Origin of the sequence: Streptomyces sp. BK208 (assembly GCF_004364245.1) — a bacterium.
Classification (GTDB): domain Bacteria; phylum Actinomycetota; class Actinomycetes; order Streptomycetales; family Streptomycetaceae; genus Streptomyces.
Genome location: NZ_SOAV01000013.1, coordinates 113,589 through 169,761 on the forward strand (window position 1 = coordinate 113,589; position 56,173 = coordinate 169,761).

A 56,173-nucleotide genomic window follows, 5' to 3' on the forward strand; every position below is an offset into this window, starting at 1 on the left:
CTGCTACTGCGAGGACCACGGCGGGTCACCTGTCGGCCTCGGCGGTCGCCTCCTCCTCGCCCACACGGCGATCGACCACTTCCACACCACCGCGCAGTACACGCCGGCCTGGCGGGAGTCGCTCACCTCGGACGCCCCGCGCCGCGCCTACCGCAGCGCGATGGACTACTTCGTCCGCGCGGCGACCGACTCCCAGGCCGACCGCTACCGGCACGACATGGCCCGGCTGCACATGGGTTACCTCGCCGAGGCCGCCTGGGCCCAGACCGGGCACCTCCCGGAGGTGTGGGAGTACCTGGCGATGCGCCAGTTCAACAACTTCCGCCCCTGTCCCACGATCACCGACACCGTCGGCGGCTACGAACTGCCCGCCGACCTGCACGCCCGACCCGACATGCAACGGGTCATCGCCCTCGCCGGCAACGCGACCACGATCGTCAACGACCTCTACTCGTACACCAAGGAACTCGACAGCCCGGGCCGCCACCTGAACCTGCCGGTGGTGATCGCCGAGCGCGAGCAGCTCTGCGAACGCGACGCCTACCTCAAGGCCATCGAGGTCCACAACGAACTCCAGCGCGCCTTCGAGGCAGCCGCGGCCGAGCTCGCCGCGGCCTGCCCCCTGCCCACCGTGCTGCGCTTCCTCAAAGGCGTGGCCGCGTGGGTCGACGGCAACCACGACTGGCACCGCACCAACACCTACCGCTACAGCCTGCCCGACTTCTGGTAAGGAACGGACGTATCTGTGACCACTGAGACCACCACCACCTCATCCACCTCATCCACCTCCTCCACCGCCGTCGCGAAGATCCCGTCCCCGGCGACGCCGTACCAGCAGGACATCGCCCGCTACTGGAACAACGAGGCACGGCCGGTCAACCTCCGGCTCGGTGACGTGGACGGGCTCTACCACCACCATTACGGCATCGGGGCCGTGGACCGTGCCGCGCTCGGCGACCCGGCACACAGCGAGTACGAGAAGAAGGTCATCGCGGAACTGCACCGTCTGGAGTCGGCACAGGCGGAGTTCCTCATGGACCACCTCGGCACGGTCGGCCCCGGCGACACCCTCGTCGACGCCGGCTGCGGACGCGGCGGCTCCATGGTCATGGCCCACCGCCGCTTCGGCTGCCGGGTCGAGGGGGTCACGCTGTCCGCCACCCAGGCGGAGTTCGGCAACAGCCGCGCGCGTGACCTGCGCATCGACGAGCATGTGCGCTCCCGTGTGTGCAACATGCTCGACACCCCCTTCGACAAGGGCAGCATCACGGCCTCGTGGAACAACGAGTCGACCATGTACGTCGACCTCCACGACCTGTTCGCCGAGCACTCCCGCTTCCTGAAGGCCGGCGGCCGGTACGTGACGATCACCGGCTGCTGGAATCCCCGCTACGGCCAGCCGTCGAAGTGGGTCTCCCAGATCAACGCCCACTTCGAGTGCAACATCCACTCACGCCGCGAGTACCTGCGCGCCATGGCCGACAACCGGCTCGTGCCGCACACCATCGTCGACCTCACCGCGGACACACTGCCCTACTGGGAGCTGCGCGCCACGTCCTCGCTGGTCACCGGCATCGAGAAGGCGTTCATCGAGTCCTACCGCGACGGCTCCTTCCAGTACGTCCTGATCGCGGCCGACCGGGTGTGAGCCCGACTCGCGGGACCGGAGCCCTTCCGGCGGCTCCGGTCCCGCGAGCCGCGCCGACGCGGGACGGACCCACTCGGCCGAGGTCGCGGACGTGTCCGCCGACCGGAGGTAGGCTGCGGCGGTGCGTACGGTCGAGCTCCTGTTGGACGAGACGGCGGAGTCGGCGGTCCTGGAGGCATGGCGGCGGCTCGCCGACGCGGGACTGCCCAGTCAGGCCCGGCACCGCTCGCCGACCAACCGCCCCCACCTGACCCTGGCCGCCTGCCCGGAGCTGACCGCCCCGATCCGGTGGGAGCTGGCCGAGGTGGCCGCCTCCCTGCCCCTGCCGGCACGCTTCACCGGCGTGGTGCGCTTCGAGCGACCCACCTCGGTGCTGGCCTGGGCGCTGGACCGCGACGCCGCGCTGGCCGCTCTGCACCGCCGGGTGTGGGAGGCGGTGGCCTCGGACAGCCCGGCCCAGACCCTCAGTCCCTTCCACGAGCCCGGTCGCTGGAGCCCGCACATCACCCTCGGCCGGACCCGCCGGGCCGGGGCGTTCGCCGACCGAAAAGTCCCCGAGCTGCTGCCGTCCCCGCCCCTCGCGGCCGCTCTGGTCACCCTGCGCAGCTACGACACCGAGGCCGGCACCGTGGAAGTGCTGCGGCCCCGCCCCTGAGCGGCCCGCCGGGCAGCCGGCAGCTCGGTGACGCCCTTTCCCGGAAGCTTCCCGCGATGAGTTTCCGGTGGCCTCGCGGTCTACCCGTCGAGGAAGGGAGCGCACCATGCGCAAGGTCATTGTTTGCACGTTCCTGACGCTCGACGGCGTCATGCAGGCGCCGGGCGGCCCGGACGAGGACGCGGAGAGCGGTTTCGAGCACGGCGGCTGGCAGAAGCCGGTGGACGACGACGAGGTGGGCGCCGCCATCGCCGGGTGGTACGAGGGCTCCGACGCGATGCTGCTCGGCCGCAAGACCTACGACATCTTCGCGTCGTACTGGCCGACCGCCGATCCGGGCAACCCGTTCACCGACCGGATGAACAGCATGCGCAAGTACGTGGCGTCCCGGACCCTGACGTCCGTCGACTGGCAGAACTCCACGCTGCTGGCGGGCGACACCGCCGATGCCGTACGCGAACTGAAGGCGACCGACGGCGGCGACATCAACGTCGTCGGCAGCGGCGACCTCGCCCAGACGCTCATGCGGCACGACCTCGTCGACGAGTACCGGCTGACCGTCCACCCGGTGATCATCGGCACCGGCAAGCGGCTGTTCGCCGACGGGGCGATCCCGACCGCGCTGGAGCCGGTGAGCGTGACGACGACGAAGGGCGGCACCGTCGTCGGCGTCTACCGCCCGAACGGCAGGCCCACCTACGACAGCTACTAGGTCTTCCGGCCGGTCGGCTCCAGCAGGCCGTCGGGCCCCGTCGGACGAGCCCGCGGAGCACGAGGGGCGAAGGTCTCCGGTCAGGACCGGGGGAGGGTGGCGGTGGCCTTGGTCCCGGCCTCGACCTGGGTGATGCGCCGGGCGAACATGGCCGCTCCCTGGGTGAGCATCGGCTCGGCCTCACCGCCCTCCACGAAGGTGGTGGCGACCACCGTGCCGATCCGCATGGTGAGGTACACGCCCCGCAGACCGCCTGCCGACTTGGAGTAGGCGAGGCTCTCGTTGCCGACGGCGGGCTTGGGCGACACAGGGTGCCGGCCGGCCTCCCGCTTCAGTCCGTCCCTGGCGTCCTGCCGGGTGGTGTAGGTCGTCAGGTGAAAGCCGACGCAGTACGTGTCGTCGCCTCCCAGGGCGTACTTGGCGCGCCCGAACCACTTCCCCCTGCACTCCCGCACGCTGGGACAGCCGAGACGGCCGTCCGCAGCAGTGACGGAAGCGCCGACGCCCTGCAGGCCGCCCATGGCGCCGGGATCCGGAAGAGCGTTCTCCACCTGCTCCTTCCGGCTCAGCACGGTGGCCGGGTCCGCCTGCCGGTGCACCGGGCCGCCAGAGGATCGCTCATGCCCGCCACCGCCCCCGGACGTCTCGGCACCGTTGCCTCCGCACGCCGTCAAAGCGGCGCACAACACCCCGGCCAGCGCTGCGGCCCTCACGCGACGCCGTACCGAACGACTTGCTCCCACCATGCTCCACCCCGTAAGTGATCGACAAAGCACACAGAGACCGGTCTGCCCACGTCCCGCCGGCGCGCCCTACACAAGCTGGGAGACCCGGTACCCGATCCCGCCCTCGACTAGATAACCCGTGCTCACGCAGACCACGTCGTTGAGCCACCCGTAGCGTCCGGAGCCCGTCTCGAAGAGCGGGTTCGTGCGGAAGTAGTAGCGCGCGGGGTCGACGAGGTGGCGCCGCTCGGGGTCCGCCACCGCCGCCCGCACCTCCGGCGGGGTGACCCACCGTCCGCTGTACGTCATGTGCAGGAGGTCGCCGTCGTGGGTGCGCAGGGGCAGCCGGACGTCGAGCGCGAGCCCGCCGTCCGGCCGGAACAGGCCCCAGTCACCACCCACGGGCAGTACGTCGCCCCGGATCCGTGGGCCCTCGAACGTGCCGCCCGCCGAGCCGAAGAACATCCGCCGGCCCAGTGGTCCCGGCCCGATGTCCAGCCGCGGGTCCAGGTCGACGACCATGTCGAAGAGGCGGACGGTACGGGGCTGGGCGACGTCCTTCACGCGCGGGTCGAGTGCCATGGCCGCTCACCGTCCGTCCGGGAACAAGGTGGCCCTGACGGTGTCCGTCGAGACCCCCGACTGCGCGCACAGCTCCGCCAGATCGAAGCAGAACAGCTCGCTCGCGATCAGGCCCTCCCGGAATCCGAAGCGGAGGGAGACCGGCAGCTCGGCGCGCCGCCCGTTCGGCCGGACCCCGAACCGTTCGCCGGTCATCGTCAGGCGCGCCGTCCCCCAGCACGCCAGCACGTCGTCGCCGGTCGCATGGCCTTCCAGCGTGACGTCGTAATCGGGGAACGACGTGAAGAAACGGGTCAGCGTCTTCTCGTTGGCGGCGAGGCCGCGCGCCACCGTGCCGAAGGCCGGAGCCTCCAGCGTCATGTCGGGGTGGAAACAGCGCAGGGCGGCGGGTACGTCCTGCCGGTTCTTGGCATCGGCGAGGGCGCGCGCCAGCTGAAGCGCCCGTAAGGCGTTCTCTGGGGTCATGAACTAAACGTACGGCCGTACGTACGTATTCGGCAAGGGATCTGGCACGATACGGGCATGAGCGACGAGGACACCGGACTCCGAAGGGCCCCGGAGCGAACCACCGACCGGCGATTGCTGCGCGGAGCGCGTTCACGGCGCGCGATTCTGCGGCGGGCGGTCGACATGGCCTCTCTGGACGGCCTGGACGGGCTGAGCTTCGGCGTCCTGGCCACCGGCTCCGGCATGAGCAAGAGCGGTGTCCAGACCCTCTTCGGAACGAAGGACAATCTCCAGGTCGCCACGGTCGAGTGTGCGGGCGGTGTCTTCGACGAGGTCGTCGTCCGCCCCGCCGGCACCGCACCGCGCGGCGCCCCGCGTCTGCGAGCGCTGGTCGAGGCCTGGATCGTCTACGCCTCCGAACCCCTCTTCCCGGGCGGCTGCTTCTGGGCGGCCAACCAGGCGGCCTTCGACAGCCGCCCCGGCCCTGTCCACGACGCGCTCTTTGCGGGCCGGCGCGGCTGGCGCACCCTTCTGGCCGGCGAACTTCGTCACGCCGGCGCGGCCGACGCCGAACTGGCGGCGTTCCAGCTCGACGCGGTGCTCGTCGCCGCGAACACCGCGTTGCGGTGCGGGGACGGCGAGGCGGTGGAGCAGGTGCGCAGAGTGACGGAGAACCTTCTTCGGAAGTGAGTTCCGACTCCCTCCAGGACGGCGGGGCTTCTTCACATCCGTAACCCCCTGCGACCACCGCCGCTGTTACTCACTTTCGGGTGAACGTGCCGAGGCCCCCGGGGTGGCGTGCTCTGGCGCTCGGGAGCCACGAGCCAGTACGCGTAAGCCTCGTCGGGCCGCATGCCCGTCAACCTGGTGCCTTCGGTGCATATATGGATGTTGCAGGCGACTGTCACGACGGTATGGGTGAACGGCAACACCGTTCACGTCTTCTCCACGTGCCGGTCGCGGTGCGGGCAGGGTGTGGTCGTGCGGCCGATCCGGCCGCCATCCGCACCAGGCGCAGTCCGGTCCGCGGCGTGACCGCGGTCGGCTGTGTCCGCACGAAGCAGGGGAGAACCTGTGTCGAACTTCCTCACCTCCCGCCGGCTCACCGCCGCCGTTCTCACGGTCGGTGCCCTGACCGCCGCGGTCGCGGTGCCGGCGTCGGCGGCCGACCACCGGCCGCAGCGTCCGAACGTCGAGATCAGCCGTGTCCAGTACGACTCCCCGGGGCGCGACGACCACTCCAACCGTTCGCTGAACAAGGAGTGGGTGGAGATCACCAACAACACCCGCCACGCGGTGAACCTGAAGGGCTGGACCCTCAGGAGCGAGGACGGCCACACCTACAGGTTCCGTCACTACCGCCTGGACGGGCGGGCCACCGTCCGCGTCCACACCGGCCAGGGCCGCGACACCGGTCGTGACGTGTACCAGGACCGCCGCGACTACGTGTGGGACAACCGGTCCGACACCGCCACCCTCCGCAACGACCACCGCCGGTTCGTCGACGACAAGTCCTGGGGCCACAAGCGCCACGGCGGCCGTCACCAGTAGCCGGCGGTCGAGCCGGTAGCCGGGCCCGGGCACCGGCGCGGCACGCCGCAGCACGGCGCGCCATCCCTTCCAGGGGTGGCGCGCCGTCGGCTTGTGCCTCGACTCCCTCAATTCGCTTGCCCCGGCGGCAGGTCGGCGCTGCACTGTGGGCGGACACCGTGATCCGGTGGTGCCGGTACACCGAGGAGGCAGCGGCAGCGATGGACATCCGTCCCACCACCGACAAGGATCTCGGCGTTTTCGTGGACACGGTCCATGCCGCGTTCGGGCGCTTCCCCGAGACCCCGGTCGAGGGCGGCGGGCTCTGGTGGTCGGCGCTCGAGACGGACCGCTGCCTGCTCGCCCGGACGGCGGACGGACGGGCCGTCGGCACCACCGCCGCGTACTCCTTCGAGCTCACCCTGCCCGGGAAGACCGTCGTCCCGGCGGCCGGGGTGACCGCCGTCGGTGTCCTGCCCTCGCACCGGCGCCAGGGGGTGCTCACCGCGATGATGCGGCATCAGCTTGCCGAGGTGCGGGGCCGCGGGGAGTTCCTGTGCGTGCTGCTGGCCTCAGAGGCCCCGATCTACGGGAGGTTCGGCTACGGACCGGCGACCTACACGGCGCGGCTGACCGTGCCGCGCCACGGGGCCGCCCTCGCCGCTCCCCGGGCGGCCGGCGCGACCGGCGCGCCGGCGAAGGACTCGGACAACGGCTCGGTCGACGGCTCGCACGACGGCTCGGTCGAGGTCCTTCGTCGCACCGAGTGCGGAGAGCTGCTGGAAGAGGTCTACGACCGCTATCGCCGCGCTCAGCCCGGCGCGCTGTCCCGGCCGCACCGCTGGTGGGCCCTGCGCGCGGGGCAGCCCCCGATATCGCCGGCGCCGCGCTACGTCGCCGTCCACCGGGACGCCGACGGCGTCCCGGACGGGTACGCGAGCTACTCGATCGAGTCCGGCACCCTGACGGTCGACGAGACCGTCGCCACCGACGACGCCGCCTTCACGGCCCTGGCCCGGTTCGTCCTCGGTCACGACCTGGTGTCCCGGGTCACGTTCAAGCACGTCCCGCCCGACCACCCGCTGCGCTGGCGGTTCGCGGACTTCCGCGCCGGTGAGGTGAGCGGCGACACCGACTGGCTCTGGGTGCGGCTGCTGGACGTACCGCGTGCGCTGACGGCACGCGGCTGGTCCGTGGACGGCGAACTGGTCCTCGACGTCCACGATCCGTTCCTCGGCGGGCGCGACCGTCACCTGCTGACCGTCCGGGACGGCAAGGCCCACTGTGTTCCGACGGACCGGGAGCCCGATCTGTCCCTCGACATCCGCGACTTGGGCTCCGTCTACCTCGGCGGCACTTCCCCGAGCACGCTCGTGCGGGCCGGGCACGTCCGGGCGCACCGTCCCGGCGCGGCGGCCCTCGCCGACGCGCTCTTCCGCGACGAGCGCTCCCCGCACTGCCTCCACTGGTTCTGACCGCGCCAGGTTGCCGACCGCATCACGAACGTGTTCGTTACGATCGGTCGCATGGCAGCGAGAAGAGACCCGATCAGCCGCCGGGAGCGCCCGGCCAAGCCGGCCCTGTCCCGGGGATGGATCGTCGACACCGCGGTGGCGATCATGCGTGCGGAGGGGCTGGAGAAGGTCACCATGCGCCGCCTGGCGAAGGAGCTGGACACCGGCCCCGCCTCCCTCTACGTGTACGTGGCCAGTACGGCGGAACTGCACGCGGCCGTGCTCGACGCGCTGCTCGGCGAGGTCGACCTCGCCGCAGCGGACGCAGCGGACGCAGCGGACGCAGCGGACGCCGCGGGGGACTGGCGCGGGCGGCTCCGCGCGGTGCTGACGTCGTACACCCTCGTGCTGTTCGCGCATCCGCAGCTGGCCAGGTCGGCCCTGGTCGCCCGCCCCAGCGGCCAGAACTACCTGCGCCTGGTGGAACGCGTCCTCGATCTCCTCTCCCGCAGCGGAGCCCCCCGTGCCCAGGTCGCCTGGGGCGTGGACATGCTCCTGCAACACGCCACCGCGACCGCGGCCGAGCACTCGACCCAGGCACACGATCCGACGTCCGGAGACGACTGGAACGCCACCGTCCGGGCTCTGCGCGACGCGGACGAGGCGACCCACCCCGCGATCGCCTCCCACCTGACGGTCCTGACCAGCGGCTCCGCCCAGGACCGTATGGGCTGGTTCTTCGACGTGCTCGTCAACGGGATTACCCGGACGCCCGTGCCCGGCACGGGTGACCAGGGGGACACCGTCGACTGAGGCCCGGGCCGCAGAGCGAAAGGCCTGGTAGGGACCCGATCGAATCGCCGGATCGGCTTCCCGGCGGGACTTCTGCAGCTACGCGCACTCCATGACGAACTTGTTCGCTACGAACGCGTTCGTTACACTGCCGGAGTCCCGCATCCACCAGCACACCGCCCGGAGGCATCGATGAGCACCGACCACCACCCCATCGCGATCGTCGGCGGCGGCTTGGGCGGCCTCACCGCCGCCCGGGTCCTGCACGTCCACGGCATCGAGTCCACGGTCTTCGACCTCGAAGCAGGCCCCGAGGCCCGTACGCAGGGCGGCATGCTCGACATCCACGAGGAGAACGGCCGGCAGGCGATCCGTGCCGCCGGCCTCCACGACGAGTTCCGCAAGATCATTCACGAGGGCGGTCAGGCGATGCGGCTGCTCGGCCCCGACGGCACCGTCCACCTCGACGCCGAGGACGAGGGCGACGGAGGCCGCCCCGAGGTCGACCGCGGTGACCTGCGCGACCTGCTGCTGAACTCCCTGCCGGAGGGCACGGTCCGCTGGGGCCGCAAGGTCACCGGGGTCAGGCCGCTCGGCGACGGCCGCCACGAGGTCACGTTCGCGGACGGCTCAGCCGTCACCACCGGACTGCTGATCGGTGCCGACGGCGCCTGGTCGCGCGTCCGGCCCCTGCTGTCGGACGCCGCACCCGCCTACACCGGCATCTCCTTCGTGGAGAGCGACCTGTACGAGGCGGACAGGCGCCACCCGCGCAGTGCGGCCCTCATCGGCGGCGGATTCTTCCTCTGCCTCGGCGACCGGCGCGGCTTCCTCGCCCACCGGGAGACCGACGGCAGCCTCCACGTGTACACCGCGCTCAAGGCGGAAGAGGACTGGGTCGACACGATCGACTTCACCGACCGCGCCGCCGCCAAGGCCGCGGTCCTCGCCCACTTCGAGGGCTGGGACGAGGACCTGCGCGGCCTGGTCGCCCACGCGGACACGCTCACCCCGCGCCGCATCCACGCCCTGCCCGTCGGTCACCGCTGGCAGCGGACCCGCGGCGTCACCCTGCTCGGCGACGCCGCCCACCTGATGTCCCCCTTCGCCGGTGAGGGCGCCAACCTCGCCCTGTACGACGGCGCCGAGCTCGCCCTCGCGCTCGCCGCCCACCCCGAGGACACCGAGGCCGCGCTCACCGCCTACGAGGAAGCGCTCTTCCCCCGTGGCGAAGCATCCGCCGTCGAGTCGGCACACAGCCTGGACACCATGTTCGGCACGGACGGCCTGGAGCAGATGATCGGGTTCTTCACCTCCGCGCCCGCCGAGTGAAGCGCCGGACGGGCGCCCGCCGGGCGAGGGCCGGTGAACCCGGAAGCGACGCGGCCCGAGAGGCCCGTCCGGAGCCGTAGGGTCGGTTCGGCAGGAGGACGACGGAGCGCGGAGGGAGCGAGTCGGGTGCCCCGGACGGGAACGACGGCGGTGCTGGCGCTGCTGCCGGAGGCCGAGCCGCTGTTGGGGTCGGCCGCCGAGGTGGACGGGTCGGTGGTGCGACCGGGCGTGCCCGCACACGCCGCGCTGCTCTATCCCTGGTTGCCCCACGAGGAGTTGGGAGCACCCGAGCTGCACCGGCTGCGGGCCGCCCTGCCGGCCGGCCCGGTCTCCGTGACGCTGGCCGAGGTCGAGCGGACCGGCGGATTCGTCGGTGTCCCGGTGCCCGGACTGACCCACCTGGCCGATGCGGTGCGCAGCGCGTTTCCGGCGCACGTACCCTACGGCGGCCGTTTCGGCCCGCGCCCGCCCGTGCACGTCACCGTGGCTCTGGAGGCGGCCCCGCACACCGCTGCGGACATCGCGCGCCGGACCGCCGCCGCCCTGCCGATCACCGCGCGGGTCACCGCCCTTCACGTGGTCGGCCTCACCGAGGCGGGGTGGCGGAGCCTCGCCGAACTGCCGCTGGGCCCCTGACGCGGCAGGCGCCACGTGCCGCCGACGGCTGCCGGACGGGCACCGGTCGAGGCCGAGACACCTCAGGCCGCGCCGGACGACTCGCCGGTGGGATCCGCTCCGTGCGGCACGTCCCTTTACCAAACGAGCCCTCGCCGGACGGCACTTCCTCGCGACTTCAGCCTGATTTCACCCCCTGCACAGCGATCCGGCCAACCTCCCACGATTTCCCACCTTCTGGACAACCGGACACGCGGGCGCGCCCTCTCACAGCGCGGGCACAGCAACGTGCCCGCCTGCTTCCTTCCCACAGCACCCCCCAGCACCTGAAGGACGAGGGATCGATGACCAGAACGCGCACCACCCGGCTGCGGCGTCCACTGCTCGCAGGCACCACCGCCGTCGCCGCCATGGCCGTGACCGCCGGACTCGTGGCGGCCACCACGGAGCCGGCGAAGGCGGCGACAGGACCGGAGCTGAGCCTCATCGCCGCGACCGGCTCACTCACGCTCACCTCCTGGAAGGAGGACCCGGGCGTCTACCTCGACCTGGGCACCTACCTCACCGCGGACGGCAGGCCACTGGAGCTGAAGGTGACCCGGAAGTCGTACAAGGACCCGGTGACCGTCACCCAGACCGTGTACGAGGGCGGCAAGGCCAAGGCCAAGACGTTGCCCAAGGGCACGGTGAAGGACTTCTCCGGGCTGCCCGGCTTCGCGGAGATCACGGTCACCGACAAGGCGGGCAAGAAGGTCCTCAGCCGGACCGAGAACTTCTGCCCGAACAACGCCAGCGGCCGGGTACGCCCCGACGCGCCCGCCACCTCCAAGTATCCGGAGAGCTGCCCCACCAACCCGTTCACCCTCGGTTCGGTCTGGGGCGTCGAGAAGGGCTGGGCGGCCAACACCTACGCGGGTTCCTACACCGAGCCCGTCGCCCTGCCGGCCGGGACGTACACGGCCAAGGTGGGCGTCGCCAAGAAGTACCGCGATCTGTTCGGCATCGCCGACAAGCCCGCCACCGTCAAGGTCACCGTGGTGGAACGCAGTTACGAGGACGAAGAGGGGGCCGCAGGGGCGAGCGCGTCCCTGAGCGCGACCACGGGCGAACACGCCGGTCACGATGGCGCCCACCGGGCCCCCACCGCGCACGCGGGCCACGGACCGGGGCACGCCCCGACACCCGCGCAGGCCGCCGCACCCGTCACGAGCGGCGCGGGTCCGTCGTACAACGTGGGCCACGGACCGCTGAAGGCGGCGCCCCCCGCCCTGCCGTGGGCGCTGAAGAAGAAGCAGGCCGCGCGCTCCATGCCGGTCGGCGACAAGGGAGGCCAGACCGACGGCTCGCGCAAGGCACTCGCGCTCCAGCCGCTGGCGAAGCGCCCCTCGGGCAAGCCCTCACTCCCGGACGTCCCCAAGCCCGACCTGCGCTCGCTGCCTGCCTACGGCATCGTCGTCAGCGACGGTGAGAAGAACGTCCCCGGCAAGGACTACCTGGCCTTCAGCGCCAACGTCTGGAACGCCGGTCCGGCGCAACTGGTCGTGGACGGCTTCCGGTCGCCCGGCAAGGCCAAGATGGACGCGTACCAGTACTTCTACGACGCCAAGGGCAAGCAGGTCGGCTACACCCCGACCGGCACCATGGAGTGGGACCCCCGTCCGGGCCACGTGCACTGGCACTTCACCGACTTCGCCAGCTACCGGCTGCTGAAGGCGGACAAGAAGGAGGCCGTGCGCAGCGGCAAGGAGGCCTTCTGCCTGGCCAACACCGACGCGATCGACTACACGGTCAAGAACGCCAACTGGCACCCGTTCAACACGGATCTGTCCACCGCCTGCGGGGAGGAGAACTCCATCTCCGTGCGCGAGGTGCTCGACGTCGGCTCCGGCGACACGTACTCCCAGGACCTGCCGGGCCAGTCCTTCGACATCACGGACGTACCCAACGGCACGTACTACATCCAGGTACTGGCCAACCCCGAGAAGCGGCTCAAGGAGACGAACCTCGACAACAACAGCGCGCTGCGGAAGATCGTCCTCGGCGGCAAGCCGGACGCGCGGACGGTGACCGTACCGGCCCACGACCTGGTCGACGCCAACTGACCTGACGTCAGGCGCGCCGGCGCCCCGCCGGACGAGCCGACGGCCACACCGAGTGGCCGTCGGCTCCTGACAGAAGGTAACGCAGAGGTATCGAAGAGCAGCTCTCAGTGCTTCCTCCCGTGCTGGACGCATCGGGCCAGTGGGTGAATCCGGGCCGGGCGGGATACTGGAGGCAGGACGGAGGCGACCATGCTGACAGAGCTGCGCGGTCATGCGGGCAGGGCTCTCTTCGCGCGGGTGGCGGGCCCTGACGGACCCGCCGTCCGGGCCCGGATCCACGACACTCCCGGGCCCCGCTGGTTCGAGCCCGACCGTCCCGTACGCACGGTCCACGGCGATGCCTCGATGTTCATCGGCGGAATCAGCGCCCTGCTGCTGCAGTCCCTGCACCCACTCGCCATGGCGGCGGTCGCCGCCCACTCCGGCTTCCGGGGCGACCCGTGGGGCCGGCTGCAACGCACCAGTACGTTCCTCGCGGTCACCACGTACGGCACCGCCGACGACGCGCAGCGAGCGGTCGACCACGTCCGGGGCATCCACGAGCGCATCCGCGGCCGGACGGCGGAGGGACTGGCCTACCACGCCGCCGATCCGCACCTGCTGGGCTGGGTCCACGCGGCCGAGACGGACAGCTTCCTCCGCGCCCATCAGCGGTACGGGGCCCACCCGCTCGACGACGCCGGCTACGACGCCTACGTGGCCGACACCGCCCGGGTCGCCGAGGCACTCGGAGTCGTCGACCCGCCCCTCGACCGCCGCAGCCTGGCCGCGCGCCTGTCCGCCTACCGGCCCGAGCTGCGGGCCACCGCCGACGCCAGGGCCACCGCGCGCTTCCTGCTGCTGCAACCGCCGATCCCCCTCGCCGCCCGGCCCTTCTACACCGGTCTCGCGGCGAACGCGGTGGCCGTCCTCCCGCCGTGGGCCCGGGAACTGCTGAGACTGCCGCGCCTGCCGGTCGTCGAGGACCTGGCCGTACGTCCCGTCGGCCGTGCCCTCACAGGTGCCATCCGGTGGGCCATGACGCCACCACCGGCAAGTCCTTGACCTGTCCTTCTCCTGGCTCGTCGCAGGGCGTCCCACCGCGACGCCGGTGGTCCGGCTCGCAGCACGGGTGATCGGAGCCGGCACATGCCGAAAGCTGCGCCTACGGCGTCAGCCGACCCGCGAGCCGGGCTCCTGGAGGCAAGGGCCGGGGAGGGGCAAGTGGATCTCCGCGGTGACGTGCTTCCCGTCGGCGCGGTGGTCGGTGTCCAGGCGGTCGCACAGGCGTGTGAGCAGGTGGATGCCGTGCCCGCCGACCCGGCGGGGGTCGGGTACGCGCGGCCGGGGCGCCTGGGGGGAGGTGTCATGGACGGTGATGCGGAGCCGGGCAGGAGCGTCCGGGAGGACTTCGAGCAGGAGACCACCGGGCCCCGGCGCGTGCCGCAGGGCGTTGGTGACCAGTTCGCTCACCACGAGCTGGGCATCCTGGCTGACCTGGTGCTCCGGGGGGTGCCCGGCCCTGGCGAGGAGGTCGCGTGTCGCGGTGCGGGTGTCGGCGAGGGAGATGCCGTCCGCACCCCAAACGACGCCGTGACGCAGGGACACCGTCGGGTGGTGCTCATCCGGTACCTGCTTTTCGAGTGGGATGGCCATGGTGATTCCTGTGCGATGCGGTCGGTTCCTGACTACTGATCGTTTACGTTTGCCCCTTTTCGCTTACCCACGGTGTTCTTCTTCATGGGTGGGACCGCCGACGTCACTCGGGCCTCAGGAGATCCACGGGCAGGGAACGCCCGTCGGAGTCATACGGCGTTCACGCGTGCGGGGTCGTGCCCCGGGGGCGAGGTGTGCGACGGTGGAGGGACAACGAGACCGACCGGCACCCGTGGGCGCCGGTCTTTCGGGACCGGGCGTTGCCCCCCACACGGGCACTCGGCCCCGCCAACGCCGTACACCTCCATCGGGGTGTAACGCCTTGGGGCTCGTCAACCCCCGGAAGGGGGCGCGCCCAGAATGAACGTCACCACGACCGTCGACGGCACCCGTGCGAGCCTCACCCCGCACGGAGACATCGACTTCGACACCCTGTCCTCGCTCCGGGCGGCCGTCGACGCGCTGCCCGATCACGTGACCGACCTGCTGTGGGACCTGCACCACACGCCCTTCATGGACGTCGCGGGCCTCCACCTCCTCTTCGCCCCGGCCGGCCGGGGCGGCGCCGACCGCACCACGACCGTCACGGGTCTGCGCCCGCAAGCCCTCAGAATGCTGCTCCTGGCCACGGACGTGCACCCGACGGTCATCGACGTCTCCCGGCTGTTCCCGGACACGCTCCGTACCCTGCCCGGCTGACCGTCCCGGCTTCCCGGGGGGACCCGGGAAGCGGCAGGGTCGCCGGACCCGCGCCCCGCCGCCGGTCCCTACCATGAGGCGAGTGCTGTCGACCGGAGTCGTGCGAGGAGGAAACGCAGGGTGTTCTCGGTGCAGGTCACGCATGAGGCCCGGGGCGCGGTGATCGCGCTGCGCGGAGAGCTCGACTTCGAGAGTGTGGTGCAGCTGGAGGAGGCCGGTGCGACGGAACTGGCCAGAGGACGGGATGCGGGGCCCGTCGTCGTCGACTGCGCGGCGCTGTCGTTCTGCGACTCCTCCGGTGTCGGCACCCTTCTGCGGCTGTTCCAGGAGTTGGCCGCGCAGCAGCGGGTACTGAGGCTGGGGGCCGTGCCGCACTCGGTGGTGCGCCTGTTCACGCAGACGGGGTTGGACCAGGTGTTCGCCGTGTACAAGGACGTCGACGAGGCACTGACCGCAGGAACGCGGCAGCGCGACGGCGTGGCCGCACACGTGGACGAACCGCCGAGGCCGAAGGGGAGGCAGGTCATATGACGCGCGTACCGGGGCAGTACGCGCCCCAGCCTGCCGGGGGTTCCGGCACGCGCGCCGCAGTCGACCGTCGCGCGGACCGGGACGTGGAAGCGCTGCTGGGCCAGTCGACGGTGATGTTCGCCTCCCTCGCGGGCCCCGCCCACATGCTGGAGACGGCGAACACTGCCTTCTTCGACGTGGTCGGCGGGCCTTCGCGCACCCGTACCGGCGTTCCGCTCGGGCAGTTGACGCCGGAACTGCGCGAGCAGGGCTTCATCGAGCTCCTGGACCGGGTCTACCGCACCGGCCGGCCCTGCGACGGGTGGGACGCCCGGGTGCTTCTCGGCCGCGGGCCGGACGTGCGGGAGGCGTTCGTCGACTTCACGTGCGAGCCCCGCCTCGACGCCGGCGGCAACGTCATGGGCGTACGCGTGATCGGAGTGGAGACCACCCGGATCAAGCACGCGCAACGGCTGACCGCCGAGCACCGTGTCCTGCTCGAGCAGATCGCCCGGCAGGCCCCGCTGCCGGACGTGCTCGACGGTATGGCTCGCGCGATCGAGGACCTCGCGCCCGGAGAGGTGCTCGTCTCCGTGCTGCTGGCCGACCCCGACGGTCGGCACCTGCGCCACGGCGCCGCCCCCAGCCTGCCCGCCTTCTACAACGAGGCCATCGACGGCATCGCCACCGGAGAGGGCGTCGGCTCCTGCGGCACCGCCGCCCACCGACGGCGGCCGGTGATCGTCACCGACATCGCCACCGACCCGTTCTGGGACGACTTCCGCGAACTGGCCGGCCGGGCGGGTCTCGCCGCCTGCTGGTCCACTCCGATCCTCGCGAGCGACGGCGCCCTGCTGGGCACCTTCGCGATGTACCACCGCACGCCGCGGAGCCCGCAGGACGCGGACTTCGCGCTCGCCCGGATCTTCGCCCACACCGCCGCGCTGGCCATCGAACGCCACCGGACCGAACAGGCCCGTTGGGAAGCCGAGGCCCGGGCGAGAGCCGCTCGCGACGACCTCGCCTTCCTGCTGAACGCCAGCACACTCCTGAGCGCCGACCTGGACACCGATCAGGCCCTGCAGCACCTGGCCGACGCCTGCGTTCCCGTTCTCGCCCCGCTGTGCGCCGTCGACCTCGTCGAGGCGGGACGCGTCAGACGGGTCGCCACCGCCGCACCCGACCGGGCCCAACGGGATCTGCTCGCTGCCCACATCCCGGTCTACGACGCCGACGACGACGCCGTCGCCCGCGTGCTGGCCTCCGGCACCAGCGAGGTCGCCCGGCGCACCCCCACGGGAGCCGGCCCCTGGCAGGACCTCGGTGTCACCGGTTACCTGTGCGTCCCCCTGACGGACCGCGGCCGCGTGTTCGGCACCGTGAGCCTGTTCTCGACGGGCCGGCACGTCATCGACGGCCGGGCCGTGGCCCTCGCCGAGGAACTCGCCCTGCGGGCCGCCTCGGCCGCCCGCAACGCCCGCCAGTACACCCAGCGTGCCGCCCTCGCCCGGGACCTCCAGGCCGGCCTGCTCCTGCCCGACCTCCCCGACGTGCCCGGCGTCGACGTCGCCGCCTACTACCACCCGGCCGGTGAAGGGCTCGACGTCGGCGGCGACTTCTACGACGTGTTCCCCCTCGACGACGGACGGTGGGCCTTCCTCGTCGGCGACGTCTGCGGCCGCGGCGCTCTGGCCGCCGCCACCACCGCCCTGGTCCGGCACACCGCCCGCGCCGTCGCCCCGCTCCTGCCCGACGCGGTCGACGTCGTCACGGCCGTGAACCGTGCCCTGCTCAACCGCCCCGCCAGCCATGGCACCGGCTTCGTCACGCTCGTCTACGGCCTGCTCACCGCGACCCCCACCGGGCTGGACGTCGAGCTGGTCCGCGCCGGCCACACGCTCCCGCTCCACCTCGTCGCCGATCACACCGTCCGGACGATCGACGCTCCCGGGATACTGCTGGGCATCGCCCCCGACCCGCCCCTCACCACCCGCCGCGTCCACCTGGAACCGCACGAAAGCCTCGTGCTCTACACCGACGGCATCATCGAAGCGCGGCAGGACGCCGCCCTGTTCGGCGAGGAGCGTCTCGCCGACGCGGTGAGCAGCACACAGCGCCGGCCCGGCGCCCGGCAGATCATCGACGCCGTCACCCGGGCCGTCGCCGCCTTCACCCGCGGCGGCGACGTCGACGACGACCAGGCGGTCCTGGTCCTCACCGCCACCGAACCGCTCCAGTCACCGCCGGCCCGGACCGTGCCGTCAGGGGCACCTCGCTGACCGTGACCGGACCGGCCGGACGAAGGCGGCGGCGCGGCGGCGCCCGGCGAGGCGAGTCAGCGGTCGGTCCCCTCCTCCCGCTCGTCGAAAGCCTCGCGTGCGCGCTCGACGGCGGGCATGTGCTGTGACGCCCAGGCCAGCAGCACGTCGACGGGGTGCCGAAGGGTCTTGCCGAGCGGGGTGATCCGGTAACTGACCGCCACGGGGCGGGTGGAGACGACCTCGCGCCCGACGACGCCGTTGCGTTCGAGGCGCCGGAGCGTCGCGGTCAGCGACTTCTGGGTGACCTGGGGGATGGCCCGGCGTAGTTCGTTGAAGCGGCAGGGGCGCTCGCAGAGTTCGTCGAGGACGCTGAGCGACCACTTGTCGAGGACCTGGTCGAGCAGCTCGCGATGCGGGGCGTCGATGCGGAGTTCGTCGGCGGTATCCATGGCGAAACCTGGTCTCGTTGAAGTGTCCTTCTGCTCCTAGGTAGCTTCAGGATACCTACTTCGGAGGAGAGAAACCCATGGCAGTCCAGCACTTGACACCGCAAGGCATGCTCCAGCCGGTCCCGTACCACCACGTCGCCGTGGGCACCGGGGCGAAGCACGTCCACGTCAGCGGACAGGTGGCCCGTCAGGCAGACGGAGTTCCGGTCGCGCCCGGGGATCTGGCCGGGCAGGTGGCCCAGGCGTTGCGCAACACCGCCGTCGGACTCGCGGGCGCGGGCGCGACGTTCGGGGACGTGCTGCGCCTGACGTTCTACGTGACCCGGTGGGCGCCGGAGAAGATCGGCGACTTCATGGCCGGCGTGGAGGCCGTCGCCGAGGAGATCGGCCTCCCGGCTCCGATGCCGCCCGCCTCCCTCATCGGCGTCGAGTACCTCTTCGAGCCGGACGTGCTCGTCGAGGTCGAGGCGACCGCGATCCTGGACTGATTCCTCGGGCGGGCCTCTCGAGGGCCACGGCGGCACCGTCCGCCCCGCGAACGGGTGCGCGGCACCGAGCACGGGGGGAGGGGGAAGGTCGGTACGATGACGGTGAGCAGTCCTGCGGACGGGGCCATGCCGAAGACCGCGCCGACGACCCGGAGAAGGACGGTGCAAGCCGTGAAGGACGCGACGTGATCGCCTACAGCACCCGAGAGCGCCCGGTCGAACGCATGGATCACGGTGACCACCTGTGTCTGGCGTTCAGTGACGAGGCCGAGCAGCGCCGGGTGGTGACCGCCTATCTTCTGGGAGGCCTGGAGCGCCGTGAGCGCGTGATGTACTTCGCCGACCGGAGCACTCCCGGGCAGGTGCTCACCTGGCTGCGCGAGGCCGGTACGGATCCGGCGGCCGCGCTGGACAGCGGACAGCTCACGGTGACCACGGCGGACGCCAGCTACCTGGCCGACGGCCCCTTCGACGCCGATGCCATGGTGGCCACCCTCCAGAAGGAGGTCAGCGACTCGCTCGCGGCCGGCTACACCGGCTTCCGGGTCAGCGGGGAGATGGGCTGGGCCCTGCGCGACATCCCCGGCGCCGAGCGGCTGGGCGAGTACGAGACGAAGGTGAACGACGTGTTCGCCGGACGCCCCGCCTCCGCCGTCTGCCAGTACGACGCCCGTCGTTTCGACGCCGGGTCCCTGGACGCCTTCGACCGGTGCCATCCCGGAATCGTGGCGCAGCAGCCGCTGCACACCAGTTCGTCGCTTCAACTGGTGCCGTCCCTGCGTGACGGCCGGCAGTCGCTGCGCGTGATCGGTGACGTGGACTACCACTGCGCCGAAGCACTGTCCGGCGCGCTGGAGACGGTCTGCGACTGGCCGGGTGACATCACGGTCGACATGAGCGCCCTCCAGTTCATCGACCTCGCCGGTGTCCGCGCCCTGGTGCGCACCGCCGAGCGGCTGCCCGACGGGCGCAGGCTCCACGTGGTCGACCTGGATCCCATGCTGAGCAACGTCATCCACGTCATCGGCTGGGACGAGACACCGGCTCTCACCGTCACCGCGCGGGCGGTCTCCGCGTGAGCACCGTCGCAGCGCCGTACCCGCAGGGAGACGCGCCCCACCCCCGCGAGAGCGCACCGCAGGCGAGCCACCAGGCACTGGTCTACGGCAGCGACGAGGCCTTCCTCGCCGCGATGGTGCCGTTCTGCCGGAGCGGTGTGGAAGCGGGTGACACCGTCCTGGCCGTGACGACCCGCAGCAACGTGGACCTTCTGCTCGAGGAGCTGGGGGAGGCGGCCCGGCACGTCGAGTTCGTCGACGCCGACGACTGGTGCCGCACGCCCGGACCCACCCTGGGCGCCTACCGACGCTACGTCGAGCAGTACACCGCACGAGGCCGTGCCCGCCGGCTACGGGTGATCAGCGAGCCGGTCTGGCACGGACGCGCCCTGCTGGAGGCATCCGAGCGGACCCGCTACGAGTCAGCACTCGATGCCGCGTTCACCGACCGCCGTGCGCACATCGTCTGTCTCTACGACACGCGCACCCTGCCCGAGGCCGTGGTCGCCGACGTCCGGCGTACCCACCCCGCGCCGCTGACCGGCCCCCGCTCCACCGCACCGGGTACCGGCCGCGGTCCCCGGCAGCGCCCGCTGGAGCCGGTGCCCGCCGACGGCGAGGAGGCCGTGATGCGCTTCGGGCGCGACCTTTCCGCCGTCCGCGCCTTCGTCACCGAGGCCGCCACCGCGCTGGGCATGCCCGACGACCGGACCCGACGGCTGGTCTTCGCCGTCAACGAGGTCGCCACCAACGCCCTCCAGCACGGTGCAGAGGGCAAGGGACGGGTGACCGTACGGCGCTGCGGATCCCGCGTCGTCTGCGACGTCACCAGCCCCTGCAACACCGCGGGCCTCGACTGGTACGCCGGGTACCTGCCGCCCGATCCGGCACAGCGGCGGGGCCACGGGTTGTGGGCGGTGCGCCAGCTGTGCGACGCGATGGAAGTCGGCGCCGGCTCCCGGGAGACGACCGTCCGACTGCACGTGACCCTGCCCTGACATCCGGCAGCCAGTAGCGCCGGTACAGCGTCCCCCGCCGGGGACGGGGATCCGAGAGCAGCCGGACGGAGCGTCAGGCGGGCGCCGACGCGGGGGCGGTGAGGTAGGGCGAGATGTTGCGCCAGGCACGCTCGACGTACTCGTCCTTCTCGCCGACCGGGGCGACGTAGTGCAGGGCGTCCGCGGCGGCCTCCCCGCTCCGCAGTCGGGCGATGACCCAGGCGGCGAGGTAGGGCGAAGCCAGACACCCGCCGGCGGTGGCGACGTTGCCCTTGGCGTAGAAGGGCTGGTCGAGGACCTCGACGCCGGCCGCGACGACCCAGGGTTTCGTGGTCAGGTCGGTGCAGGCGGGGACGTCGTCGAGCAGTCCGAGCCTGGCCAGGACCAGTGCGCCGGAGCACTGGGCCGCCACGAGCCGGCGTGAGGGATCCAGGCCCCGCAGGACCTCCATGATCGCCGGGTCTTCGACGACCTCACGGGTGGCGATGCCGCTGCCCACGATGACCGCGTCGGCGGAGCACGCCTCCTCCAGGGTGGCCATCCCTTCGACGACCACTCCGTTCATGGAGGTCACCTTGGCACCGGGAGTGGCGAGGGTGACGCGCCAGTCGGCGGCCTTGACGCGGTTGAGAACTCCGAGCGCGATCAGGGAGTGGCGGCGAACTGCCGCCGCCGTTCAGCCGATCTTGCGGGCCACGCCTCCGTAGATGCCTATCCCGGCGGACGTCGCCGTCGGCGGTGCGTCCGGCCGCCACGACGAGGCCTGGACGAGGCCGGGGTCGGTCAGCCGGAAACCGTCGAAGTACGCCTCGATCTCGGCACGGGAGCGTGGATTGAGAGGAGTGGCGGCCCTGTCGTAGACGGCCTGGGCCCCGCTGCAGTCGGCGAAGTCACCCGTGACGTGCGAGAGCACCAGGTAGCTGCCGGCGGGGAGCGCGTCGCGCAGGGCGGCGACGACTCGCGCGGGCTCGTGCGCATGGGTGAGGAAGTGGACGACGGAGACCAGGAGCAGGGCGACCGGCCGGTCGAAGTCGATGACCTCGCGCACGCCCGGATGCTCGACGACGGCCCTCGGGTCGCGCAGGTCGGCGAGCGCGACGCCGATCGCGTCGGAACTGCGGAGCAGCGCGTCCGCGTGCGCCGTCACGATCGGATCGTTGTCGACGTAGGCGACGCGCACGTCCGCCGCCGTCTCCAGGGCGATCTCGTGCACGTTCGGGGAGTGGGGCAACCCGCTGCCGATGTCGAGGATCTGCCGCGGACCGGCCCGGACGACGTGACGGACGGCGCGCTCGAGGAAGGCACGGTTGGCCCGGGCGGCGGCTCGCTCCTCGGGCGCGACGGCGAGCAGTTCGTCACCGGCCTGTTGGTCGACCCGGTAGTTGTCCTTGCCACCGAGCAGATAGTCGTAGATCCTCGCGGAGTGAGGCCTGCCGGTGTCGATCACCGGGACGTGCGAGCCGTGCCGTCTCAAGCGGCGCTCCTCTCGGCGGTCGCTGCGGTCTGAGGACTACGAGGGCCGGGTGCTCCTTCGGACAGGGGCCGACAGAGGGGGCCCGCCGACGGTGCGATCCTGCCTTTGCGTCCGACGGTGTGTCAACTAAAGTACACAGAAGCCAGATCGGTGAGGGCGAGAGAGATACACGACGTGGGCGTGAGTCGTAACGAGGGCGAGCCCCAGGGGGACGCAGGCGCCGAAGCGCAGAGTTCGCGGCCGCACTCCCTCGCGCAGAAGCTGAAGTGGCTCATGGCCCACCGCAGGGACGCACGGGGCAGGGCCTACGTCTCCCGCACCCTGTCACAGGCCGTGGACGACCTGCCCGACCCGCCCGCGTCGACGTCGTTCGCACTCATCGCGAAACTCGCGAACGGCGGGCAGGACAACCCGACCGTCAAGACCGTCCTGGCCCTGTGCCGGGCCCTCGGCGACGTACCGCCGGCGTACCTGCTGCCGCACGCCGCCTACGACGACCTCGACGCGCTCGAAGCCTTCGAGGACCCGCTGGCCCGGCGTGTGCTCGCCCTGCTGCGCGACCTGCCGGAGAGCGAGGTCCTGAAGGTCGTCGCCCACCTGGAGGCGCGCCGCGGCCATCTCGGCATGCCCTCCCCGCCGGACGACGGATCGGACGCCGGGAAGCCGAAGCGGGCCCGGCGCCGACGGACTGGAACCGAAGCCGCCCGATACGCGGCCGACGCACTGGAAGGTCTCTGATGGACGGCATAATCTTCGGATCCTGCACCGTCGCAGGAGTGATCGTCACCGCGTTGTGCACCCGAAGAGCACTGCATCACCCGCGCGTGTTCACCTGGCTGATCGCGGTGGCGTTCGCCGTGTGCACCGTCGGGGTCCTCTTCGCGGTCCCCGCCGTCGCGAGGACGGCCGAGGACGTCACCGGCCTGGACAACGCCGGCAAGCTGGTGGCCCACGTCTGCGCCATCCTCTGGTGCGCGGCGCTGCAGATCACCATGGTGGACCTGGCCTATCGCCCGGAGTACCTGCGCACCGCCATGTACCAGCGCATCTTCGCGGCCGTCGTCGAACTGGCCGTCATGGTCCCGCTCTTCCTTGCGGCCAACGGCGAGGACGTCGAATTCACCACGGCCTACGCCGACCACTCCTCGGTGGCCGCCTATCTCCTCGTCTACCTCTCCTACGTCCTGGTCACCTGCGGTGAACTCGCCTTCATGTGCGGCCGGACCGCCCGCCGCAGCCGGGCCACCCGCCCCTGGACCGGCGCCGGCTTCGCCCTGTGCACGCTCGCGGCCGTCCTGGGCGTCGGATACACGATCTCCAAGGGGTCGTACATCGTCCTCTACACGCTCGACAGCCCGTGGTCCCTCGACGTCGAGGAAGCGGTGAGCCCGGCACTGAGCGGCCTCGCCGTCCTGTTCCTCTTCGCGGGTCTGACGATGCCGATGCTCGGCGGCATGCTCCAGCGATTGCGCGAACGCGAGCCGGCCGCGCGAGGCGCCGGCCGGTAGCCGACGTACCGTCTGCGTCCGAACAGCTCCCCCCGGCACGGTGTGGTGAACCGCGGGCACACCGCCGCGCAGGCCGAGTCCGTCTGCTCGGTGCGCTGTGCCGACAACGACGCCGTGGCCCGCCACCGTGCCCGGCTCCGGGGAGCCGAACCGGCGGGCGGCTGACCGCGTACCCGCGGTTTCCGGCCTTCCTCGCGGAGGCCGGAAAACGGCGGCGCGGAGGGGGCAGACGAAAGACATGACGGACACACAAGTTCGGCCCGAAGAACGCAAGACGCGGGAAACCCGTGCCCGGGGCACCATGGCGATCTGGCAGTGGGCCAGATGGGCGGCGCTCTTCCTCGCTGTCGGCTGGGCGCTGAACCTGGTCGCCGAACTGGTCGAGGGTGCGCAGGGACGGGGCCTGTGGTGGCCTCTGATCAGCACCGTCATCTGGGCCGGGGTGACCGTGCACGGGTTCGTGACCTACCGCCGGATCAGGACGACGACGCTGCCGGCCCTCACCGGGCGACGATCCCTCTGATCGCTCTGTCCGTAACGTGGGGGGTATGAGGAACACCGAGGGAAGCACGTCGTTGGTCATCCGCCTGGGCGGGGAGGAACTCGTCATCGGACGGCGCTACGAAGCCGCCAGTATCGCGAACGACGTCCTCATCGCGCTGTGGTTCATCGCCGGCAGCGTCATGTTCTTCAACGAACGGTGGACCACGGCCGGCACCTGGTGCTTCCTGGTCGGCAGCATCGAGCTGCTCGTCCGGCCCGCCATTCGCCTCACCCGCCACCTGCACCTGCAACGCGTCCACTCCCGCGCTCCGGAGCCCCACGCTCCCGTCGCGTCCTCCGACGGTTCGCAGGACTTCTGAACGTGTGACGGGAGCAGCCTCGCACGCCGTGCGGGCGGAGCGGAGGTCTTCTCGCCCGCACGGCGTGCTGTGGCACGGACCGGCCGTCAGGGCAGGGTCCATTTCTGGTTGGGTCCGGTGTGGCAGGTCCACAGGTGGACGGGGGTGCCGTCGTTCCAGGTGCCGCCGGAGGCGTCGAGGCATTTGCCGGACCGGGGGTTGCGGAGGGTGCCGTCGGGCTGGGGAGTCCAGGTCTGGGCGGCGGTGTTGTTGCAGGTCCACAGTTGGATCCTGGTGCCGTCGGCGGTGGCGCCGCCGGAGACGTCCAGGCATTTGCCGAGGGCCTTGAGAGCGCCGGTGCCGGTGCCGGTGGTGGTCCAGGTCTGGGCGCTGGTGTTGTTGCAGGTCCAGAGCTGGATCTCGGTGCCGTCGGCGGTCTGTGCGCCGTCGACGTCCAGGCACTTGCCGTTGACGCCCTTGACGGCGCCGGAACGCTGCCCAGGAGTACCGCCGCCGGACTGCTTGACCCGGATGTCGCGGAACGCCGCCTCGTCGCCGTCACCGTGGTTCTGGATGCCGATGTGGCCCTGCTTGAGGCTTCGCGCCGGGTCGGTGTTGGTGAAGTCGTTGATCTTGCGACCGTTGAGGAACAGCTCCAGCCGCTCACCGGTGACCCGGATCTCGTACGTGTTCCACTCGCCCGGCGGATTGAGTGCCGCGTCGCGCGCGGCGGTGTCGGCCGACTGGAAGCCGTAGACGGAGCCCGTCGTGCGGTCGGGGGTGTCGGTGGCGTCGATCTGGATCTCGTAGCCGTTGTCCACCGCCGACCACGGGTCGTCGGAGGCGGGGAAGCCGACGAGGACGCCTGAGTTGTCGTCCCCGCTCACCTTCCAGTCCAGCTTCAGGGAGTAGTCGCCGGTGAGCTCCTCGGCCTGGTACCAGTACATGCCGAGCCCGCCGTGGGAGGTGAGGGTCCCGTCGGCGAGGGTGAAACCGCCGGGGCCCGCCTGTTTCCAGCCGCTGGTGCCGGTGCCGTCGAAGAGGGGGCGGTAGCCCGTCTCCGGGCGGCAGTCGGCTTCGGTCATTCCCGCCGCCCACCGGATGCCGCCGAGCAGGTGCCGGCGGAACGCGGGGTCGGCGTAGGACTCGTCGGTGTGGCCGCCGCCGGTGTAGAAGGCACGGCCGCCCGCGTAGTCCTTGCACCAGGCGATCGGGTGGTCGCCGTTCATGTTGCCGCCCGAATAGCTGGACTCGTCGAGCGAGGCCAGCACGTGTGCGGTGGCGCGGGGGTCGGTGCGGTAGTTGTACCACTCGTCGGTGCGCTGCCAGGTGCGGCCGAGGTGCGCGGTGGCGTCGTGCGCCCGGTCCTCGACCTCTACCGTGGCCTGCTGGACGGCCGGGTGGGAGTGGAACAGGGCCCCGGCCAGGCCTTCGTAGAAGGGCCACTCGTACTCGGTGTCGGCTGCTGCGTGGACGCCCACGTAGCCGCCGCCCTCCTCGATGTACTGCTCCATCGCCGCCTGCTGGGTGCCGTTCATTACGTCACCTGTGGTGGACAGGAACACGATGGCCTCGTACTGGGCGAGGTTGCCGGCGGCGAAGGCCTGCGCGTCCTCCGTCGCCGTGACGGTGAAGTTGTTCGCGGCGCCCAGGTCTCTGAGTGCCGCGATGCCGTCGTCGATGGAGGAGTGGCGGAAGCCGGCGGTCTTGGAGAAGACGAGTACCTGGTAGGCCGGGTCGGCCATGGCCTCGTCGTGCGCCCGGGCCGACGGTGCGGCCGCCCAGGACTGCGGTGCCACGCAGAGCAGGGCACCCGCGAGCAGGCAGATCTTCGCTCTCAGCTTCTTGCGCATGGTGTCGCCCCCTTCGGCTAGGGCAGGGTCCATTTCTGGTTGGGTCCGGTGTGGCAGGTCCACAGGTGGACGGGGGTGCCGTCGTTCCAGGTGCCGCCGGAGGCGTCGAGGCATTTGCCGGACCGGGGGTTGCGGAGGGTGCCGTCGGGCTGGGGAGTCCAGGTCTGGGCGGCGGTGTTGTTGCAGGTCCACAGTTGGATCCTGGTGCCGTCGGCGGTGGCGCCGCCGGAGACGTCCAGGCATTTGCCGAGGGCCTTGAGGGCGCCGGTGCCGGTGCCGGTGGTGGTCCAGGTCTGGGCGCTGGTGTTGTTGCAGGTCCAGAGCTGGATCTCGGTGCCGTCGGCGGTCTGTGCGCCGTCGACGTCCAGGCACTTGCCGTTGACGCCCTTGACGGCGCCGGAACGCTGCCCCGGAGTACCGCCGGACGTGGCGAAGGAGAACTCGTCCACGTCGAAGAGCGCTCCGGTGCCGCCCCTGAACACCAGGTACAGGGTGGTCGAGCCGCCCGGCTGGTTGCCGAGAGAGGTGGTGACGTCCTGGAACGTCTCCCAGCCGCCGGTCACCGGGACGGTCGCGGTGCCCAGCAGGGTGCCGCTCGGGGAGCCCGCCCGTACCTCGATGGTGCCGCCGCTGCCGGCGGAGGAGACGCGAGCGGTGAAGGCGGTGGCGTTGTCCAGTGCGTACGGCGAGAAGGAGATCCAGTCGCCGTTCTCGATGTCGCCGACCGTCTTGCCGCCGTGCGCGGGGGAGTGGGCGATGACCTGGACGCCGGAGGAGTCGCCGTAGTGCTCGCCCTGCCGGTGGGACGGCTGGACGATGTGCTGGTCGTGGGTGGTGAGCGCCGGCTGGCCGCTCGCGCCCCGGTCGGTGTACTCGGCGTCGAGCACGCCGAAGATGTTGGCGTTCGGGTCGTGTTCGCCGTCGGCCAGGGTCTGCAGGGTGCCGGAGCAGCCGGTGGCAGAGGTCTGCGGGTGGCCGTGGCTGTCGTGGCCGATGATGAAGGTGACCTTGACCTTGGAGCAGTCGACGCTTCCGTCCTCGGGGTCGGACACCGTCACCTTGAAGGGGATCGCGTCGCCGAAGTCGTGGATCCGGCCGTCGGCCGGCAGGTCCAGGGTGACCCGGGGCGCGGTGTTTCCGACCGTGACGAGGACGGAGGCCGAGCCGGACTTGCCCGTGGGGTCGGTCACCGTGAGCGTCGCCGTGTACTGACCGTCGGTGGTGTAGGTGTGCGACGGATTCGCCTGGGTGGAGCTGCTTCCGTCACCGAAGTCCCAGGCGTGGCCGAGAGCGTCGCCGTCGGCGTCCGAACTGCCCGCGGCGGAGAACGACACCGCGAGCGGTGCCTTGCCCGAGGTCACGTTCGCCGCTGCCCGGGCTACCGGTGCGTGGCCGCCGGTCACGTGCTCGATGCGGTACAACGCGGAGTTCTCGTCACCATTGAAATAGCCGGTGCCGTAGTCCAGTACGTACAGCGCGCCGTCCGGGCCGAAGGCCATGTCCATCACCTGGGTGCCGCTCCAGGGGAAGGCGTTGATGGACTGCACGGTGCCGTCGCCGCCCGCCTCGATGCGCTTGATCCAGCGGCGCCCGAACTCACCGGCGAAGAAGTCGCCGTCGAACTCCTGCGGGAACTTCACCTCGGACGTGGAGGAGGCGTCGTAGCGGTAGACCGGACCGCCCATCGGGGACTCCGAGCCGCCGCCGAACTCCGGTACGGAGCCGCCGTCGTAGGGGATCCAGGCGGGCTGCACGGGAGGCAGGTCGGTGAGACCCGTGTTGCGGGGTGAGGTGTTCTTCGGTGCGGAGCAGTCGAACTTCGCGCCGGACGCACCGGTGGCGAAGTCGTGGTCCGTGTAGGCGTCGTTCTTGCCCGTGCAGTACGGCCAGCCGAAGTTGCCCGCCTTGGTGATGCGGTTGAACTCGACCTGACCGGCCGGCCCGCGCGAAGGGCTCGCGGAACCGGCGTCCGGGCCGTAGTCACCGACGTAGACGATGCCGGTCGCCTTGTCGACGCTCATCCGGAACGGATTGCGGAAGCCCATGGCGTAGATCTCGGGGCGGGTCCTGGCCGTGCCCGGCGCGAAGAGGTTGCCGCTCGGGACGGAGTACGACCCGTCCGCGCCGACCTTGATCCGCAGCACCTTGCCGCGCAGGTCGTTGGTGTTCCCGGCCGAACGCTGGGCGTCGTAGGCCGGGTTGCGCGAGGCACGCTCGTCGATCGGGGTGTAGCCGTCCGACGCGAACGGATTGGAGTCGTCACCGGTCGACAGGTACAGGTTGCCGGCCGCGTCGAAGTCGATGTCGCCGCCGACATGGCAGCAGATGCCGCGCGAGGCGGGGACGTCGAGGATCTTCTTCTCACTGCCGGGGTCCAGGGTGCCGTCGGTCCTCAGCACGAACCGGGAGAGCCGGTTGACGCCGTCGAACGGGGTGAAGTCCGACGCCGCCCCGTCGGAGGGCGCGTCGCCCCCCGGCGTGGAGAGTTTCGGGGCGTAGTAGAGGTAGACGTACCGGTTGGACGTGAAGCCGGGGTCCGCCGCGACGCCCTGGAGGCCCTCCTCGTCGTGACCGTAGACGTCCAGCTTCCCGGCGACCTTGGTGGTCCCCGCCGCGTCGGTGATCCTCAGGGTGCCGTCCCGCGAGGTGTGCAGCACCGACCGGTCGGGCAGCACCGCCAGGGTCATCGGCTCACCGGCCTCCGCCACGCCCTTGGCCAGAGTGACCTGCTGGAAGTCCTCGGGTGCCGCGGCCGCCCGAGGCGGGGCGTCGCCCGGTTCCGCGGCATGGGCCGGTGCCGTCGGCAGGAAGCAGCCGACGGCACACACCGCGGCCAGCACCAGGGAGCGGATCCGTCGTGGTCTCGACGGACTGGGTCCTAACGGTCTCGTGCGCACAGATGTCTCCCAGGAGTGGGGTGTGGGCAGGCCGGAACGTCCTGCCGGGGGAGTACGGGCGCGCGCCGTCGCGCCGTGACATCACCGGCCACCGCCAACGTGACCGGTACACCTCAAGGAAGCTAGCGGCCCTCGTCGAAGGCCGTAACCCCTTCCGCGCGAGGAACCGCCACCTTTTTCCTTGCCTGGGACAAAGTGCCGGGACGGCCGGCTCTCCCGGAGCCGTGATCCAGAGTGAAGAAGCTCACAACAGGGCCGATTCGCCGGCTCCGATGTCACAAGGAGCATCCGTCCGGGCGTCTAGTGCGCAGGCAACCGACCTGAGGGGTGAGCCGTGCTGCACCGAGAGAGATCACAGGCGCGTCCGCGTCGCACCGCCGATCCGGCGCGATGGGCGACGGACGATGGCGGCGCGGGACGTCCGCGCGAGTTCGCGGGAGGGCACCGGTGAGCCCGCGCAGGCGCTGGTGGCTCCTTCCCGGACTGCAACAGGGCGTTCCCACTGCCGCGCGGGGCGGTGTGATCTGGCACTGGCCGCTGCTGGCGGTGCCCGCAGCCACTCTGCAGGCGTACGCCGTCCTCTACCTGGCTCTCCACCTGGATCACCTGGACGGTCTGTTCCTGGAAGACAACGGCATGTTCGCCATGTGCACGGCCGTCATGGTCTTCGCTCTCGCATTCCGGCCGGCATGGTGAGGAGGGGTCGAATGAACACCGCGGACGGAACGGCGCGCGTCGAAGGTGCTCCCCGGGGGGAGCGGCTGGCGGACTGGGCGGACGGCAGAACGGGTCTGTACACCTTGGCCCGGGCCAACATGCGCAAGATCTTCCCGGACCATTGGTCCTTCATGCTGGGCGAGGTGGCGCTCTACAGCTTCGTCGTCATCATCCTGACCGGCATCTACCTGACCATGTTCTTCCACCCGAGCATGAACGAGGTGACGTACCACGGCAGTTACGTGCCGTTGCAGGGCGTGCGCATGTCGGAGGCCTACGCCTCGACCGTCGACATCAGTTTCGAGGTGCGCGGAGGTCTGCTGATCCGGCAGATCCACCACTGGGCGGCATTGGTGTTCCTCGCCGCGATGCTGGTGCACATGATGCGAGTGTTCTTCACCGGTACTTTCAGGAAGCCGCGTGAGGTCAACTGGGTATTCGGGTCCCTGCTGTTCGCCCTGGGCATGTTCACCGGCTTCACCGGCTACTCGCTGCCCGACGATCTCCTGTCGGGTACCGGGGTCCGGTTCGTCGAAGGGGCGACCCTTTCGGTTCCCGTCGTCGGAACCTACCTGTCCATGTTCTTGTTCGGTGGCGAGTTCCCGGGGCACGACCTCATCGGCAGGTTCTACTCGGTCCATGTCCTGCTGCTGCCGGGCATCATGGTGGCCCTGGTGGCGACCCACCTGATCCTGGTCTTCTATCACAAGCACACACAGTTCGCCGGGCCGGGACGGAACAACAGGAATGTCGTAGGCATGCCCTTTCTGCCCGTCTACATGGCCAAGGCGGGCGGGTTCTTCTTCCTGGTCTTCGGTGTGATCTCCGCCCTCGCGGCGATCGCCACGATCAATCCCATCTGGACCCTGGGTCCCTATCGCCCGGACCAGGTCTCCACCAACGCCCAGCCCGACTGGTACATGGGGTTCGCCGAGGGTCTGATCCGGGTGATGCCGGGCTGGGAGGTCAACCTGTGGGGGCACACCCTCGTCCTGGGCGTGTTCATCCCGCTGATGGTCTTCCCGCTGGTCCTCCTGGTCATCGCCGTCTACCCGTTCGTCGAGGCGTGGGTGACCGGCGACAGGGGCGAGCACCATGTCGCAGACCGGCCACGCAACGCTCCGACCCGCACGGCCTTCGGCGTGGCCTGGCTCACCTGCTACCTGATCCTGCTGCTGGCGGGCGGGAACGACCTGTGGGCCACGCACCTGCATCTGTCCGTGAACGCGATCACCTGGTGCGTCCGTGTCGGGTTCTTCGTGGCGCCCGTCCTCGCGTTCCTCGTCACGAAACGCATCTGCCTGGGCCTGCAGCGGCGCGACAGGGAGAAGGTCCTGCACGGCCGGGAGACAGGCATCATCAAGCGGCTGCCCCACGGTGAGTTCGTGGAGGTGCACGAGCCGCTGTCTCCGGCACGGCGCTACACCCTCACGGCCCACGAGCAGTACGCACCCCTCGAAGCGCCCGGGCACGGCGAGGGCCGTACGGCACGCGACGGCAGGCTCCTCGCGAACACCCGTGTCGCACTGTCGCAGGCCATGTACGGGGAGCGCGGTCAGATCCCGAAGCCGGCCGGTGACGACCTGCACGAGATCGAGAGCAGCGCGGAGGAGCGCTGACGGCGCCGGTGCCCGGCATCGATGCCGGCGCCCCGTGGCGGACGACGTGCTCGGTGGACGAACGAGGCGCACCGTCGCGTTCGCGGGTGCACCGGCCGTCTGCCGAGGCCGTGTTGAGCCACCTGGCACGCAGGGGACTTCACCCGGGCCTGACGGCCGGGTGGGTCGACGCGGGATCGGGAGGGGCGTCAGAGGCGGGAACGTGCCGTGGCCGGCGGTCCGGAAAGCGGTGGTGCTCCCGGCCGGTTGTCGGGGCTGGCCAGACGGAGTCCGAGCGCTCAGGATGACCCGATGAAGAAGATCGTGCTCATCGACGCCCCGTCCAACCTGGGTCTGCGCCCGCCCGCCCCCGGGGTGGTCCCCGGTTGCTACAAGCTCGCCGGCGCCCTGCGTGAACAGGGCTTGCTGCGGCGTCTCGGTGCCGAGGAGGGCGGGGTCGTGGTGCCGCCCCGCTACGACCGGGGCGACTGGCGCGAGGGTGACGGAGTGTTCAACGCCGCCGCCCTCGCCGGGTACACCCGCAAGCTCGCCGACCGCGTCGAACGGCACGTCCGCGCGGGGCGGTTCCCGGTCCTTCTCGGCGGGGACTGCTCGATCCAACTCGGGGCGTCGCTGGCGCTGCGGCGCATCGGACGGTACGGCATGGCCGCCGTGGACGCCTCGGCGGACTTCCGTCACCCGGGCAACGCCCCGCACGTCGGCGCGGCCGCCGGCGAGGAACTGGCGCTCGCCACCGGACGGGGCCAGCGCGATCTCACCGACCTGGAAGGGCTGAGGCCCTATCTGCGCGAGGGCGACGTGCACCTGTTCGGCATCCGGGACGGCGACGACGAGCTTGCGGAGCTCACCGCGGCCGGCATGTCCGTCCACACGGTCGGGGAGATCCGGCGGCGAGGCGGGCGCGCGCAGGCCGAGGACGCACTGGACGCGCTGGGCGGCGGTGGTCTCGACGGCTTCTGGGTGCACCTCGACGCCGACGTGCTGGACCCGTCCGTCATGCCGGCCGTGGACAGCCCCGACCCGGACGGCCTGCTGCCGGACGAGGTCCGCCCCCTGCTCACCACCCTCCTCGCCTCCGAGCGCTGCGTGGGCCTCAACGTCACGATCTACGACCCCGACCTCGACCCGGACGGCACGGCCGGGGCCCTCCTCGCCGACCTCGTGGTCGACGCCCTCGCCGACGTGTGACTGCCAGCGGCCTCGTGCGTGGAGTCGAGGGGGCCGCGCCGCCGGTGTGGCGCGGGGCCGGCTCCTCCCGGCGGGCTCGCGCCCGGCCGACTCCCCTGATAGGCGGCGCGCAACGGGGTACACGGTGGCGCATGGCACCGAAGACCGAAGGCATCCAGTTCCTGCGGGCCGTGCGGCAGTTGCGCCGGGTCCGTTCCTTCTACGCCGCCGGCATCCTGCTGTGGGGCGGATCCGCGGCCTGGACCGGCTGGCAGGAGCCGGGAAGCCGGCAGATGTGGGTGTCGGTCCTCCTGCTGGCCGTCTTCCTGGTCCTCGCGGTGACCGCGAGCCTGTCCCTGCGGCGTCTGGCGGCCCCCGCGACCGGCCGACCCGTGCACCACGCCGCCCCGAACAAGCTGTCGAGCGCTCACCGTCACGCCCCCGCCTGAGGACTCGTCCCAGTCCACCTTGCCTGCCCGGACAGGGGGTACCCGGGTGGTGTGGCGAACCGATGACGACTGTCGCCGCCGCCGGCGTGGTCGTCATCGGCACGGCGGGCACGCTGGTGGGGTGCCGCAGTGGAGGGGGACGGTGATGGAAGCGGCCAAGTGGTCGGTGGACCGTGAGCGTTTGTCCCGGTGGGTTCCCGAGGGGGAGCGGATGACGGCCGGTTGCGCGGTGACGTACGGGCGCGTGCTGTGGGGCATGCTTCCGAGGCGCGCTTCGCTTCTGCTGACCGACCGTCGCCTGCGCGTACTGCGCCACCGGGGCAACGATCTCAGATACGCCGTACGTGGTGTCTGGTTCGAGGTGATGCGGGGCGAGGCCGAGGCGGTCTGCAGGAATCCGCGGGTGCGGGTCGAGTTCGACCGAGGACGGGAGGTCGAACTGCGCCGGCGCGACGGCGGGGTGGAGCGCCTGCTGATCAGCCAATGGGACGCCGTGCACGCCGATGCCGTCTACGAGGCGTTCCCCGCCGAGGACGACGGCGGCCCACGGTGACCTGCCGACGCTCGCCGGTCTCCGCGGAACAGCCGTGACCCGCGAGCGTGCAGGCCCGGTAATCGAGTTGCCAGGGCCGGCGGGAGCCGCCGAGTATCTGCTCATGACCACGAAGACCGCTCACCCGCTGCCGATGCCCAGCTCCGCCGCCGCGGGCCGGGGCCGACAGCAGCGCGGCTGCCCGCGGAGGTCGATTCCGCCCCGCGCGTGAGCGCGGCCCTGGTCGCGGGGCTCCTGGCCGGCTATGGCATCGCCATGCCTGTGGGAGCGGTCGCGGCGTACCTCGTGGCCCTCTCGGCACGGACGTCGTGGAGGGTCGGTGCCGGTGCCGCTCTGGGGGTCGCGACCGCCGACGGACTGTACGCGCTGATCTCCGTGATCGGAGGTGCCGCGCTGGCCCCCGCGCTCCAGTCGATCACGCTGCCCCTGCGCTGGGCCTCGGCGCTCGTCCTCCTGGCTCTCGCCTGCCGGAGCGCCGTGACGACCATGGCCCACCACCGTATGCGGCGGGTCGGCGCGGGGGCTGATCCCGATGCTCCGAGTCCTGGGCGGGCTTATCTGAGACTTCTGGGCATCACGATGACGAACCCGATCACCGTGCTCTACTTCGCCGCGTTCGTGCTGGCCGGCCAGGGGAGAGCCGTGTCGGGGCAGTGGGGCGCGGAGGTGTTCGTCCTGGCGGCCTTCGCGGCGTCCGCCAGTTGGCAGTTGCTCCTCGCCGGCGGCGGCACGCTGCTGGGCCGCGCGCTGACGGGCTCGCTGGGTCGCCTGCTCACCTCCCTGGTGTCCAGCGCCGTCATCACGGGCTTCGCCGTCCACCTGCTGGTCTCCGGAGCGTGACCACGGCTTCGGAGCGGTCGGCTGTGACCCGCCGACGGTGCCTCATGCGGCGGATCGGTGCTGTCCGGTCGACGAGTCGACCGCATCGGGGAGTGGTGCGCCGGGGCTGCGCGTGAGGAGCGGGCGCCGGTGCACCAATGCCGTGCGGTACGCGGCCGGACCCGTGGGTCTGCGCCCGATGCGCGGCGAGCGGGGAGGTGTGCGGCAACAGCCGATGAGGTACCCAATGGTGATAAAACGGGTGAATGCGCAAGGGAATGAGCGGTGTGCCGGCGACCCTGCGGAAACCATGGCCGCAGAGCGTCGCGGCGCAGGTCTTCGTTCTGCAGTTGCTGGTCATGCTGCTCCTGGCCGCGCTGAGTGACGCCACCCTCGTGTACGAAACGCGGAGCCAGACGGTGCGCGGCGCGCGACACCAAGCGCTCGCGGTCGCGGCGGGTTTCGCCAGTTCCCCCGGTGTCGCGGCGGCTCTGAAGGGCGCGGACCCCACCGCCGCGCTGCAGCCCCTGGCCGAGGGAGCCCGGCGGACCTCGGGCGTGGACTTCGTCGCCGTCCTGAACCGGGACGCCGTCCGCCTTACCGACGTCCGCCCCGATCTGATCGGCAAGCGATCGACCGGAGACTTCAGCCGGGCGCTCGACGGCGAGTCCTACACCGAACTGTTCAGGGGAGCGCCGACGGACGCCGTTCGCGCGGTCGTGCCGGTCACCGACGCGGACGAGCGGGTCGTGGGCATCGTGACGGCCGGGCTGGAGATCAGCACGGTGAGCAGCACCTTCAACCGGCAACTCCCGCTGCTGGCAGCCGGTGCCGCAGGATCACTGGCGCTGGCCACGTGCGCGGCGTGGCTGGTGAGCCGGCGGTTGCGCCGGCAGACACACGGGCTCGGACCGACCGAGGTGACGCGCATGTACGAGCACCATGACGCGGTGCTGCACGCGGCGCGCGAAGGGGTCGTGGTGATCGGCCCGGACGGTCGGCTGTCGCTGGTCAACGACGAGGCGCGCAGACTGCTGCGGCTGCCCGCGGACGCGGAGCGCCGGTCACTGCGCGATCTCGGCCTGCCTCCCTCGATGGTGCGGCTCCTGACATCCGAACGGAGGGTGGACGACGCCGTGCAGCCGGTGGGCGGCCGCCTGCTCGCCGTCAACGTGCGGCGGACCGGCCGCGGCGGGCACGGCCCGGCCGGCGGCGTCGCCACGCTGCGTGACACCACCGAACTCCGCGCCCTGGCGGGGCGGGCGGAAGTCGCACACGAACGCCTCGAACTGCTGTACCGGGCGAGCGCGGAGATCGGCAGCACCCTCGACGTGACGCGTACCGCCGAAGAGCTCGCGAACCTCGCGGTCCCGCAGTTCGCCGACGTCGTCACCGTCGACCTCTTCGACGCGGTGCTCCGCGGAGACGAACCCGTACCGGGTGTCGCGTCGTCGGTGCGGCGCGCAGCCGTACGCGGAGCGGCCGAATCCTGGCCCTTCCACGGGGCGGGCAGCAGGCTGGAGTACGGACCGGTCGCACTGCAGCACCGGACGATCGACGGCGAGGACGCCGTCCTGGTACCGGATCTGGCACAGGCGCAGGACTGGCGGGCGCCGGACCCGGAAGGCGCACGGCAGGTTCTCCGGCTCGGCTTCCACTCGCTGCTCACGGTGCCGCTGCGAGCCCGGGGCGTGGTGCTGGGGCTCGTCATGTTCTGGCGCGGCAGCCAACCTGCGTTCCGGCCGGACGACGTATCGCCTGCCGAGGAACTGACCGCCCGCGCGGCGGTGTGCATCGACAACGCGCGCCGCTACACACGCGAGCACGCCACCGCGGTGTCCCTCCAGCGCAGCCTGCTGCCGCGGGACCTGCCCCCGCAGGATGCCGTGGAGGTGGCCCACCGCTACCTGCCGGCCCGATCGGGCGTCGGCGGTGACTGGTTCGACGTCATCCCGCTGTCCGGCGCCCGGGTCGCCCTGGTGGTCGGCGACGTGGTCGGACACGGACTGCAGGCCGCCGCCACCATGGGCAGGCTGCGCACCGCGGTCCTCAACTTCTCGGCCCTCGACCTGCCCCCGGAGGACCTCCTGTCCCACCTGGACCAGCTCGTCACGCGTCTGGACACCGCACATCAGGCAGGCGGCGAGGACAACACCGTCACAGGCGCGACCCTCGTGTACGCGGTCTACGATCCCACCAGCGGCCGGTGCGTCTTCGCCGGTGCCGGACACCCCCCGCCGGCGTTGGTGCTGCCCGGCGGCTCGGTCGAGTTCGTCGACGTGCCGGCCAATCTGCCCCTCGGCCTGGGGAGCGTTCCCTTCCAGACCACCGAGATCGGCATTCCGCCGGGAAGCCGTCTCGTCCTCTACACCGACGGTCTGGTGGACGGTCCGGGCAGGAGCATCGACGCCGGGCTGGAGATGCTGCGGTCGGTACTCGCCGACACGGGACCGGACTGTGAGCGCACCTGCCGCACCGTCGTCGAGGCCATGGTGCCCACCAGATCGCACGACGACGTCGCCCTGCTCGTCGCGGGCGCCCGCCGTTTCCCGGCCGAGGACATCGCCCAGTGGGACGTCCCCGCCGACTTCGCGGGAGTCGGCACGGTCCGGGCGCAGTGCGTGCGGCAACTGGAGAGGTGGGGACTCGACATCGGATTCACCACGGAACTCATCCTCAGTGAACTCATCACGAACGCCGTACGGTACGGCGCGCCGCCGATCACTGTGCGGCTCCTTCGGCACCACGTCCTGATCTGCGAAGTGCGCGACGCGAGCAGCACCGCGCCGCGCGTGGTCCAGGCCGCCGATTTCGACGAGGGCGGGCGAGGGCTGTTCCTCGTCGCCCAGCTCGCCGACCGGTGGGGCGTGCGCTACACGGAAGACGGCAAGGTCATCTGGACCGAACAGTCACTCGCGCAGGGCGACGACGGGCGTGGGACCTTAGCGTGAGTCGCGCGTTCCGCGCCGCGTGCCTCGGTGGGGCTCGCAGCCTGATGCCGCCGGACAGTTGAACCGTGGTGCGGTCGTGCGGGGAAGCTCCCGACGTGCGGTCGTGGACCGGGAGGACAGTCCCGGTCCACGATGCTCCAGCGGGCGCCGGTGGCGGACATGGCGAGCTGCAGGCCCCGATCGGTGCGGCTCAGTAGATGTTGGCATCGACCTCCGGGCCGTCTCCGCGGGCCGCGTTGATCTGGGCGCGCAGCGAGATCTCGTCGTACACGCGGTACTCCCGTACGATCCGCCCGTTCTGGATCAGGAACTGTGAGACGCCGAGCACGGTCACCGGCTGTCCGGTCAGAGCGCCGAAGGCGGGAGTGCCCCGGTATGTGCCGTTCATGGTCCACAGGACGGCGACCCGCAGACCCGCGTACCGCTCGTTGTAGTTGGCCTGGATGTCCCGGACGGTGAACCGGGCGTCCGGGAAGGGGCCGACCATGGCCAGCAGGTCGGCCTGGTAGCGCTCGGGCCGGATGACGGTGCGGTCGCCGATCGTGTGCAGGAACAGGTCCCGGTCCATGTAGTCGCGGACCTTGTTCAGGCGCCGCCGCGACCACACGTCCTCGACGAACTCCATCACCATCTCGCACTCGGGACGGAACTGGTCGGGGCGCTCACCGCTGTCACCGGTCAGGAGCACCTCCTTGGGCGCGGCCTCGGTCATCGACCCGGTGTACCCCTGGAAGCGCAGCCCGCGGGCCACTTCGTCCGGGTCGAGGCCCAGCTGCAGGCAGTCCGCGAGGTCGTCGCGGACGACCCACTCCTCGACCATCCGGCCACGCCGGTAGAGGCAGTTGGCGACGGTCCGCTTGCGGACGGGCACCAGGCGGCCGTCGACCAGGTGTTCGTCGGCCGAGAAGACCAGGTGCGAGCTGAGGAACGCGTCGTCGCCGCGCGCCTCCCACACGACGTCCTCGGCCTGACCGACGTGACCGGGCACCGAGGCCATGCGCATCGTGCTGCCCTCGATCACGCCGTCGCGTCCGACGACCGTGCCCAGGCTGGTGTGGACGATGGAGTCCGGCTCGTAGTTCTCGACGATGTGGTCGATGTCGCGGGAGACCCAGATGCGGTCGGTGACCTCACGGATGAAGTCGTCCGGGTCGGCGTACGGCTGGTAGGCGATGGGGTCGAGGGACATGGTGCTTCCTTCTGTGGAGGTGCGGGTGCCGGACCGGGCCGGTGGCACGGACGACGGGTATACGTATGTGGAAGGGTCGGTCAGCGGGCGAACTTGTCGTCCCCTAGCCGGCTCCGGTAGGTCTCCTTCATGAAGAAGGTGACGACGACCAGCGCGAGCAGTGCGCCGACGGCGAGGTAGGCCCACACGGCGTAGATGGTGCCGAAGGTGTTCACGAGGAGGGCCGCCACGAACGGCGTGATGCCCATGAAGACGGAGAACGAGCTGTTGTAGGCGATGGCGCTCGCACTGAACCGCGTCCGCGTGGCGAAGAGTTCGGCCGCGCAGACCGTGACGATGCCGGTGAGGAAGAACTCCGGGACGATGTAGATGAGCTGGCTCGCGACGGCCGCGCCGAACGTGCCCGCCTCACCGACCCTGAAGGCCAGCGGGACCAGCACGAGGCAGGCGACGGCACCCGCGATCAGCATGGGCTTGCGTCCGATGCGGTCGGAGAGGATGCCGGCCAGCGGCAGCATCGGGATCAGCACCGCGATGGAGATCGCGTTGGAGGCCAGGCCCATCCAGCGGGGCAGGCCGAGCGTGCCGCTCAGGTACTCCGGATAGAACGTGACCCAGGTGTAGGACAGGATCGCCAGCGTGACGGAGATGCCGCAGAAGACGAGGATCGGTCGCCACTGAGAGCGCAGCGCCTCCCGGATCGGGGCCTTCACCACGTCGGCGCCGTCCTCGGTCGCCCGCACGAACTCCGGTGTCTCGCCGATGTGCCGGCGCAGCCACATCCCGACCAGGCTCAGCGGCAGGGCCAGGACGAACGGGATGCGCCAGCCCCACGACTCCAGGTGCGGGCCCTGGAAGACCCAGCTGGTCAGCGCGGCCGTACCGGCCCCCGCGAGGATGCCGACGAAGCAGCTGTTGGAGGCGTACGACGTGTAGTAGGCGCGGCGCTTGGGCTCCGCCCACTCCACCACGAACGCCACCGCGCCGACGTACTCCCCGCCCGAGACCATGCCCTGCACGACGCGCAGCAGCAGGAGGAGCAGCGGTGCGAGGGCGCCGACCGCCTGATAGGTGGGCAGGACCCCGATCAGCGCGGTCGTCACGCCCATGCAGACGATGGTGTAGAGCAGGGCCTTCTTGCGGCCGACCCGGTCGCCCCAGCGGCCCACCAGCGTTCCGCCCAGGGGACGGAACAGGCAGGCGACGGCGACGATCGCGTAGGTGCTGATGACGGCGACGCCCTCGTCGCTCGCGGGGAAGAACGACGAGGCCATGATGGGAGCCATGTAGCCGTAGAGGCCGTAGTCGAACTGTTCTACGAAGTTGCCGATACTTCCCGCGCCGATGGCGCGGCGTATCGCCTTCCGCTTCTGCGCGGCGTCCTCGGGGACAGAGACGGCGGCGGTGGGTGGCGCTGCGGCGGACATGGCTTCTCCGATCGCGCGGACGAATGGGGTGAGCGGCTATGCGTGTGCATACGTATGAATCAGGAGACTGCGGTGAACGTTAAGGAGCGTCCGGGGTGGCGTCAAGGGGTGTGCGGAGTGCCGGAGCGGAGGGTTCCCCGGCCCGGCGACCGGTCCTCGGTGACGTGAGGGAGCGGAAGGTGTCCATCAGGACGGCCGCCATGTTGTAGAGGACCAGCTGTGCGCCCGCTTCCTCGGCCTCTCGGGCCGCCGTCGTCGACGGCACGATGGTCATCACGGCCCGCCCCGCCGCGCGCGCGGCCCGGTGGGCGCCCTCGGTGAGCCCGTCGATGACGTCCCGTCCGGGGAAGCCGCAGTCGGCGGCGAGGTCGGACGGTCCCACCAGCACGGCGTCCACGCCCTTCGTCGCGGTGATCTCCCCGGCCGCGGCACAGGCGCGCTCCGTCTCGATCATCACCACGACCAGGGTGTCCTCGCCCGCCGCCAGATGCTCCCGCGCCGTCACGGTGCCGAACCGGCCCGCTCTGCTGTACGTGGCGAAGCCGCGCTGCCCCAGCGGCGGATAGTGGTCCGCCGCCACGGCCCGCCGGGCGTCCTCCGCGCTGTCGACATGGGGATGGATGACGCCCGCCGCCCCCAGGTCCAGACAGCGCAGGGCGAGTGCCGGTTCCGCCGTGCCCACGCGCACCAGGACCTCGACGCCCTGGGCCGCCGCGGCCGTCAGATGGTGCTGGAGCGCGGTCATGTCGGCCGGCCCGTGCTCGCAGTCCAGGACCACGTAGTCGAGGCCCGCGACCCCCGCCATCTCCACGAGCGTCTCCGAGGGCAGCCGCAGCAGGACGCCGTAGAGCCGTTCCCCGGACGCGAGCCGCCGCTTGAGCGAGGGGCGGCGTGGTACGGAGGCCGTCATCGGGCCACCATCCCGGCGGACAGGTCGACGTCCGCCCCGCACAGTCCCGGCATCCTCAGCATCGCGGTCACTGCGGAGCCGACCTCTTCCTCGGTGACCATCCGGCCGAGTGCCGCCCGTGACACGAACGCGGCCTCCGCCTCGGCCCGGCTGCCGCCGGTGCGCTCCGCCTCCAGACGGAAGTTGCGCTCCATGCGCGGACCCGACACCGGGCCGGGGGACAGGGAATTGACCGTCACCCCGAGCGGCCCGACCTCACCGGCGAGTGTCGTCGTGAGCCCGATGACGGCCATCTTCGAGGCGCAGTAGGGCGTGCGCCGCAGCAGGGGCCGCTTGCCGGACACGGAGGCGACGTTGACGACGTCACCGGACCCGCGCCGGGTCATCGGGGGCAGGAAGGCGCGGCACATGAGGAACATGCCGCGCACGTTGACGGCGAAGACCTCGTCCCACTCCTCGGGCGTGATGTCCGTCAGCGGAGCGACGGGCCCGGCGATCCCCGCGTTGTTGACCAGGACGGAGATCTCCTCGTCCGCGAGCCCGTCGGCGAGCGCCTCCACGTCACCGGGCCTGGAGACGTCGCAGACCCGGTAGTCGGCGCGGGGGCCGAGGCGCGCGGCCGTCTCCTTCAGGGTGTGCTCGGTGCGACCCGTGATCACCACGCGGGCCCCGTCGGACAGCAGGGACCGGGCGATGGCACTGCCCAGGCCGTTGCCGCCCCCGCTCACCAGCGCGGTGCGCCCGGCGAGCGGGGTCGTCGTGCCCGTCACGCGCCCGCCTCCTCGTTCCACGGCAGCGCGGCGCCGGCGTACTTGGCCGCGCGCACGTCGCCCGAGCGGGCGTGGCCCTCGAAGAGCTCGACGCGCGCGGCGCGCCCGCACACCTCACCGAGCAGCGCGGAGGAGGACGTGTCGGTGACCTCCTGGTACGTCACCGTCTTGAGGTACTTGCCGACCCACAGGCCACCCGTGTACCTGGCCGCGCCGCGGGTGGGCAGGACGTGGTTGGTGCCGATGACCTTGTCGCCGTAGGACACGCACGTGCCCTCACCGAGGAACAGCGCCCCGTAGTCGTGCATCCGGTCCAGCGCCCGGCGCGGGTTCTCGGTCAGGACCTCCACGTGCTCGCTGGCGTAGGAGTCGGCGACGGCGAACGCCTCGTCGAGCGAGTCCGCCACCACGATCTCGCCGTGGTCGCGCCAGGCCGGGCCGGCGAAGTCCTTGGTGGGCATGCCGGGCAGGAGGCGTTCGACGTGCCGCTCGACCGCGCGGCCCAGCTCCTCGGAGGTGGTGACGAGGACGGCGGGGGAGTCCGGTCCGTGCTCGGCCTGCGACAGCAGGTCCACGGCGACCACGAACGGGTCGGCGTGCTCGTCGGCGACGACAAGGATCTCGGTGGGACCGGCGAACAGGTCGATGCCGACCTCGCCGAACAGCTGCCGCTTGGCCTCGGCGACGTAGGCGTTGCCGGGACCCGCGATCATCGGCACCCGGCCGATGGTCTCCGTGCCGACGGCGAGTGCCGCGACGGCCTGCACGCCGCCCAGCAGGTAGATCTCGTCGGCGCCGGCGAGATGCATCGCGGCGACGGTCGCGGCGGGGATCTCGCCCCGGATCGGCGGGGTGCAGGCGGCCACTCGGGCGACTCCGGCCACCTTCGCCGTCACGATGGTCATGTGGGCCGAGGCGGTCAGCGGGTAGCGGCCGCCGGGCACGTACGCGCCCGCGCCGGAGACCGGTACGTGGCGGTGTCCGAGACGCACGCCGGGCAGTGTCTCGATCTCGATGTCGGTCATCGAGTCGCGCTGCGCCTGCGCGAACGTCCGGACCTGCTGCTGCACGAAGCGGATGTCGTCCAGGACCGTCCCGGGTACCCCGGAGACGATCCGCGCGACGTCGTCCTGCGACAGCCGGAAGGACTCGGGGCTCCAGTCGTCGAACTTCTCCGAGTACTGGCGGACGGCGTCGTCCCCGCGCTCGCGGATGTCGTCGAGGATCGCGGCGACGCGCTCGGCGACGTCTGCGCGGGCGGCGCGGACCTGACCGGCGGGAACGGCGGACTTCAGATGTCGGGGCACGGTGGCTCTTCCTGTCGGGGGAGGGTCGGTGGATGGGGTCGGGGGAGGGACAGGTGGATGGGGGGGCGGGTGGCGGAGCGGGTCTCAGCCCGCCCGTGCGGGACGGTGGTCGGCCCGCACGGTCGCCATGAGGTCGCCGAGGACCGAGGTGAGCGCGTCCGGCCGTTCCCACGGCAGCAGGTGTCCCGTGCCGGGCAGCTCGTGCAGCCGGGCGCCCGGGACGGCGTCGGCGATGGCCCGGTGGAAGCCGGGCGGGCACAGGGCGTCCCGCGTGCCGCAGACGACGGCGGTGGGACAGCGGACGGTGCGCAGAGCGGGGAAGGCGTCCCGGCGGGTGGCCTGCGCGGCGAGCTGGGCCCGTGCGGCACGCGGGCCGACGGCGCGGGCCATGCGGCGGTAACGCTCCGCGAGGCGGACCGGCGCCGGGGTCTGGGCGAACATGCCCGGCAGGGTCTGCTCGACCACCGCGTCGAACCGGCCGTCACCGGCCAGCTCGTCCCACGCGCGCCAGGCCGCGTACTGCTCGGGGCGCGGCGCTCCCGCGTTCGTGGAGACCAGACACAGTCCGGCGACGCGCCCGGGTGCCCGGCGCAGCACCTCGAAGCCGACGATTGCCCCCATGCTGAGCCCCGCCAGTACGAACGGGCCCGTCGTCGCGGACAGCACGGTGTCGGCCAGCTCCCCGACGGACGGGTCGGTGAGCGCGACGTGGTGCACCGGATGCCCGTCCGGGAAGCCGACGTCCGACCACAGGCTCGCGTCGCACAGCATGCCCGGGACGACGACCAGGGGCAGCGGTCCGTCCGGCGCCGCGGGCAAGGGGCCGGGCATCAGCGGCGCGCGGAGCGGGGCAGCAGCGCGTACGGCGCGACGTACCCGTTGTGGTCGATGCCCAGACCGGCGTCGGCGGCCGCCTTGACGACCTCCTCGTCCCACTCCAGACGGACCCGGCCGTCACCGGAGTTGACCACGAGCAGATCGCCCCGGTCGTCGCCCACGTTGCGCAGGGTCCGCCAGGCGTCCTGCGGCACGGAGAGCATGTCCCGCGGGCCCAGGCGCACCGACACCGGGTCCGTGCGGTTGAGGGTGATCTCCCACAGACCGTCCTTGACGATCAGGGTCTGCGTCTCGTGCTGGCGGTGCAGGGAGACGCCCTGGCCCGGGTCGGCGCGCAGCCAGGCGGCGTTGTGGCCGTGCGGGTTGAAGATCCGGGGCTCCTGGTGCGGGTCCTCCGTCATGCCGTACCCGATGACGCAGCTCAGTCGGGCGCCCGCGCCGGGCAGGGAGCTGTCGAGGAACGGGTGCTCGGACCAGACGAGTTCGTCCGCGGCGGCGATCCGGCGCTTCATCTGCTCGGGGCTGTAGCGGCGCAGCCGGTCGATGTGCTCCTGCGCCATCGGCTGCACGAGTTCGCCGCCCTCGGGGACCTGGTCCCCGGCCACGGTGTCGACGAGCTGGTTGTCGGCGGTCAGGTACAGGCCGTGCCCCTCGGCCTCGCGCAGTACGGACGGGCCCCAGATGATCCCGCCCGTGTCGTCCATGCCGAGCACGGTGAACAGCCAGCCGTCGTCCGGGCCGGTGTTGGTGAAGCCGCGGAAGATCCAGGTCGGGACGGACACGACGTCACCGGCGCGCAGCGGCAGCTCGCCCTCGGTGCCGTCGGCGCCCCAGCGCAGCAGGTACTCGCCCTCGGTGCAGACGAACACCTCGGCCGTGTAGTGCAGGTGGAGGTTGTTGGTGATGCCGTGCGGCATGGCCGCGGCGCCGATGTTGTAACCGTGCGGGAGGCGCAGGTTGACGAACTGGCCGGCCGCCTGCGACACCCCCGGTCCGATCATCGCGTAGTTCTCCTTGCGGTCCGAGCCCGGTGTCCGGCAGTCGATGAACGCCTGGTTGCAGGAGACGAAGTCGCTGCGGCGGATCGTGCGCCGGTCCAGTTCGGAGGGGGGAACGACGGTGTCGGGCATGACGACTCCTCTGGTGGGACGTGCGACGTGGGACGAGCGACGTGGAGCGTGCGCAGCGGGCCGCCGCACACGAGGCGCTCTATGAATACGTATGTATTTCTATGACAGGGTGCACCGAAGGCATTGTCAAGAGGTCCGCCGCAAAATCCGGGACGGCTTTGTCTCGCGGCTGCGGGCGGGTTCGGGTGTCGGACCCGTCCGCACCCGCCGTCTGATACATACGTATCCTGGACGGAAGGGGCCGGTCGGTGCGCGGCGGGCGGCGAGAAGAGGGGCCGATGGCGATCACGAGTCATGACGTGGCGAGACTGGCGGGCGTCTCCCAGCCGACGGTGTCCCGTGCCCTGCGGGACGACCCCAGGGTGTCGCCGGCGACGCGGGACAAGGTGAAGGAGGCGGCACGTGCGCTGAACTACGTGCCGAGCGAAGTGGGCCGCTCCCTGTCCACCCGTTCCACGCGGCGGATCGGCGTCATCGTGACCGACCTGACGAACCCCTTCTACCCGCACGTGGTCGCGCCCCTGCACGACGAACTGGGCCGGCTGGGTTACCGGATGATGCTCCTCACCGAGCGGTCCGACGAGGCGGTTGCCCAGGAGGAACTGCTCGACCAGTCGCTCGACGGTGTCGTACTCGCCACCGCCACCACCGACTCCCGCCTCCCGGCGCGCCTCGACCGCCGCGACATGCCGTACGTCTTCCTCAACCGCGACACCGGCCGGGCCGGTGACTACGCCTCCGTCGTCGACAACGAGGGAGGCGGCCGGCTCGTCGCCCGCGAGCTCGCCGCGCTCGGGCACCGCCGTATCGCGGGCATCTTCGGCGCGGCCAACACCACCACGGGGCGCGAGCGGGAGCTCGGCTTCCGCCTGGCCCTCGCCGACGAGGGCATCGGCCTGCCCGAGGAGCGGGTGGTGAGAGGGCCCTTCGAGTACGAGACCGGGTACGAGGCGCTGTCCTTCCTGCTGGACGCCGCGCAGCGGCCCACCGCGGTGTTCTGCGGGAACGACGTGGTCGCGGTCGGTGTCCTCAACGCCGCCCGTGCCGCGGGCCTGAGCGTGCCCGGCGACCTCACCGTCGTCGGATTCGACGACCTGCCCATGGCCTCCTGGGAGGTGCTCCGCCTCACCACGGTCCGGCACGACCTGGCGGAGCTGGCCCGTCAGGCGGCCCGTCTGCTCGTCCGCCGCATCACGGGCCGGGCGGATCCTGCGGGGGAGCGCCTGGTCCTGCCGACCGAGTTCGTCCCCCGGGGAACGCACGGCCCGCCGGCGTGAGCCGTCACCGCCGCACGGCATCGGCCGGGGAGGCCGTCGCGGGCGGCTCGACGCCGACGGGGCCCCGGCCCGGCGGCCGCGCACCGGGACGGCGTTGGCGCAGCGCGCCCACCGTGACGAGCACGGCGGCGAGTCCGAGCGACAGCCACAGTTCGAGCCGGTGCTCCGGAAGGACCGCCATCAGGACCAGGACCCCCGAGATGAAGGCGATGGTCGCGAGGGTCAGGTAGGGGAACCCCCACATCCGCACCTCGGACGGCCGGGGCGCCTTGCGCCGGGTCGCGTACTGCGTGAGCGCGATGACCAGGTACATCATCAGGGCGATCGCGCCGCTGGACGCGATGAGGTAGGTGAACACCCTGGGCAGCAGGTAATTGGCGACCACGGCTGCGACGCCGATGGCGGTCGACGCGGCGACCGCGCAGCGCGGCACACCCGAGGCGGAGGTGACGCCGAACGCCGCCGGGGCGTCGCCGCGCCGGGCCAGCGAGAAGGCCATGCGCGAGGCGGTGTAGATCGCCGAGTTGAGACAGCTGCTGACGGCGACGACGAGCACGACGTCCATGATGCGCTCGGCCCCGGGGATGTTCATGCGGTCGAGCACCGCCTGGTACGAGCCGTCGGCGAGCGCGTCGGAGTCCCACGGCACCAGGCTGACGACGAAGAAGATCGACCCGAGGTAGAACAGGCCGAGCCGCCAGACCACGGCGCGCACGGCCTTCTTGATGTTCTTCCGCGGAGCTTCGGACTCCGCGGCCGCTATGGTGACGATCTCGCTGCCCTGGAAACTGAACATCGCCGTGAGCAGCCCGGCGACGACGGCCGTCCAGCCCCGCGGCGCGAACCCGCCGTCGCTCCAGAGGTGGCCGACTCCGCGGGCGTCGCTGCCCGGCAGCAGTCCGAGAACCGCGAGCGCACCGAGGACGAGGAACGCCACGATGGCGATGACCTTGAGAAAGGCGAACCAGTACTCGAACTCGCCGTAGTTGCGTACCGCGAGAAGGTTGCTCCCGGCCAGGACGGCGATCAGCGCGAGGGCCGGTATCCAGCTGGGCAGAGCGAGGAGGCCGCCGACGACCTCGCCGGCGGCGATCGCCTCGATGGGGATGACGAGGACGTAGAACCACCAGTACAGCCAACCGACGGAGAAGCCCGCCCAGCGGCCGAGGGCGCGGTCCGCATAGGTCGAGAACGAGCCGGTGTCGGGGTGGGCGACCGCCATCTCCCCGAGCATCTGCATGACGAGCACGACCAGAGCGGCCGCCAGGAGGAACGAGACCAGCACGGCGGGCCCGGCCGCCGCGACGGCGGTGGACGAGCCGACGAACAGGCCGGCCCCGATCACGCCGCCGATGGAGATCATGGTGATCTGTCGGCCCTTGAGCCCCTGGGTGAGGGCGGGCCCGTGCGCACCCGGCGGGGGAGCGGAGGGAGGGGGTCGGTGCATGAGGGACCTCGGGGAGATGGAGGGGGAGCGGAGCCCGGCCGGAGGGCGGCGAGCCGTCACGCGGACCGCGTCAGAACGTCGGTCCCTGTCGCGTGGACGTGCAGGGGCGTCCTGCGGTGCCGCCCGCTCGGCCGGTGCTCTACCGGCGACCGGTCACAGCTGCTCGCGCAGCGGCGCGGGAACGGAGTCGAAGGCAGCGGACGTACGGCCGACCCGGTCGATGCGGAGCGTGGCCGTCGCCCCGTGGGCGGCGAGTCCCTCGAACGCGGAGATGCGCTCGACGGCGGGTGCCAGCGCGGCCGTGCCGTTCTCGGCCGCCCTCTGGTACGTGAGCGGCTTGAGGAAGCGGGAGACCGACAGGCCCGCGTTGTAGCGGGCGGTCTTGCCCGTCGGCAGCACGTGATTGGTGCCGGCGATGCCCTTGTCGGAGTACGCCACGGTGGACCAGGGGCCGATGAACAGCGAACCGTAGTTGGTGAGGTTCCGCAGGTAGTAGTCGTCGTCCTCGGTGTGGACCTCCAGGTGCTCGGGGCCGAGGACGTCGGCGACGGCGATCGCGTCGTCACGGTCCCGTACGACGATCACGGAGCCGAAGTCCCGCCAGGCCGGTCCCGCGATGTCCCGCGTCACCAGCTTCTCCAGCTGGCTCTCGACCTCTGCGGCCACGGCACGGCCCAGCGCCTCGGACGTGGTGATGAGCGCGGCGGGCGAGTTGGGGCCGTGCTCGGCCTGCCCCAGCAGGTCGGCCGCCACCCACGCGGGGTCGGCACTGTCGTCGGCGATCACCGCGACTTCCGACGGTCCCGCCAGCAGGTCGATGCCGACGCGTCCGAACAGCTGCCGCTTGGCCTCAGTGACGAAGGCGTTGCCCGCGCCGACCAGCATGTCGACCGGCGCCTCGCCGAGCAGGCCGAAGGCCATGGCGCCGAGCGCCTGGACACCGCCGACGGCGAAGACCCGGTCCGCCCGGGACAGGTGGGCGCCGTACAGAACGGCGGGGTGGGCGCCGTGCTCGCCGGACGGCGGTGTGCACGCCACGACCATCGGCACACCGGCCGTCTTCGCGACGTTGACGGTCATGAAGGCGCTGGCCAGCAACGGGAACCTGCCCGCGGGCAGGTACGCGCCGACCCGGGAGACGGGGACGTACCGCTGGCCGCAGTTCACTCCAGGGGCCAGTTCGATCTCGAAGTCGGTCAGGTGCTCGCGCTGCGCGGCGGCGAACCGGTGCGTGCGCTCGTACCCCATCTCCAGTGCGGTACGGACGTCCGGAGGCAGTGCGTCCCCGGACTTCTTCAACTCGGTCTCGCCGATCTCCAGGTCGCCGGACCAGCCGTCCAGTTCCTCGGCGTAGGCGCGGACCGCGTCCAGGCCCCTGCGCTCGATCTCCCGCAGCATCTGCGAGACACGCTCGACGACCTTCGGGTCACGCTGGGCGGGCGGGCCGTCGACCGCGGGCTTCTTCAGCCACTGGAGAGGAGGGAGGGCCTGTGCTTCTTCGTGCGTGATCTGCATGACCAGGACGCTAGGCGAGACGGAGCCACAGGACCAGAGGGGCCTTTCCTGGGCTTGCCACAGGGAAACCCTGTGGGTCGGTCGGCCCCTCACTCGCCCCGGCTCTGGCGCACCTCCCGCAGGGTGTCCTCGGCCAGCCGGGCGAGCTCCCGGGTGGCACGTGACAACGGCCGGCCCCGGCGCCGAACGAGCGCGATCGTGTCGTACAACGGTTCGGCGAAGGACACTGTGTGCAGGCCGGGCGGAAACGACGGGCTGCCGATGACGGCGCTGCTGGCGATCGTGTCCCCGACCCCGACCGCCGCCAGCTTCACCGCCGCCTCGACGTGCTCCAGCTCGATGAGCGGATCGATCCGGACACCCGCCAGCTGGGCCCGCTCCGCGAGTTGCCGTCGCGTCGGGTCCTGCCAGCCGTAGTGCGCGTCGTACAGCACGAGTGGCGCCTGCGAGAACGCCTCGATGGTGACCGGCACGCGCGTGCGCTCCGGGGCGGCGCTGACGTAGAACACCTCGTCGCGCAGCAGCGGTGTGACCGACAGCCCCTCGTCGTCGATCGGCAGGACGACGAGCCCCGCCTCTATGCGGCCGGCCGCCACGGCGGCGGCGGTCTCCGCCGAGTTCTGGCCCACGAGCCGCACCCGGACCTTGGGGTAGCGGGCGTGGAACATCTGGACGAGGTCCGCCAGCAGGTAGTAGTCGGCGTTGCGCAGGACTCCGAAGGTCGCCGTGCCACCGCCCAGCGAACCCAGCGAGTGCACGGCGCGGATCCCGCCGTCCGCCGCGGCCAGCGCCTCCTGCGCGTACGGCAGCAGCTCCTGCCCGGCGGTCGTGAGGGTGAGCGTGCGGCTTCCCCGGACGAACAGCTCCGCGTCCAGTTCCGCCTCCAGGCGGCGGACCAGTTCGGAGGCGGAGGCCTGGGCGATGTCCATGGCTGCCGCCGCGGCGGTGAACGACCCGAGTCGTTCGGCCACGACGAATGCCCTGAGCTGGTTGAGGGTCATGCCGGCCGCCCTGGCACGGAGCAGGCGGCCGGACGGGGCGAGGTGCAGGTCGAAGGCATGCCGGAACCCTAACGGGGTCCGGCGGCCCGCCCCGGGGTGTGCGGCCCCGGCCTGCCGCAGGATTCTCCTGTGCTTCCCACAGGATCCGGCGGCCTTGTCCTGTATGCGGTCGGATGATTGGCTGCTGCCCGTCCCCTCCTCCACGCCACCCGACGCGGAAGGTGCCCCCCTCCATGCCCACCCCCCTGTCGCTCGGCCTGGTGCAGACGGCCGCGTTCCACCACGGTGACGACCACCTCGAAGGATTCGCCCGCCAGGTGCGCGGCCTCGCCCGCGCCCACCCCGCCGTCCGGCTGTTCGTCTTCCCGGAACTGCACGTGTGCGGGCACCGGCCGGACGAGGACCCCGAGCAGGTCATGAACACCGCGGCGCAGGAACTCGACGGTCCCAGGGGCGCCGCGCTGGCCGCCCTCGCCCGCGAGCTGGGCGTGTGGCTCGTCCCCGGCAGCGTCTACGAACGCGGCGAGGACGGACGCGTCTACAACACGGCCCCGGTGTACTCGCCCGAGGGGAGGCGAATCGCCGAGTACCGCAAGGTCTTCCCGTGGCGCCCCTACGAGACCACGGCGGCCGGTGACCGCTTCGTCGTCTTCGACCTGGGGGATCACGGGCGGGTGGGCCTGTCGATCTGCTACGACGCGTGGTTTCCGGAGACCACCCGGCATCTGGCGTGGCAGGGCGCCGACCTCGTCCTGAACCTCGTACGCACACCGACCGTCGATCGTGCTCAGGAACTCGTCCTCGCCCGTGCGAACGCGATCGTCAACCAGGTCTTCATGGCCAGCGTGAACGCGGCACCCCCGGACGGGATCGGCCGCAGCGTCGTGGTCGATCCCGAAGGCCGGGTACGCGCCGAGGCGGGCCCCGAACCGTGGATCGTCGTCACGGACGTCCTCGACCTCACCGAGACCCGGCGGGTCCGCCGGTACGGCACCGCGGGGCTCACCCGTGTCTGGGATCCCTTCTGCGACGACCAGCATCCCATCGAACTGCCCCTCTACCAGGGGCGGATCGACCCGGCGCGGTGGCGTCGCGGGCCGGGATGATCCCGCGACCGCGACCGCGACCGCGACGGCTCGGTGGGCACCTCGGCGCCGTTCAGGCCCAGTTCGGCAGGTCGGTGCCCCACCGGGTGGGTCCACGGTTCCAGTTCGAGGGTGCGCCTTCGTAGTGCACGGGGGGCAGCGCGTGCCGCAGCGGACCGTAGGGGGACGCGGTCTCGGTGAGCCAGGCTCCGGGGTCGTGGAGGTCGGCTCCACCCGGGTCGGAGGCGGGGTGGATGTCGAGCAGCCAGGAGGCCGTGCCCGCCAGGGAGAGGCGAAGGTGTCGGCCGCCACCGGTGGCGTGGCGGTCGCTGAGCGCACGCAGGACGGCCGCGGCGAGCAGATAGCCGGTCCCGTGGTCCAGCGCCTGGGCGGGCAGGACGCCGGGGCGGCCGTCGGCGCCGGCCTCGATCGCGGCGATACCGGCACCGGCCTGGACGAGGCTGTCGAAGCCGCGCCGCCCGGCCCAGGGGCCGGACCAGCCCCAGGCGCACAGTTGAGCGACGATCAGGTCGGGACGCCGGGCCAGGAGCGCGTCGGGCGCGAGTCCGTGCCGGTCCAGGGCACCCGGGCGGTATCCGGTCACCACGACGTCCGCCTGGCTGAGAAGGTCCTCGAAGGAGCGCCGGTCGCCAGGGTCGGCGAGGTCCAGCAAGGTGGAGCGTTTGCCCAAGCCGGTGTCGGCATGGGCGTATGCGTCCTCGACGAGCTGGGGCGCGTCCACGCGCAGCACGTCGGCGCCCAGCAGCGCCAGGGTGCGGGTCGCGACGGGACCGGCGATGACACGGGTCAGGTCCAGGACACGGACCCCTCGGGCCGGCAGGGAAGCCGGCACCAGCAGCCGGGGATCGCCCTCAGGCGCGTTCCGCGTCTCGACCAGAGCGGCCCCCGCCGCGCCGGGTGGGCGACGGGCGGCCGGCACGGGGCCGGCGGGCGGGTGGCCGGCGGGCGCGGACGCCACGGCGACGGCCAGGCCGCCGGCCGCGTAGACGGTCTCCTGGATCTCCAGGGCCGGACGCGATGCCAGTTCCCTCGCGAGCGTGTCCACCAGGGCGCGGTCCTGTCCCGTGTCCGCGAGCCCGAGAGCGCCGAGCAACCGGGCACGGTGGTGGGGGTAGTTGGCGTGCGTACGCACCCATCCGTCGGCTGCCTGCCAGAAACCGGACAGCGGGGCGAAGGGCGCCGGGGCCCTGCCGTCGACGCGCAGGTGGCGCTCACTGACGAACGCGGTGGCCACCGCGCCTTCGTCCACCCGCACCGCGGGCACCGGCACGCGGTTGCGCAGCGACAGCAGTTCCGCCGCAGCCAGTGAGGCAACCGCCACGGCGGCCCGCGCCAGTTCCCTCACCGGCAGACGCGACGGCAGGACGGCGCCCGGTCCCTCGAAGGACACCCTCCGGACCAGTCGGCGCCGGCCCCCCAGGGCCGCCCAGGCGTGTGCGGTGGCCGCATCCTCGGTGAACGTCATCCGCTCATTGTGCGGCTCATTGTGCGGCCCGGCGCGGGGTGACCTGGGGGAGGCCGGGTCAGCGGGCCGCACCGGGCCCGGGGGAACCCGAGGCAGTGTGTCCCGTCACGTTGGAAGGCCGCGGACGAGGTTGTGGGTGTGAGGGCCGGAGTGCGGGACACCCGCGGAGTGCAAGAGAGTTCATCTCGTGCTCGCGGTGATCACCAGCGCGGGCGCACGGTCAGGAAAGGGGCTTCTGCGTGTCTCAGGTCGAGGAGTCGGTCGAGGTCGACGTGCCGGTGCACACGGCGTACAACCAGTGGACGCAGTTCGAGACCTTCCCCGAGTTCATGGGCGGCGTGGAGCGGATCGAGCAGCGCAGCGACACGCTGACGCACTGGGTGACGAGTGTGGGCGGGGTGAAGCGCGAGTTCGACGCACGGATCACGGAGCAGGTCCCGGACGAGCGGGTGGCCTGGACGACCGTTGAGGGCGAGGCCCGTCAGGCCGGGGTGGTGACGTTCCACCGGCTGGACGAGGCGCGCACCAAGGTCATGCTGCAGATGGAGTTCGACCCGGACGGTCTCGCGGAGACGGTGGGGGACAAGCTCGGCCTCGTGCGCAAGCAGGTCACCGGGGACCTGGGGCGGTTCAAGACGTTCATCGAGAAGCGCGGCCAGGAGACCGGGGCCTGGCGAGGTCAGGTCTGACCCACCCGGCACCTGCGGGCCCCGCGAGCACGAAGAGTGCCGACGGGGCCCGCCGTCCGTGCCGAGCGACCGACCCCGGCCCGGGGGAGGGGCGGATGCCGGTGGAAGGGCCGGCGGTCGCAGGGCGCGGGAGGGGACGTGCGGCACCGCGGAGGTGCCCCCGAAGCCGCGCCGGGTCAGTCCTCGACCAGGACGGGCACCGATCCCGTCACCGCTGACGGCGACGCGACCGCACCGGTGAAGTTGTCCTCGACCTCCGCCTTCTCCGCTGCGTTCGGGTACGGGTTCGTGCACGGCACGCCCGCGCTGGATCCCGACATCAGGCTGGAGCAGGGCCCGGGCTTGCGGTCCGGCAGGCCCAGGATGTGGCCGAGTTCGTGGGACGAGATGCGCACCGTGTCATAGCCCTCGTTCACCGCTTGGCGGCCGATCCACACGGTGCCGTTGCCCAGGGAGGTGGGCAGGGCGCGCGGCCAGCCGTTGTCGGCCACGATCCGGATGTTGGCCCGTTGCCCGGCCGTGGCAGGCCGCAGCTCCGCGCCGTCCACGCTCGCGTTCCAGATCGCCGCGCCCCGGTCGACCGCGGTCCTGAACTCCGCGGACCCGCTCGCGTCGTAGGTGAGGATCCGCGCCGCGGCCGAGGAGGCGGTGGTGGCGCCCGGCGTTTCCGCGGCCAGGGCCTGACCGCCGCCCAGGGCGGGCCATGACATCAGCAGGACCGCGGCGAGGCCGCTCGTGAGTGTCCGGACATGCATGTTCGATCTCCTTGTGGGGGATAGGAGTCGTGCGCATGACATCACTGGGATGCCTGCCAACTGGCCTGCCCACTGGGCACGGCTGTCAATCCGTGATTCGGCCGGACAGCGGGCGAGTTGCGGGGCGGGGGTACCGTCCTCCTTCCGGCCCGAACCCGCGTGCCCGGGCCGCAGGCGCGCGTAGGGTCGGGAATGTGACGAAGAACCCGAAGTCTTCCGCGTCGACGCCCGAGGCGGAGCCGTGTCCGGACATGGCTGCGAAAGCGGCCGCCTTCCTGGCCGGTCAGCAGATCACGATGACGCAGTGCGGATTGTGCGGCACGGAGATCGCCGGGGTGAACGGGCGGTATTCCTGCGGGGTCTGCGGCTGGACGAACCCGTGGTGGGAGGGGACCAGCACGCTGCCGAGCGCGCAGGACGACGTACAGACGTGACAAGGGGTCGGCGCGGAGAGGATCTGCTCGGCTTCTTCTCCGGAGGGCGGATCCGCGGGTTCGACGCGGATGCATGAGGCCGACCGCCGGGGCAAGGCTGAGGACATGACTGCCACGCTCGGTGCCTTCGTCCTCGGAACTCCCGACCCTCCTGCCCTCGCCGACTTCTACCGGGCGCTGCTCGGTTGGGAGGAGGCCGAACGGTCGCCGGAATGGGTGCGGCTGAAGGATCCGGGACGGGAGCGTCCCAGCCTGAGCTTCCAGCTGGAGCCGGATCACACGCCTCCGACCTGGCCACAGCGCCCGGGCACCCAGCAGATGCAGGCACATCTGGACCTCCAGGTCGCCGACCTGGAGGGGGAGACCGCGCGGGCCGTCGCCCTCGGCGCGACGGTGCAGGAGCACCAGCCGCAGGAGGACGTGCGGGTGTTGCGCGACCCGCACGGCCATCCGTTCTGCCTGTTCCTCCCGGGCGCCTGAAGGCGTCGGCGGCCACCGGGCCGTCGGCCGGGCTCGGCCGTGGCGGTCACTTCGCAGAGGCCCGCGGCACTGCTCGGCACAAGCACGGGTGTCGTGAGGCGGCCCTCTGGGTACCCGCTGGCCGGCGGCACACCGGCGAGCGCCCGGACCCGCGTCTCGATGCCATGGGAGAGGGAATGGGACTTCGTGAGTCGGCCCGGGCCGTCGCTTCCCGATGCTCCGCCGAAGTACTGTGCGGCCGCTACCGTCTGGACGGCCACATCGGTTCGGGCGGTGCCGCGGACGTCCATCGGGGCCTCGACCTGCGGTTGAGGCGGCCGGTGGCGGTCAAGGTCTTCCGGCCCGACACCGGCTTCGACCCGGAGGAGGCCTCGCACGGCGAGGCAGTGATCCTGGCACGGTTGCAGCACCCCGGACTCGTCACCGCGTACGACGTCGGGCAGCACAACGGCCGTGGCTTCCTGGTCATGCAACTGATCGAAGGCGGAACGCTCAAGAAGCGCATCGCCCAGGGACCGCTGACGCCGGCGGCTACGGCGGCGGTCGGCGCCGGCCTCGCCGACGCGCTGGCCCACGCCCACGAAGCCGGAGTCGTCCACCGAGACGTCAAACCGTCCAACGTCCTCCTGGACGCCTCACACCGTCCCCACCTCACCGACTTCGGCATCTCCCGTCTGCTGGACGCCACCACGCGCACCGTCACCGGCACACTCGTCGGCACCGCCGCCTACCTCTCCCCCGAGCAGGTCCTCGGCCGGCCCGTCGGCCGCCCCGCCGACGTGTACGCCCTCGGCCTGGCCCTCCTGGAGTGCCTCACGGGCAGGCTCGAATACGACGGAAGCCCTCTGGAAGCCGCGATCGCACGACTGCACCGCCGGCCCGTCATACCCTCC

Annotated in this window: 56 protein-coding genes (2 of these 56 only partly in view); 35 read left to right on the forward strand and 21 right to left on the reverse strand. The window is 71.6% G+C overall.

Features of this window, described 5'->3' with window-relative positions:
• The 4 genes from EV562_RS28310 to EV562_RS28325 form a co-directional block, all read left to right on the forward strand.
• A protein-coding gene (locus tag EV562_RS28310) for a family 2 encapsulin nanocompartment cargo protein terpene cyclase (protein WP_133889702.1) crosses the window boundary here: on the forward strand, nucleotides 1-730 show its 3' portion. 635 nt of this gene lie to the left of the window's left edge; only the last 730 of its 1,365 coding nucleotides appear in the window; its start codon lies beyond the left edge, outside the window; the stop codon is at nucleotides 728-730.
• 15 nt (nucleotides 731-745) lie between these two features.
• Complete coding sequence (locus EV562_RS28315; RefSeq protein ID WP_133889703.1) at nucleotides 746-1,648, forward strand: geranyl diphosphate 2-C-methyltransferase; 903 nt, start codon at nucleotides 746-748, stop codon at nucleotides 1,646-1,648.
• Nucleotides 1,649-1,769: 121 nt separating this feature from the next.
• Entirely contained in the window at nucleotides 1,770-2,303 is a 534-nt protein-coding gene (locus tag EV562_RS28320; protein WP_133889704.1) for a 2'-5' RNA ligase family protein, read from the forward strand.
• 106 nt (nucleotides 2,304-2,409) lie between these two features.
• Nucleotides 2,410-3,015, forward strand: a complete 606-nt coding sequence (locus EV562_RS28325) for a dihydrofolate reductase family protein (protein ID WP_133889705.1) — start codon at nucleotides 2,410-2,412, stop codon at nucleotides 3,013-3,015.
• A gap of 80 nt (nucleotides 3,016-3,095) precedes the next feature.
• Here the strand turns inward: EV562_RS28325 and EV562_RS35725 are convergent, their stop codons facing one another.
• The 3 genes from EV562_RS35725 to EV562_RS28340 all read right to left on the reverse strand — a co-directional run bounded on the left by EV562_RS35725 (nucleotide 3,096) and on the right by EV562_RS28340 (nucleotide 4,787).
• A complete protein-coding gene (locus EV562_RS35725; protein ID WP_133889706.1) occupies nucleotides 3,096-3,566 on the reverse strand; it encodes a hypothetical protein in 471 nt (156 codons plus the stop codon).
• A 261-nt stretch (nucleotides 3,567-3,827) separates the two neighbouring features.
• On the reverse strand, nucleotides 3,828-4,322 hold the full coding sequence (locus tag EV562_RS28335) for a DUF3237 domain-containing protein (RefSeq protein ID WP_133889707.1): 495 nt from the start codon (nucleotides 4,320-4,322) through the stop codon (nucleotides 3,828-3,830).
• Between the two features lie 6 nt (nucleotides 4,323-4,328).
• The gene (locus EV562_RS28340; RefSeq protein ID WP_133889708.1) at nucleotides 4,329-4,787 is read right to left on the reverse strand and encodes a nuclear transport factor 2 family protein; all 459 of its coding nucleotides are present in this window, start codon (nucleotides 4,785-4,787) and stop codon (nucleotides 4,329-4,331) included.
• A gap of 57 nt (nucleotides 4,788-4,844) precedes the next feature.
• Here EV562_RS28340 and EV562_RS28345 point away from each other — a divergent pair, with 57 nt between their 5' ends.
• The 8 genes from EV562_RS28345 (at nucleotide 4,845) to EV562_RS28380 (ending at nucleotide 13,638) form a co-directional block, all read left to right on the forward strand.
• The gene (locus EV562_RS28345; RefSeq protein WP_133889709.1) at nucleotides 4,845-5,459 is read left to right on the forward strand and encodes a TetR/AcrR family transcriptional regulator; all 615 of its coding nucleotides are present in this window, start codon (nucleotides 4,845-4,847) and stop codon (nucleotides 5,457-5,459) included.
• A gap of 384 nt (nucleotides 5,460-5,843) precedes the next feature.
• The gene (locus tag EV562_RS28350; protein ID WP_166662038.1) at nucleotides 5,844-6,320 is read left to right on the forward strand and encodes a lamin tail domain-containing protein; all 477 of its coding nucleotides are present in this window, start codon (nucleotides 5,844-5,846) and stop codon (nucleotides 6,318-6,320) included.
• 200 nt (nucleotides 6,321-6,520) lie between these two features.
• A complete protein-coding gene (locus EV562_RS28355; protein ID WP_133889710.1) occupies nucleotides 6,521-7,774 on the forward strand; it encodes a GNAT family N-acetyltransferase in 1,254 nt (417 codons plus the stop codon).
• A 51-nt stretch (nucleotides 7,775-7,825) separates the two neighbouring features.
• Nucleotides 7,826-8,566: a TetR/AcrR family transcriptional regulator gene (locus tag EV562_RS28360; protein WP_133889711.1), complete on the forward strand. Its 741-nt coding sequence runs from the start codon at nucleotides 7,826-7,828 to the stop codon at nucleotides 8,564-8,566.
• Between the two features lie 171 nt (nucleotides 8,567-8,737).
• Complete coding sequence (locus EV562_RS28365) at nucleotides 8,738-9,877, forward strand: NAD(P)/FAD-dependent oxidoreductase (RefSeq protein WP_133889712.1); 1,140 nt, start codon at nucleotides 8,738-8,740, stop codon at nucleotides 9,875-9,877.
• 126 nt (nucleotides 9,878-10,003) lie between these two features.
• Nucleotides 10,004-10,513, forward strand: coding sequence for a 2'-5' RNA ligase family protein (locus EV562_RS28370; protein WP_243860210.1), 510 nt, complete (start codon nucleotides 10,004-10,006; stop codon nucleotides 10,511-10,513).
• A gap of 323 nt (nucleotides 10,514-10,836) precedes the next feature.
• Nucleotides 10,837-12,594, forward strand: coding sequence for a lysyl oxidase family protein (locus EV562_RS28375; RefSeq protein WP_133889713.1), 1,758 nt, complete (start codon nucleotides 10,837-10,839; stop codon nucleotides 12,592-12,594).
• A 189-nt stretch (nucleotides 12,595-12,783) separates the two neighbouring features.
• A complete protein-coding gene (locus EV562_RS28380; protein ID WP_133889714.1) occupies nucleotides 12,784-13,638 on the forward strand; it encodes an oxygenase MpaB family protein in 855 nt (284 codons plus the stop codon).
• 108 nt (nucleotides 13,639-13,746) lie between these two features.
• Here EV562_RS28380 and EV562_RS28385 read toward each other — a convergent pair whose 3' ends face one another.
• The gene (locus EV562_RS28385) at nucleotides 13,747-14,229 is read right to left on the reverse strand and encodes an ATP-binding protein (RefSeq protein WP_133889715.1); all 483 of its coding nucleotides are present in this window, start codon (nucleotides 14,227-14,229) and stop codon (nucleotides 13,747-13,749) included.
• 360 nt (nucleotides 14,230-14,589) lie between these two features.
• On the opposite strand from EV562_RS28385, the gene EV562_RS28390 reads away from it, so the two are divergent.
• From EV562_RS28390 to EV562_RS28400, 3 genes are all read left to right on the forward strand, one after another.
• Entirely contained in the window at nucleotides 14,590-14,928 is a 339-nt protein-coding gene (locus EV562_RS28390) for an STAS domain-containing protein (protein WP_133889716.1), read from the forward strand.
• 129 nt (nucleotides 14,929-15,057) lie between these two features.
• Entirely contained in the window at nucleotides 15,058-15,459 is a 402-nt protein-coding gene (locus EV562_RS28395) for an STAS domain-containing protein (protein ID WP_166662040.1), read from the forward strand.
• Nucleotides 15,456-17,717, forward strand: a complete 2,262-nt coding sequence (locus EV562_RS28400; RefSeq protein ID WP_133889718.1) for a SpoIIE family protein phosphatase — start codon at nucleotides 15,456-15,458, stop codon at nucleotides 17,715-17,717. The genes EV562_RS28395 and EV562_RS28400 overlap by 4 nt, the downstream gene beginning before the upstream one ends.
• Nucleotides 17,718-17,773: 56 nt before the next feature.
• Here EV562_RS28400 and EV562_RS28405 read toward each other — a convergent pair whose 3' ends face one another.
• On the reverse strand, nucleotides 17,774-18,148 hold the full coding sequence (locus tag EV562_RS28405; RefSeq protein ID WP_133889719.1) for a helix-turn-helix domain-containing protein: 375 nt from the start codon (nucleotides 18,146-18,148) through the stop codon (nucleotides 17,774-17,776).
• Between the two features lie 77 nt (nucleotides 18,149-18,225).
• Between EV562_RS28405 and EV562_RS28410 the strand changes: the two genes are divergently transcribed.
• The 3 genes from EV562_RS28410 (at nucleotide 18,226) to EV562_RS28420 (ending at nucleotide 20,692) form a co-directional block, all read left to right on the forward strand.
• A complete protein-coding gene (locus tag EV562_RS28410; RefSeq protein ID WP_133889720.1) occupies nucleotides 18,226-18,636 on the forward strand; it encodes a RidA family protein in 411 nt (136 codons plus the stop codon).
• Between the two features lie 185 nt (nucleotides 18,637-18,821).
• Entirely contained in the window at nucleotides 18,822-19,715 is an 894-nt protein-coding gene (locus EV562_RS28415) for an MEDS domain-containing protein (RefSeq protein WP_133889721.1), read from the forward strand.
• Nucleotides 19,712-20,692 carry a sensor histidine kinase gene (locus EV562_RS28420; protein ID WP_133889722.1) on the forward strand — a complete coding sequence of 327 codons (981 nt, stop codon included), beginning with the start codon at nucleotides 19,712-19,714 and terminating at the stop codon, nucleotides 20,690-20,692. The genes EV562_RS28415 and EV562_RS28420 overlap by 4 nt, the downstream gene beginning before the upstream one ends.
• Nucleotides 20,693-20,765: 73 nt before the next feature.
• Here the strand turns inward: EV562_RS28420 and EV562_RS28425 are convergent, their stop codons facing one another.
• On the reverse strand, nucleotides 20,766-21,341 hold the full coding sequence (locus EV562_RS28425) for a DJ-1/PfpI family protein (protein ID WP_133889723.1): 576 nt from the start codon (nucleotides 21,339-21,341) through the stop codon (nucleotides 20,766-20,768).
• 27 nt (nucleotides 21,342-21,368) lie between these two features.
• The gene (locus EV562_RS28430) at nucleotides 21,369-22,166 is read right to left on the reverse strand and encodes an SAM-dependent methyltransferase (protein ID WP_243860211.1); all 798 of its coding nucleotides are present in this window, start codon (nucleotides 22,164-22,166) and stop codon (nucleotides 21,369-21,371) included.
• Nucleotides 22,167-22,346: 180 nt separating this feature from the next.
• On the opposite strand from EV562_RS28430, the gene EV562_RS28435 reads away from it, so the two are divergent.
• The 4 genes from EV562_RS28435 (at nucleotide 22,347) to EV562_RS28450 (ending at nucleotide 24,537) form a co-directional block, all read left to right on the forward strand.
• On the forward strand, nucleotides 22,347-22,904 hold the full coding sequence (locus EV562_RS28435; RefSeq protein WP_243860212.1) for a hypothetical protein: 558 nt from the start codon (nucleotides 22,347-22,349) through the stop codon (nucleotides 22,902-22,904).
• An 86-nt stretch (nucleotides 22,905-22,990) separates the two neighbouring features.
• A complete protein-coding gene (locus EV562_RS28440) occupies nucleotides 22,991-23,674 on the forward strand; it encodes a hypothetical protein (protein WP_243860213.1) in 684 nt (227 codons plus the stop codon).
• Between the two features lie 238 nt (nucleotides 23,675-23,912).
• A complete protein-coding gene (locus EV562_RS28445) occupies nucleotides 23,913-24,197 on the forward strand; it encodes a hypothetical protein (RefSeq protein ID WP_133889725.1) in 285 nt (94 codons plus the stop codon).
• A gap of 25 nt (nucleotides 24,198-24,222) precedes the next feature.
• On the forward strand, nucleotides 24,223-24,537 hold the full coding sequence (locus EV562_RS28450; RefSeq protein ID WP_133889726.1) for a YrhK family protein: 315 nt from the start codon (nucleotides 24,223-24,225) through the stop codon (nucleotides 24,535-24,537).
• 86 nt (nucleotides 24,538-24,623) lie between these two features.
• Here EV562_RS28450 and EV562_RS28455 read toward each other — a convergent pair whose 3' ends face one another.
• Together EV562_RS28455 and EV562_RS28460 are read right to left on the reverse strand one after the other, a co-directional pair.
• Entirely contained in the window at nucleotides 24,624-26,369 is a 1,746-nt protein-coding gene (locus tag EV562_RS28455; RefSeq protein ID WP_133889727.1) for a ThuA domain-containing protein, read from the reverse strand.
• Nucleotides 26,370-26,386: 17 nt separating this feature from the next.
• Nucleotides 26,387-29,266 (reverse strand): PQQ-dependent sugar dehydrogenase, encoded by a 2,880-nt coding sequence (locus EV562_RS28460; protein WP_133889728.1) that lies wholly within the window; start codon nucleotides 29,264-29,266, stop codon nucleotides 26,387-26,389.
• 447 nt (nucleotides 29,267-29,713) lie between these two features.
• Between EV562_RS28460 and EV562_RS28465 the strand changes: the two genes are divergently transcribed.
• From EV562_RS28465 to EV562_RS28495, 7 genes are all read left to right on the forward strand, one after another.
• Nucleotides 29,714-29,962 carry a hypothetical protein gene (locus tag EV562_RS28465; protein WP_133889729.1) on the forward strand — a complete coding sequence of 83 codons (249 nt, stop codon included), beginning with the start codon at nucleotides 29,714-29,716 and terminating at the stop codon, nucleotides 29,960-29,962.
• Nucleotides 29,963-29,973: 11 nt separating this feature from the next.
• Entirely contained in the window at nucleotides 29,974-31,602 is a 1,629-nt protein-coding gene (locus EV562_RS28470) for a cytochrome bc complex cytochrome b subunit (RefSeq protein ID WP_133889730.1), read from the forward strand.
• Between the two features lie 291 nt (nucleotides 31,603-31,893).
• On the forward strand, nucleotides 31,894-32,790 hold the full coding sequence (locus tag EV562_RS28475) for an arginase family protein (RefSeq protein ID WP_133889731.1): 897 nt from the start codon (nucleotides 31,894-31,896) through the stop codon (nucleotides 32,788-32,790).
• 131 nt (nucleotides 32,791-32,921) lie between these two features.
• Nucleotides 32,922-33,218 (forward strand): hypothetical protein, encoded by a 297-nt coding sequence (locus EV562_RS28480; RefSeq protein ID WP_133889732.1) that lies wholly within the window; start codon nucleotides 32,922-32,924, stop codon nucleotides 33,216-33,218.
• Between the two features lie 145 nt (nucleotides 33,219-33,363).
• The gene (locus EV562_RS28485; RefSeq protein WP_133889733.1) at nucleotides 33,364-33,771 is read left to right on the forward strand and encodes a hypothetical protein; all 408 of its coding nucleotides are present in this window, start codon (nucleotides 33,364-33,366) and stop codon (nucleotides 33,769-33,771) included.
• Between the two features lie 207 nt (nucleotides 33,772-33,978).
• Complete coding sequence (locus tag EV562_RS28490; protein WP_243860214.1) at nucleotides 33,979-34,611, forward strand: LysE family transporter; 633 nt, start codon at nucleotides 33,979-33,981, stop codon at nucleotides 34,609-34,611.
• Nucleotides 34,612-34,856: 245 nt separating this feature from the next.
• Entirely contained in the window at nucleotides 34,857-37,541 is a 2,685-nt protein-coding gene (locus tag EV562_RS28495) for a SpoIIE family protein phosphatase (protein ID WP_243860215.1), read from the forward strand.
• 190 nt (nucleotides 37,542-37,731) lie between these two features.
• On the opposite strand, the gene EV562_RS28500 is transcribed toward EV562_RS28495, so the two are convergent.
• From EV562_RS28500 to EV562_RS28530, 7 genes are all read right to left on the reverse strand, one after another.
• The gene (locus EV562_RS28500) at nucleotides 37,732-38,730 is read right to left on the reverse strand and encodes an ester cyclase (RefSeq protein WP_133889734.1); all 999 of its coding nucleotides are present in this window, start codon (nucleotides 38,728-38,730) and stop codon (nucleotides 37,732-37,734) included.
• Between the two features lie 80 nt (nucleotides 38,731-38,810).
• Nucleotides 38,811-40,157: an MFS transporter gene (locus tag EV562_RS28505; protein ID WP_133889735.1), complete on the reverse strand. Its 1,347-nt coding sequence runs from the start codon at nucleotides 40,155-40,157 to the stop codon at nucleotides 38,811-38,813.
• 79 nt (nucleotides 40,158-40,236) lie between these two features.
• Nucleotides 40,237-41,067 carry an aldolase/citrate lyase family protein gene (locus tag EV562_RS28510; protein WP_133889736.1) on the reverse strand — a complete coding sequence of 277 codons (831 nt, stop codon included), beginning with the start codon at nucleotides 41,065-41,067 and terminating at the stop codon, nucleotides 40,237-40,239.
• On the reverse strand, nucleotides 41,064-41,837 hold the full coding sequence (locus EV562_RS28515; protein WP_133889737.1) for an SDR family NAD(P)-dependent oxidoreductase: 774 nt from the start codon (nucleotides 41,835-41,837) through the stop codon (nucleotides 41,064-41,066). The genes EV562_RS28510 and EV562_RS28515 overlap by 4 nt, the downstream gene beginning before the upstream one ends.
• A complete protein-coding gene (gene hisD, locus EV562_RS28520; RefSeq protein ID WP_133889738.1) occupies nucleotides 41,834-43,144 on the reverse strand; it encodes a histidinol dehydrogenase in 1,311 nt (436 codons plus the stop codon). Before hisD (EV562_RS28520) ends, EV562_RS28515 begins: the two co-directional genes overlap by 4 nt.
• Before the next feature lie 84 nt (nucleotides 43,145-43,228).
• The gene (locus tag EV562_RS28525) at nucleotides 43,229-43,963 is read right to left on the reverse strand and encodes an alpha/beta fold hydrolase (protein WP_208298441.1); all 735 of its coding nucleotides are present in this window, start codon (nucleotides 43,961-43,963) and stop codon (nucleotides 43,229-43,231) included.
• An 11-nt stretch (nucleotides 43,964-43,974) separates the two neighbouring features.
• A complete protein-coding gene (locus EV562_RS28530) occupies nucleotides 43,975-45,111 on the reverse strand; it encodes a cupin domain-containing protein (RefSeq protein ID WP_133889739.1) in 1,137 nt (378 codons plus the stop codon).
• A gap of 278 nt (nucleotides 45,112-45,389) precedes the next feature.
• Between EV562_RS28530 and EV562_RS28535 the strand changes: the two genes are divergently transcribed.
• Entirely contained in the window at nucleotides 45,390-46,388 is a 999-nt protein-coding gene (locus EV562_RS28535) for a LacI family DNA-binding transcriptional regulator (RefSeq protein ID WP_133889740.1), read from the forward strand.
• A gap of 4 nt (nucleotides 46,389-46,392) precedes the next feature.
• Here EV562_RS28535 and EV562_RS28540 read toward each other — a convergent pair whose 3' ends face one another.
• The 3 genes from EV562_RS28540 to EV562_RS28550 all read right to left on the reverse strand — a co-directional run bounded on the left by EV562_RS28540 (nucleotide 46,393) and on the right by EV562_RS28550 (nucleotide 50,351).
• Entirely contained in the window at nucleotides 46,393-47,835 is a 1,443-nt protein-coding gene (locus tag EV562_RS28540; RefSeq protein ID WP_208298442.1) for an amino acid permease, read from the reverse strand.
• Nucleotides 47,836-47,988: 153 nt separating this feature from the next.
• Entirely contained in the window at nucleotides 47,989-49,350 is a 1,362-nt protein-coding gene (gene hisD / locus EV562_RS28545) for a histidinol dehydrogenase (RefSeq protein ID WP_133889741.1), read from the reverse strand.
• A gap of 89 nt (nucleotides 49,351-49,439) precedes the next feature.
• Nucleotides 49,440-50,351, reverse strand: coding sequence for a LysR substrate-binding domain-containing protein (locus tag EV562_RS28550; RefSeq protein WP_133889742.1), 912 nt, complete (start codon nucleotides 50,349-50,351; stop codon nucleotides 49,440-49,442).
• 233 nt (nucleotides 50,352-50,584) lie between these two features.
• Here EV562_RS28550 and EV562_RS28555 point away from each other — a divergent pair, with 233 nt between their 5' ends.
• Nucleotides 50,585-51,457, forward strand: a complete 873-nt coding sequence (locus EV562_RS28555; protein WP_133889743.1) for a carbon-nitrogen hydrolase family protein — start codon at nucleotides 50,585-50,587, stop codon at nucleotides 51,455-51,457.
• A 52-nt stretch (nucleotides 51,458-51,509) separates the two neighbouring features.
• On the opposite strand, the gene EV562_RS28560 is transcribed toward EV562_RS28555, so the two are convergent.
• Complete coding sequence (locus EV562_RS28560) at nucleotides 51,510-52,922, reverse strand: CoA transferase (protein ID WP_133889744.1); 1,413 nt, start codon at nucleotides 52,920-52,922, stop codon at nucleotides 51,510-51,512.
• A gap of 239 nt (nucleotides 52,923-53,161) precedes the next feature.
• On the opposite strand from EV562_RS28560, the gene EV562_RS28565 reads away from it, so the two are divergent.
• Nucleotides 53,162-53,611: an SRPBCC family protein gene (locus EV562_RS28565; RefSeq protein ID WP_133889745.1), complete on the forward strand. Its 450-nt coding sequence runs from the start codon at nucleotides 53,162-53,164 to the stop codon at nucleotides 53,609-53,611.
• A gap of 176 nt (nucleotides 53,612-53,787) precedes the next feature.
• On the opposite strand, the gene EV562_RS28570 is transcribed toward EV562_RS28565, so the two are convergent.
• Complete coding sequence (locus tag EV562_RS28570; RefSeq protein ID WP_133889746.1) at nucleotides 53,788-54,366, reverse strand: snapalysin family zinc-dependent metalloprotease; 579 nt, start codon at nucleotides 54,364-54,366, stop codon at nucleotides 53,788-53,790.
• Between the two features lie 251 nt (nucleotides 54,367-54,617).
• Here EV562_RS28570 and EV562_RS28575 point away from each other — a divergent pair, with 251 nt between their 5' ends.
• The 3 genes from EV562_RS28575 to EV562_RS28585 form a co-directional block, all read left to right on the forward strand.
• The gene (locus EV562_RS28575) at nucleotides 54,618-54,800 is read left to right on the forward strand and encodes a hypothetical protein (RefSeq protein ID WP_133889747.1); all 183 of its coding nucleotides are present in this window, start codon (nucleotides 54,618-54,620) and stop codon (nucleotides 54,798-54,800) included.
• Nucleotides 54,801-54,905: 105 nt separating this feature from the next.
• The gene (locus EV562_RS28580) at nucleotides 54,906-55,280 is read left to right on the forward strand and encodes a VOC family protein (RefSeq protein ID WP_133889748.1); all 375 of its coding nucleotides are present in this window, start codon (nucleotides 54,906-54,908) and stop codon (nucleotides 55,278-55,280) included.
• A 176-nt stretch (nucleotides 55,281-55,456) separates the two neighbouring features.
• Nucleotides 55,457-56,173 carry the 5' portion of a serine/threonine-protein kinase gene (locus tag EV562_RS28585; RefSeq protein ID WP_133889749.1) on the forward strand. The gene runs 717 nt beyond the window's last position, so only the first 717 of its 1,434 coding nucleotides appear in the window; the start codon lies at nucleotides 55,457-55,459; the stop codon falls past the right edge of the window.

Bases quoted from the DNA above. Each gene is read 5' to 3' on its own strand.
- EV562_RS28530 (WP_133889739.1), bottom strand. From the start codon at position 45,111: ATGCCCGACACCGTCGTTCCCCCCTCCGAACTGGACCGGCGCACGATC.
- hisD (WP_133889741.1), bottom strand. From the start codon at position 49,350: ATGCAGATCACGCACGAAGAAGCACAGGCCCTCCCTCCTCTCCAGTGG.
- EV562_RS28480 (WP_133889732.1), top strand. From the start codon at position 32,922: ATGGCACCGAAGACCGAAGGCATCCAGTTCCTGCGGGCCGTGCGGCAG.
- EV562_RS28570 (WP_133889746.1), bottom strand. From the start codon at position 54,366: ATGCATGTCCGGACACTCACGAGCGGCCTCGCCGCGGTCCTGCTGATG.
- EV562_RS28470 (WP_133889730.1), top strand. From the start codon at position 29,974: ATGAACACCGCGGACGGAACGGCGCGCGTCGAAGGTGCTCCCCGGGGG.
- EV562_RS28450 (WP_133889726.1), top strand. From the start codon at position 24,223: ATGAGGAACACCGAGGGAAGCACGTCGTTGGTCATCCGCCTGGGCGGG.
- EV562_RS28380 (WP_133889714.1), top strand. From the start codon at position 12,784: ATGCTGACAGAGCTGCGCGGTCATGCGGGCAGGGCTCTCTTCGCGCGG.
- EV562_RS28495 (WP_243860215.1), top strand. From the start codon at position 34,857: ATGCGCAAGGGAATGAGCGGTGTGCCGGCGACCCTGCGGAAACCATGG.
- EV562_RS28365 (WP_133889712.1), top strand. From the start codon at position 8,738: ATGAGCACCGACCACCACCCCATCGCGATCGTCGGCGGCGGCTTGGGC.
- EV562_RS28485 (WP_133889733.1), top strand. From the start codon at position 33,364: ATGGAAGCGGCCAAGTGGTCGGTGGACCGTGAGCGTTTGTCCCGGTGG.
- EV562_RS28405 (WP_133889719.1), bottom strand. From the start codon at position 18,148: ATGGATACCGCCGACGAACTCCGCATCGACGCCCCGCATCGCGAGCTG.
- EV562_RS28385 (WP_133889715.1), bottom strand. From the start codon at position 14,229: ATGGCCATCCCACTCGAAAAGCAGGTACCGGATGAGCACCACCCGACG.
- EV562_RS28390 (WP_133889716.1), top strand. From the start codon at position 14,590: ATGAACGTCACCACGACCGTCGACGGCACCCGTGCGAGCCTCACCCCG.
- EV562_RS28445 (WP_133889725.1), top strand. From the start codon at position 23,913: ATGACGGACACACAAGTTCGGCCCGAAGAACGCAAGACGCGGGAAACC.
- EV562_RS28500 (WP_133889734.1), bottom strand. From the start codon at position 38,730: ATGTCCCTCGACCCCATCGCCTACCAGCCGTACGCCGACCCGGACGAC.
- EV562_RS28455 (WP_133889727.1), bottom strand. From the start codon at position 26,369: ATGCGCAAGAAGCTGAGAGCGAAGATCTGCCTGCTCGCGGGTGCCCTG.
- EV562_RS28360 (WP_133889711.1), top strand. From the start codon at position 7,826: ATGGCAGCGAGAAGAGACCCGATCAGCCGCCGGGAGCGCCCGGCCAAG.
- EV562_RS28580 (WP_133889748.1), top strand. From the start codon at position 54,906: ATGACTGCCACGCTCGGTGCCTTCGTCCTCGGAACTCCCGACCCTCCT.
- EV562_RS28555 (WP_133889743.1), top strand. From the start codon at position 50,585: ATGCCCACCCCCCTGTCGCTCGGCCTGGTGCAGACGGCCGCGTTCCAC.
- EV562_RS28510 (WP_133889736.1), bottom strand. From the start codon at position 41,067: ATGACGGCCTCCGTACCACGCCGCCCCTCGCTCAAGCGGCGGCTCGCG.
- EV562_RS28345 (WP_133889709.1), top strand. From the start codon at position 4,845: ATGAGCGACGAGGACACCGGACTCCGAAGGGCCCCGGAGCGAACCACC.
- EV562_RS28550 (WP_133889742.1), bottom strand. From the start codon at position 50,351: ATGACCCTCAACCAGCTCAGGGCATTCGTCGTGGCCGAACGACTCGGG.
- EV562_RS28340 (WP_133889708.1), bottom strand. From the start codon at position 4,787: ATGACCCCAGAGAACGCCTTACGGGCGCTTCAGCTGGCGCGCGCCCTC.
- EV562_RS28575 (WP_133889747.1), top strand. From the start codon at position 54,618: ATGGCTGCGAAAGCGGCCGCCTTCCTGGCCGGTCAGCAGATCACGATG.
- EV562_RS28475 (WP_133889731.1), top strand. From the start codon at position 31,894: ATGAAGAAGATCGTGCTCATCGACGCCCCGTCCAACCTGGGTCTGCGC.
- EV562_RS28535 (WP_133889740.1), top strand. From the start codon at position 45,390: ATGGCGATCACGAGTCATGACGTGGCGAGACTGGCGGGCGTCTCCCAG.
- EV562_RS28400 (WP_133889718.1), top strand. From the start codon at position 15,456: ATGACGCGCGTACCGGGGCAGTACGCGCCCCAGCCTGCCGGGGGTTCC.
- EV562_RS28560 (WP_133889744.1), bottom strand. From the start codon at position 52,922: ATGACGTTCACCGAGGATGCGGCCACCGCACACGCCTGGGCGGCCCTG.
- EV562_RS28325 (WP_133889705.1), top strand. From the start codon at position 2,410: ATGCGCAAGGTCATTGTTTGCACGTTCCTGACGCTCGACGGCGTCATG.
- EV562_RS28540 (WP_208298442.1), bottom strand. From the start codon at position 47,835: ATGCACCGACCCCCTCCCTCCGCTCCCCCGCCGGGTGCGCACGGGCCC.
- EV562_RS28335 (WP_133889707.1), bottom strand. From the start codon at position 4,322: ATGGCACTCGACCCGCGCGTGAAGGACGTCGCCCAGCCCCGTACCGTC.
- EV562_RS28505 (WP_133889735.1), bottom strand. From the start codon at position 40,157: ATGTCCGCCGCAGCGCCACCCACCGCCGCCGTCTCTGTCCCCGAGGAC.
- EV562_RS28355 (WP_133889710.1), top strand. From the start codon at position 6,521: ATGGACATCCGTCCCACCACCGACAAGGATCTCGGCGTTTTCGTGGAC.
- EV562_RS28410 (WP_133889720.1), top strand. From the start codon at position 18,226: ATGGCAGTCCAGCACTTGACACCGCAAGGCATGCTCCAGCCGGTCCCG.
- EV562_RS28375 (WP_133889713.1), top strand. From the start codon at position 10,837: ATGACCAGAACGCGCACCACCCGGCTGCGGCGTCCACTGCTCGCAGGC.